The organism is Pedobacter sp. GW460-11-11-14-TSB4 (assembly GCF_059423705.1).
The window spans coordinates 1-57671 of the sequence record NZ_JBWKYI010000004.1 but is presented as its reverse complement, the minus strand read 5'-3'; the positions used below and the strand labels follow the sequence as shown (position 1 = coordinate 57671).

The 57671-nt window shown below is 38.7% G+C and carries 43 protein-coding genes (1 of these 43 running past the window's edge); 35 read left to right on the top strand and 8 right to left on the bottom strand.

What is annotated here, in order from left to right; translation table 11 throughout:
* Nucleotides 1-528, bottom strand: partial view of an SDR family NAD(P)-dependent oxidoreductase gene (locus AC07YT_RS05915; protein WP_494945215.1) — the 5' portion only. The gene continues 246 nt to the left of window position 1, outside the view; the window shows 528 of its 774 coding nt (coding positions 1-528); the start codon lies at nucleotides 526-528; the stop codon falls past the left edge of the window.
* Between the two features lie 178 nt (nucleotides 529-706).
* On the opposite strand from AC07YT_RS05915, the gene AC07YT_RS05910 reads away from it, so the two are divergent.
* The 3 genes from AC07YT_RS05910 to AC07YT_RS05900 all read left to right on the top strand — a co-directional run bounded on the left by AC07YT_RS05910 (nucleotide 707) and on the right by AC07YT_RS05900 (nucleotide 6481).
* Nucleotides 707-3058, top strand: coding sequence for a TonB-dependent receptor (locus tag AC07YT_RS05910; protein WP_086545693.1), 2352 nt, complete (start codon nucleotides 707-709; stop codon nucleotides 3056-3058).
* Between the two features lie 3 nt (nucleotides 3059-3061).
* Nucleotides 3062-4171, top strand: coding sequence for a PepSY-associated TM helix domain-containing protein (locus tag AC07YT_RS05905; RefSeq protein WP_086545694.1), 1110 nt, complete (start codon nucleotides 3062-3064; stop codon nucleotides 4169-4171).
* 141 nt (nucleotides 4172-4312) lie between these two features.
* On the top strand, nucleotides 4313-6481 hold the full coding sequence (locus tag AC07YT_RS05900; RefSeq protein WP_086545695.1) for an alpha-galactosidase: 2169 nt from the start codon (nucleotides 4313-4315) through the stop codon (nucleotides 6479-6481).
* Here the strand turns inward: AC07YT_RS05900 and AC07YT_RS05895 are convergent.
* A complete protein-coding gene (locus AC07YT_RS05895; RefSeq protein ID WP_086545696.1) occupies nucleotides 6478-6894 on the bottom strand; it encodes an SRPBCC domain-containing protein in 417 nt (138 codons plus the stop codon). The genes AC07YT_RS05900 and AC07YT_RS05895 overlap by 4 nt on opposite strands.
* Before the next feature lie 735 nt (nucleotides 6895-7629).
* Here AC07YT_RS05895 and AC07YT_RS05890 point away from each other — a divergent pair.
* The 9 genes from AC07YT_RS05890 to AC07YT_RS05850 all read left to right on the top strand — a co-directional run bounded on the left by AC07YT_RS05890 (nucleotide 7630) and on the right by AC07YT_RS05850 (nucleotide 15034).
* Nucleotides 7630-8118: an SMI1/KNR4 family protein gene (locus AC07YT_RS05890; protein ID WP_086545698.1), complete on the top strand. Its 489-nt coding sequence runs from the start codon at nucleotides 7630-7632 to the stop codon at nucleotides 8116-8118.
* Between the two features lie 504 nt (nucleotides 8119-8622).
* On the top strand, nucleotides 8623-8847 hold the full coding sequence (locus AC07YT_RS05885; protein ID WP_086545699.1) for a hypothetical protein: 225 nt from the start codon (nucleotides 8623-8625) through the stop codon (nucleotides 8845-8847).
* Nucleotides 8848-8850: 3 nt separating this feature from the next.
* Entirely contained in the window at nucleotides 8851-9306 is a 456-nt protein-coding gene (locus AC07YT_RS05880) for a hypothetical protein (protein ID WP_086545700.1), read from the top strand.
* 495 nt (nucleotides 9307-9801) lie between these two features.
* Nucleotides 9802-10347, top strand: coding sequence for an REP-associated tyrosine transposase (locus AC07YT_RS05875; RefSeq protein WP_086545701.1), 546 nt, complete (start codon nucleotides 9802-9804; stop codon nucleotides 10345-10347).
* Nucleotides 10348-10640: 293 nt separating this feature from the next.
* Nucleotides 10641-11288 carry a hypothetical protein gene (locus tag AC07YT_RS05870; RefSeq protein ID WP_086545703.1) on the top strand — a complete coding sequence of 216 codons (648 nt, stop codon included), beginning with the start codon at nucleotides 10641-10643 and terminating at the stop codon, nucleotides 11286-11288.
* 3 nt (nucleotides 11289-11291) lie between these two features.
* A complete protein-coding gene (locus AC07YT_RS05865; RefSeq protein WP_086545704.1) occupies nucleotides 11292-11840 on the top strand; it encodes a 3'-5' exonuclease in 549 nt (182 codons plus the stop codon).
* Between the two features lie 251 nt (nucleotides 11841-12091).
* Nucleotides 12092-12337 carry a transposase gene (locus tag AC07YT_RS05860; protein WP_494945244.1) on the top strand — a complete coding sequence of 82 codons (246 nt, stop codon included), beginning with the start codon at nucleotides 12092-12094 and terminating at the stop codon, nucleotides 12335-12337.
* Nucleotides 12338-12777: 440 nt separating this feature from the next.
* Complete coding sequence (locus AC07YT_RS05855) at nucleotides 12778-13059, top strand: Rdx family protein (RefSeq protein ID WP_086545706.1); 282 nt, start codon at nucleotides 12778-12780, stop codon at nucleotides 13057-13059.
* Between the two features lie 121 nt (nucleotides 13060-13180).
* A complete protein-coding gene (locus tag AC07YT_RS05850; protein ID WP_086545707.1) occupies nucleotides 13181-15034 on the top strand; it encodes a tetratricopeptide repeat-containing sensor histidine kinase in 1854 nt (617 codons plus the stop codon).
* A gap of 139 nt (nucleotides 15035-15173) precedes the next feature.
* On the opposite strand, the gene AC07YT_RS05845 is transcribed toward AC07YT_RS05850, so the two are convergent.
* Nucleotides 15174-15356 (bottom strand): hypothetical protein, encoded by a 183-nt coding sequence (locus tag AC07YT_RS05845; RefSeq protein WP_086545708.1) that lies wholly within the window; start codon nucleotides 15354-15356, stop codon nucleotides 15174-15176.
* Nucleotides 15357-15571: 215 nt separating this feature from the next.
* Here AC07YT_RS05845 and AC07YT_RS05840 point away from each other — a divergent pair, with 215 nt between their 5' ends.
* From AC07YT_RS05840 to AC07YT_RS05780, 13 genes are all read left to right on the top strand, one after another.
* The gene (locus AC07YT_RS05840; RefSeq protein ID WP_086545709.1) at nucleotides 15572-17227 is read left to right on the top strand and encodes an arylsulfatase; all 1656 of its coding nucleotides are present in this window, start codon (nucleotides 15572-15574) and stop codon (nucleotides 17225-17227) included.
* A gap of 166 nt (nucleotides 17228-17393) precedes the next feature.
* Nucleotides 17394-21389 carry a two-component regulator propeller domain-containing protein gene (locus AC07YT_RS05835; RefSeq protein WP_494945214.1) on the top strand — a complete coding sequence of 1332 codons (3996 nt, stop codon included), beginning with the start codon at nucleotides 17394-17396 and terminating at the stop codon, nucleotides 21387-21389.
* 140 nt (nucleotides 21390-21529) lie between these two features.
* Nucleotides 21530-22855, top strand: coding sequence for a BNR repeat-containing protein (locus tag AC07YT_RS05830; protein ID WP_086545711.1), 1326 nt, complete (start codon nucleotides 21530-21532; stop codon nucleotides 22853-22855).
* Between the two features lie 15 nt (nucleotides 22856-22870).
* On the top strand, nucleotides 22871-25042 hold the full coding sequence (locus AC07YT_RS05825) for a glycoside hydrolase family 43 protein (protein ID WP_494945213.1): 2172 nt from the start codon (nucleotides 22871-22873) through the stop codon (nucleotides 25040-25042).
* Nucleotides 25042-26175 (top strand): glycoside hydrolase family 88/105 protein, encoded by a 1134-nt coding sequence (locus AC07YT_RS05820; RefSeq protein WP_086545712.1) that lies wholly within the window; start codon nucleotides 25042-25044, stop codon nucleotides 26173-26175. Before AC07YT_RS05825 ends, AC07YT_RS05820 begins: the two co-directional genes overlap by 1 nt.
* A gap of 12 nt (nucleotides 26176-26187) precedes the next feature.
* Nucleotides 26188-27435, top strand: coding sequence for a DUF2264 domain-containing protein (locus AC07YT_RS05815; RefSeq protein WP_086545713.1), 1248 nt, complete (start codon nucleotides 26188-26190; stop codon nucleotides 27433-27435).
* 85 nt (nucleotides 27436-27520) lie between these two features.
* A complete protein-coding gene (locus tag AC07YT_RS05810; RefSeq protein WP_494945212.1) occupies nucleotides 27521-28642 on the top strand; it encodes a glycoside hydrolase family 43 protein in 1122 nt (373 codons plus the stop codon).
* Between the two features lie 107 nt (nucleotides 28643-28749).
* Nucleotides 28750-30585, top strand: a complete 1836-nt coding sequence (locus AC07YT_RS05805) for a glycoside hydrolase family 35 protein (protein WP_086549283.1) — start codon at nucleotides 28750-28752, stop codon at nucleotides 30583-30585.
* Between the two features lie 281 nt (nucleotides 30586-30866).
* Entirely contained in the window at nucleotides 30867-33953 is a 3087-nt protein-coding gene (locus tag AC07YT_RS05800; RefSeq protein WP_086545715.1) for a SusC/RagA family TonB-linked outer membrane protein, read from the top strand.
* 4 nt (nucleotides 33954-33957) lie between these two features.
* On the top strand, nucleotides 33958-35661 hold the full coding sequence (locus tag AC07YT_RS05795; RefSeq protein WP_494945211.1) for a RagB/SusD family nutrient uptake outer membrane protein: 1704 nt from the start codon (nucleotides 33958-33960) through the stop codon (nucleotides 35659-35661).
* Between the two features lie 30 nt (nucleotides 35662-35691).
* On the top strand, nucleotides 35692-38781 hold the full coding sequence (locus AC07YT_RS05790) for a SusC/RagA family TonB-linked outer membrane protein (RefSeq protein WP_086545717.1): 3090 nt from the start codon (nucleotides 35692-35694) through the stop codon (nucleotides 38779-38781).
* A gap of 30 nt (nucleotides 38782-38811) precedes the next feature.
* The gene (locus AC07YT_RS05785; RefSeq protein ID WP_494945210.1) at nucleotides 38812-40539 is read left to right on the top strand and encodes a RagB/SusD family nutrient uptake outer membrane protein; all 1728 of its coding nucleotides are present in this window, start codon (nucleotides 38812-38814) and stop codon (nucleotides 40537-40539) included.
* A gap of 97 nt (nucleotides 40540-40636) precedes the next feature.
* A complete protein-coding gene (locus AC07YT_RS05780) occupies nucleotides 40637-41494 on the top strand; it encodes a glycoside hydrolase family 16 protein (RefSeq protein ID WP_086545719.1) in 858 nt (285 codons plus the stop codon).
* A gap of 124 nt (nucleotides 41495-41618) precedes the next feature.
* Here the strand turns inward: AC07YT_RS05780 and AC07YT_RS05775 are convergent, their stop codons facing one another.
* Together AC07YT_RS05775 and AC07YT_RS05770 are read right to left on the bottom strand one after the other, a co-directional pair.
* Complete coding sequence (locus AC07YT_RS05775) at nucleotides 41619-42149, bottom strand: OmpA family protein (RefSeq protein ID WP_086549284.1); 531 nt, start codon at nucleotides 42147-42149, stop codon at nucleotides 41619-41621.
* Between the two features lie 127 nt (nucleotides 42150-42276).
* On the bottom strand, nucleotides 42277-42975 hold the full coding sequence (locus tag AC07YT_RS05770; protein ID WP_086549285.1) for an NUDIX hydrolase: 699 nt from the start codon (nucleotides 42973-42975) through the stop codon (nucleotides 42277-42279).
* A 163-nt stretch (nucleotides 42976-43138) separates the two neighbouring features.
* On the opposite strand from AC07YT_RS05770, the gene AC07YT_RS05765 reads away from it, so the two are divergent.
* The 3 genes from AC07YT_RS05765 to AC07YT_RS05755 are packed head-to-tail and all read left to right on the top strand — an operon-like array spanning nucleotide 43139 to nucleotide 47080.
* Nucleotides 43139-44194, top strand: a complete 1056-nt coding sequence (locus AC07YT_RS05765) for a UDP-glucose--hexose-1-phosphate uridylyltransferase (protein WP_086545720.1) — start codon at nucleotides 43139-43141, stop codon at nucleotides 44192-44194.
* Nucleotides 44195-44212: 18 nt separating this feature from the next.
* Nucleotides 44213-45364, top strand: coding sequence for a galactokinase (locus AC07YT_RS05760; RefSeq protein ID WP_086545721.1), 1152 nt, complete (start codon nucleotides 44213-44215; stop codon nucleotides 45362-45364).
* Nucleotides 45365-45403: 39 nt separating this feature from the next.
* Nucleotides 45404-47080, top strand: coding sequence for a sodium/sugar symporter (locus tag AC07YT_RS05755; RefSeq protein ID WP_086545722.1), 1677 nt, complete (start codon nucleotides 45404-45406; stop codon nucleotides 47078-47080).
* Nucleotides 47081-47351: 271 nt separating this feature from the next.
* Here AC07YT_RS05755 and AC07YT_RS05750 read toward each other — a convergent pair whose 3' ends face one another.
* Both AC07YT_RS05750 and AC07YT_RS05745 read right to left on the bottom strand, forming a co-directional pair.
* On the bottom strand, nucleotides 47352-48602 hold the full coding sequence (locus AC07YT_RS05750) for a Na+/H+ antiporter (RefSeq protein ID WP_086545723.1): 1251 nt from the start codon (nucleotides 48600-48602) through the stop codon (nucleotides 47352-47354).
* A 283-nt stretch (nucleotides 48603-48885) separates the two neighbouring features.
* The gene (locus AC07YT_RS05745; protein WP_086545724.1) at nucleotides 48886-49224 is read right to left on the bottom strand and encodes an RNA recognition motif domain-containing protein; all 339 of its coding nucleotides are present in this window, start codon (nucleotides 49222-49224) and stop codon (nucleotides 48886-48888) included.
* 300 nt (nucleotides 49225-49524) lie between these two features.
* Between AC07YT_RS05745 and AC07YT_RS05740 the strand changes: the two genes are divergently transcribed.
* The 7 genes from AC07YT_RS05740 to AC07YT_RS05710 all read left to right on the top strand — a co-directional run bounded on the left by AC07YT_RS05740 (nucleotide 49525) and on the right by AC07YT_RS05710 (nucleotide 57057).
* Nucleotides 49525-51405, top strand: a complete 1881-nt coding sequence (locus tag AC07YT_RS05740; protein WP_494945209.1) for a sialate O-acetylesterase — start codon at nucleotides 49525-49527, stop codon at nucleotides 51403-51405.
* Between the two features lie 112 nt (nucleotides 51406-51517).
* Nucleotides 51518-51910 (top strand): nuclear transport factor 2 family protein, encoded by a 393-nt coding sequence (locus tag AC07YT_RS05735; RefSeq protein ID WP_086545726.1) that lies wholly within the window; start codon nucleotides 51518-51520, stop codon nucleotides 51908-51910.
* Between the two features lie 360 nt (nucleotides 51911-52270).
* Nucleotides 52271-54781 carry a beta-L-arabinofuranosidase domain-containing protein gene (locus AC07YT_RS05730; RefSeq protein WP_086545727.1) on the top strand — a complete coding sequence of 837 codons (2511 nt, stop codon included), beginning with the start codon at nucleotides 52271-52273 and terminating at the stop codon, nucleotides 54779-54781.
* Nucleotides 54782-54853: 72 nt separating this feature from the next.
* The gene (locus AC07YT_RS05725) at nucleotides 54854-55717 is read left to right on the top strand and encodes an OmpA family protein (protein WP_086545728.1); all 864 of its coding nucleotides are present in this window, start codon (nucleotides 54854-54856) and stop codon (nucleotides 55715-55717) included.
* Between the two features lie 119 nt (nucleotides 55718-55836).
* Nucleotides 55837-56418: an HPP family protein gene (locus AC07YT_RS05720; RefSeq protein WP_086545729.1), complete on the top strand. Its 582-nt coding sequence runs from the start codon at nucleotides 55837-55839 to the stop codon at nucleotides 56416-56418.
* Nucleotides 56419-56618: 200 nt separating this feature from the next.
* Complete coding sequence (locus AC07YT_RS05715; protein ID WP_494945208.1) at nucleotides 56619-56750, top strand: hypothetical protein; 132 nt, start codon at nucleotides 56619-56621, stop codon at nucleotides 56748-56750.
* On the top strand, nucleotides 56740-57057 hold the full coding sequence (locus AC07YT_RS05710; protein WP_086545730.1) for a hypothetical protein: 318 nt from the start codon (nucleotides 56740-56742) through the stop codon (nucleotides 57055-57057). Before AC07YT_RS05715 ends, AC07YT_RS05710 begins: the two co-directional genes overlap by 11 nt.
* Nucleotides 57058-57302: 245 nt before the next feature.
* On the opposite strand, the gene AC07YT_RS05705 is transcribed toward AC07YT_RS05710, so the two are convergent.
* The gene (locus AC07YT_RS05705; protein ID WP_086545731.1) at nucleotides 57303-57503 is read right to left on the bottom strand and encodes a DUF3606 domain-containing protein; all 201 of its coding nucleotides are present in this window, start codon (nucleotides 57501-57503) and stop codon (nucleotides 57303-57305) included.
* Nucleotides 57504-57671 lie beyond the last annotated feature (168 nt).

Sequence of the window (57671 nt, the reverse complement as noted above, 5' to 3'; positions counted from 1 at the left end):
CACCGAAACAGGACCATCTTTAAGTTCGAACCTTAATGCCCTAGTAAAAGATAAAACAAAAGCTTTGGTTGCCGAATAAATGGCCAGAGTTGGTACCGCCTGGTAGGCTGCAGTACTGCAAACGTTGAGTATATAAGCTTTTTTTTCTGCTGAAAGGACTGGAAGCAATAAATGGCACAATGAAGTTACCGTAGTCATGTTTAACTGGCACATTTCTAACTGGGCACTTAAATCCAGTTCTCCAAATTTCCCCCACAATCCGTAACCTGCATTATTAATCAGGATATGAACGGCGTAATTCTTTTCTGTGATCCAGTTGTATACTGCTTTTGGGGCTTCAGCCTGGCTAAGATCGATTGCCAGGATATGCACTTCAACCTCATATTGTTTTTTAAGAGCGGTTTGTAAAGCACTCAATTCATCAGCCGAGCGGGAGATAAGCAGCAGATTAATTTTTCTTTTCGCCAATGCAATGGCCATCGATTTGCCAATACCTTTACTTGCTCCGGTGATTATTGCGTACTTCATCTTGGTGTCCAGCATCTTTTTTACTCTGAATAGTTTAACGCAAATATCAAATAAATTAAAGCTTATGCCTTATTTATTTTAAAATGCTGCCTGATTAAACGCCACATAGGTATCTTTTTTGAATTATTATTTTTAACGAGTCTAAATAATGCTAGCTTTGCCGAAATTTAAAAATTGCATGAAACACCAATACATAAAATTTTTTGCCACGGCTCTTTTGATGCTAACCACAATTTCCCTTTTTGCACAAACAGGGAAGGGTACAATTAGCGGAAAAGTTGTCGATTCGTTAGGGAATAGTATACCTTTTGCCAACATACAGGTTAGAAAACAGAACCTTAAAAGTACTTCAGATAAATCAGGTGCCTTTAAATTAACAGCTGTTCCTGCCGGTAACCAACTAATCAGGGTTTCGATTACAGGTTACGATCAGGTTGAACAAGGTGTATCGGTTACTGCAAACGATACCACACAGGTAACATTTGTTTTGAAAGAACAACACGCAGAACTTAATGATGTGATTGTTTCGGCAAGCAGAAGGCCAGAATCCTTATCGCAAACACCATCATCAGTAACGGTACTTACCGCTAAGGAATTAAATACACAATCAACCATTAGTCCAAATTTGGCTAATATCCTTTCGTACAGCGTACCTGGATTAGGTTTTTCTACTAATCAAACGGGTAACTCTGGTCAGACTTTACGTGGGAGAAATGTACTCGTGTTAATTGATGGTATTCCACAGTCTACGCCATTAAGAGCAGGAGGAAGGGATATCCGCAGTATCGATCCTTCGGTTATTGAGCGTGTTGAAGTGATTAAAGGTGCCACCGCCATTTACGGTAATGGTGCTGAAGGTGGTTTGATTAACTACATTACTAAAAAAGCCGATAAAGGAAAATCATTCGGAGGTTATTCTCAAGCCGGAATTACAGGAAACTTAAAAGGCGATAGTACCGTTGGTTACCGCTTTTCGCAGCAGCTTTACGGTAAAACCGGTAAATTTGACTATCTGGTAAGCGGTATGTTCGAAAAAACCGGTGTTTTCCGCGATGCTGAAGGCCTGGTTATCTCGCCTGAATATGGTTTAGGCGAAACCAAATCTTACAATGGTTTTGTGAAACTGGGCTATAACTTTACTCCAAAACAGCGTTTGCAGGTGATGTATAATTATTTCAGCTCCAGACAGCATTCTAAATATTTAACCAAAGATGGCGTTTATGGCCAATCGCCGGCCATTGGTATTTACGGAACAAGACTGGGTGAAGATGAAGGAACAAGGTTTAACCATAATGCTAATTTACAATATACGAATCAGCAGATTTTTGGTAAAACTGATTTAACTGCCAATGTTTACTATCAGGATTTTTATACCATTTATTCTAACTCAGCATCATTTTTCGGAAGTGGCCAATCGGCTATTACTTCAACCAAAAAAGGCGCAAGGGTAAACCTGAACACACCTTTCAACATTACAGAACAGGTGCCGATGCAACTGAACTATGGATTGGATTTAATGAATGATAAAACCGCTCAAAGTTTAACTGATGGTCGTTTATGGGTGCCTAACATGAATATGGTGAATTTTGCACCTTACTTACAGGCTTCTGCAACTTTAATTAATGATTTAACCATAAAAGGAGGTTTGAGGGTCGAAAATATTAATATTGATGTAGACGATTTTAACACCCTGGCAACTGGTGCAAACGGTGCAGGAAGTATAGCGGTACAGGGCGGTAAATTAAATTACAATGCTTTAGTATTCAATGCTGGTGCACGTTATTCAAAATTCAAGTTTTTTAATCCTTTTATCAGTTATGCGCAGTCGTTCTCGGTATTCGAGCTAGGCAGGGTGTTAAGGGCAGCAAAAAGCAATACTTTATCGCAGTTAGAAACTAAACCAATTATTGTAAACAATTACGAAGCTGGTTTTAGCAGTACCTTAGGTAAACTGAATTTCAGTGCAGCTTATTACTACAGCACTTCTAAACTGGGTGCCAATCTTTTGGAAGTAAATGGTACTTATATCTCTCAACGTATTCCGGAGCGTGTATATGGATTTGAAATCCAGGCCGATTATCAGGTTTTAAAAGCGCTGAGCATTGGTGGTAATTACGCACAGGTAGAAGGAAAAGGCGATGTAGATGATGATGGTAATTTTAACGGAGAGAAAGATGTGTATTTAAACACAACGCGTATCCCGCCATCAAAAACTACGGTTTATCTTAAATATTCAGGGATTAAAAACTTAATTTTGGATGTAAACTGGATGCGTGTAGGAAATCGCGATCGTTTTAAAACCAATGCTGCAGGTAAATATTTAATCGGCGAAGGTCCGGTAAAAGCCTTCAACTTATTTAATGTTGCCGCAGTATATCAGGTTACACCACCTTTAAAATTATCGGTAGGTGTAGAAAATTTACTGAATAAAGTTTATTATCCTGCCATTTCTCAGTTTTATGGCAGCAATGTAAATTATGTGAGGGGCAATGGACGTAGATTTAACCTGTCGTTAGGCTACGCTTTTTAGGCAATGAAAAATAAGAATTTTAAAAATACCATCAGGAACATTCACCTCTGGCTCGGCCTGGCCACTGGCCTGGTGGTATTTATTATTAGTATAACCGGGGCACTGTATATCTTTGAAGAAGAGATCAGGGAGCTTACACAAAAAGATTTTCGCTACGTAGGGCTTCAACAGAAGCCTTTTGTAGGTTTAGATCATATCATTTCCAGCTTCGAAAAATTATCGCCCAAAGACCAGTTAAGGCTGATCAGGATTGAAGACGGGTTTTCAAACGCCACAGTAGAAATTACCACAAAAAAAGGCATCGTTTATTATTTTAACCCCTACAATGCCGCTTTGGTAAAAAAAGGTGGCGAAGATTGGCTCCAGGTGGTAGAACATATCCATACCTCGCTATTGCTGGGTAAAACCGGCCAATTTATTATGCAGTGGTCGGTAGTTATTTTTGTGCTGATGCTAATTACGGGACTGGTACTCTGGTTTCCCGGCCAAATGCGCTTATTAAAACAATCTTTAACCATTAAAAGAAAAGCCTCGTTTAAACGGCTGAATTACGATTTACACAACGTATTGGGTTTTTATGCATCACTTGTGTTATTGGTTACTGCTTTAAGTGGTTTGTACTTTGCTTTTAAAGGGGTGAAAAATGCAGCGAGCTTTTTTACCGGGAGTAAATTAGGACAAGGTAAAGCTATTGTTTTAGCCAAACCGACGCACATCGATTCGGTACCTGTGCGCTACAACAAAATTTATACTGAAGCTAAAATTAAATATCCCGGGGCTATTTCCACTAGTTTTTCACTTCGTGGTAAAGGCGAATTACGGTTAAGGATGATCTATCCGTACCGTTGGGCACGTAAGCAGAATACCTTTTTTTACGAAGAAGCCACGGGTACAATGACCAGGGCTAAACTGTATAAAGATTTTAATGGCGCCGATTTAATAGAAGCCACCAATTACGATCTGCATACGGGCAGGCTTTTAGGGCTTCCAAATAAAATTCTTTCTCTTTTAGCAGCTTTGGTTGCAGCGAGTTTGCCGGTTACAGGTTTCATCATCTGGTGGAAGAAAAGGAAAAAGCCCAGAAAAGCGAAACCTGTTCTTGCCCAGGGGTGAATTTGTGCCTGTAACACGTTTAAATAGCTGCTATCTGACCATAAATAGTTAATATTTCGCTTAAACCTGATAATTACAAATCATTACGATCTGTATTTTTTTGCAAGTTTTGATCTTTATTTTATAAGACAACACAAGCGAATGAAACGCAGCATCCACATTTATTTATCGCTAACCCTGGCATTTTGTTTGGGTTCGAATACCTACGCCCAAAAAATTATTATTAGTACCGATCATTCGGCACTGGTATATCATGTCAATAAACAGCAACAGTTAGAACAAACTTATTTCGGTAAAAAACTTCAGGATTCTGCTGCTTACAGGCCCGCAAGTCCTTATGAATTGCCCGCTTTTGCAACCGGTGGCGCCACTTATTTACAGGAGCCAGCGATAGAGGTAACCCATGCCGATGGGAATATGTCTTTACAACTCGGGTTTGTATCATCAGCTGTAAAAACAGCAGGTAACGTAACCGAAACCGTTATCCGTTTAAAAGATCCTGCCTATAATTTTTTTGTAAACCTACATTATAAGGCTTATCAAAAGGAAAATATAATCGAAACCTGGAACGAAATAGACAATCAGGAGAAAGGTGATGTGGTGCTGCACCGCTACGCATCGGCATTTTTGAACTTTCCCGGAGCAACCAATTACCTGACCCGTTTTAATGGCGACTGGGGAATTGAGGCACAAATGGAAGAATTTTTATTGCCTAACGGACTTTACAGCATTCAGTCGAAACTGGGTGTAAAAACAGTTGAAAACGGTTTATCATCGTTTATGCTCAGCAAACAGAAGCCTGAAGATGAAAACCAGGGAGAGGTATTTGGCGGCTCTTTGGCCTGGAGCGGCAATTTTAACCTCCAGTTCGAAACATTTAAAAATAATTCGCGCCTTGGCGATGCGTTAAAGGTAATCTGTGGCATTAATGCTTATGCATCAGATTATCGCCTTAAAAATAAACAAAGTTTAAGTACCCCGCATTTTATCTTTACCTATACCAATGGCGGACAGGGGCAGATGAGCCGCAATTTTCATCACTGGGCTGTTAAATATGGCATTTGGAAAGGCGATCAGCGTAGGCAGACTTTACTTAACAACTGGGAAGCCACTTATTTTAAATTCAATCAGGATACCCTTGTTAATTTATTTGATGGCGCAAAAAAGCTAGGTGTTGATCTGTTTTTACTGGACGATGGCTGGTTTGCGAACAAATATCCACGCGATAACGATAAGGCTGGCCTTGGCGATTGGGAAGTGAACAAACGCAAATTGACAAATGGCATCGGTTATCTGGTTAAAGAGGCCAGAAATAAGGAAATCAACTTTGGGATATGGATCGAGCCGGAAATGGTCAACCCAAAAAGCGAGTTGTACGAGAAACATCCGGATTGGGTACTGAAAGCACCAAACCGCCCCGAAGACCTTCAACGGACACAACTGGTGCTCGATCTGACCAACCCGAAGGTGCAGGATTTTGTATTTGGCGTAATCGATAATTTAATGAAAGAAGCGCCGGGCATCACCTACATGAAATGGGACTGTAACAGGATCATGAGCAATCCTTACAGTGTTTTTATGGGGAAAGATCAAAATGCCATGTTTGTTAAATACACGCAGGGGCTGTATCAGGTACTCGATGCCGTAAGGGCCAAATATCCCAACCTGGAGCTGATGCTTTGTGCAAGCGGAGGCGCTAGGGTAGAGTATGGTGCCATGAAGTATTTTAATGAATTTTGGGCCAGCGACAATACCAATCCATTCGACCGCATAAAAATCCAATGGGGATATTCCTATTTCTTCCCGGCACTCACCATTTGCAACCACGTTACCGAATGGGGCAAACAACCGATTAAATTTAAGCTGGATGTGGCCATGTCTGGTAAAATGGGTTTTGATATCCAGGTGAAAAAATTAAACGAAAAAGACCTCGCACTGAGTAAAATTACGGTAGATAATTACAAAAGATTGCAACCCATAATCAATTATGGTGATTTGTACAGGCTGGTATCACCTTATCGCACCAATAGTGCGGCGTTAATGTATGTTGATAGCACGATGAATAAAGCCGTGTTATTTGCCTATAATTTAACGGTAAGCGAAGCCCAAAACTACCCTACGCTAATTTTAAAAGGGCTGGATCCCCAAAAGAAATACCGGATCAGAGAAATCAACTTATTGCCGGGCAGTAAATCAAAATGCCCGGATAACGATCAGGTTTATACGGGCGAAAGTTTGATGAACTCGGGTTTAAAATGGTACCTGAATCGTAGCGAAACCAGTTCTGTACTAGCGCTTGAAGCCATTTAAGCAAGCTGCTCAGCATAGGCTTTCAGCTGGTTCAGTCCCGACTGACAGAATTCCTGTTGCATGGTCAGATCAAGATCTGCAACAGGTTCAAATGTTTCGGTGAGCGTAACCGGGTTACTTCCGGTGAAGGTAATCAGGCTTTTTCTGTTGTCATCCAATGTATAAGCAATGCGCTTATGTTTAATAATTTCAGTATAAGTGCCGCTAAAATCAAAACGCTCACTTCCATCTTTCCTCACCATTACATATAGAAAGCCACCACCTTCGATCAGGTTATTTTCAATTTTCTCATTGATCCATTCACCCGATGGTGCATTCCATTTAGCAATGTGTTCGGGCTCATTCCAGATTTCCCATACCAGGTTAACCGGTTGGTTTATCTCAATACTGGCTATTAAAGCATTCTTATTCATACAGACTAAATTATGTCCTAAATTAACATTTCAGCGTTTACTTTTAGGTGGCCATTGAAGACAAATTAAAGGGTGATTTGAGCGAATTAAAAATATCGCATCAAATAAAAACAGTGATTTTGCTATCTGTTTTTCAGACTTGAGTTGTATGATTATGTAGATAAAGCAAACAAAAATTGCCTTATCGGTGTAATTATAGTTCCTCTAACACGGGAGTAATTGGAAAGGGGTAAACACGGATGTGGCTACCCTTTTCTTTTTTGACAACATTTTAAGGGGCAAACTTGTTTAGTTCATTTTGTTCAGTGTAGTTTAGCAGACCATAAAAGGCATGAACAACTTTAGCAATTTGATGCTGATCTACCAGGCAAAAGATATCATTATCGCTGTTTTTCGCACATTCCATCATCCATTTTTTTCTTCATCAATTTTCCATCCCTCCATATTTTTTGTACCCTTGTAAAAAAATAAAAATGGAGAAACCCCTCACTAACGCAAGTCTTAGCGGGCAAGGCGGTGCGCTGTATGACTTGTGCTTTTATTGCTTTATTATCTCTTGTAATCCTTTTATATTTAATCATGAGCATAAAATATAAGTTTCATGATTCGACTACCGGGTCGCGCTTAAAGAGTTAGCAAATCAATCTGGTAAAACAATAAATATTAAAATTGTTTCAAGTCCTTGGGCCATGAATAGCTCAGGAATGAAAATATATTTAAGAAAACCGTAATATTATGGAAATAAAATATTTAGGTTATTTAAGAGATAATCCGGATGCTTATCCAAATGAAATTGAAGACAAATTAACGATTGAGCCTATTTCCTTACAGGAAATAGCAACATTAGAACAATTGTATAATAATGGCAATCCTTTTCCTAAAGTATTAAAGGAACTATTATTTTTGGCTGGAGCATTTTGTTATGTTATGGATTTTGGAACCTTTGATAGCCAACAAGAAATGCAGGATTATGTTAGAGATCGTATGACTTCTCGTAGCAGAGTTATCTCTAGACCATTTTACGCTGTTGATGTTTATAATCAAGGTGATCAATTTCTTTTTATTTATTTAGACGAGGGCGAAGATCCCCCTGTTTACGAAGGACTTTATTCTGGTGGAGGCGTTAATTTCCCAGATTGGATTCATTCAGTTTCTGTAAAGTCTCTTTCTGAGTTGATAAACCATAGAATTGATAGGCAAAAACAGGGTAGAAATCCATTTTAGGCATTTGGTATGATTCTATTTTTGATGTGTATTTCATTCAAATGAATATTAAGGCCAAAGGTTGACTTCTGTACTTACATCTTGCTAGCTTATGAGGTACCTCGGTGAAAAATAATTGGGTATAAATACTCCCCTCGCTAACACATGCGTGCCGAGTGTGAAAATAAAAAACACAACATTTTTAAAAGATCGCCATTGCCGCGGTCTTTTTGATTTTTAAAGATATTTATACAGATACTAGGTGGCTAAATATCTATTAACTATATGGAGTACCCTCACTAGCTCAAGTCTTAGTGAGCAAGATGGTGTATTGGGTTGACTTGTGCTTTTAAATAAAGCCTTATTATCTCTTGTAATCATTTATCTTTAATCATGAGCATAAAATATAAGTTTCATGATTCAACAGCAATATGCTTTGTTTCTTTTGCAGTTATGGGATGAATTGATGTTTTTACGCGTCGTTTTACAGAGACCCCATGGAAGCTTAGATTTACTGATAGTTTTATGGATTTTAATGAGGCAATAACTAGACATTTTGCGAAAATATCTGATCCAGTAGCTGGGAAGCCACCACTGGATATTGTGGTGATTGATTATAAATATATGGACGAAATTTCAATAGGAATAGGGCAAAATTCTTCATATTTGAAAGATGAGGTCGATTTATATATACAAACAAATTTTCCTCAGTATAATAATACAACTTATCTATTGAAATTAAATTATTGACACATGGCAACTACATTCTTAGGTTATAAGGGGAGCAAAGGGTTTTATATTCATGAAACATATGCTAAATTGATCTTTCAATTTATTTATCAAGAACTCAAAAAAGCAAAATATACATTTGTCAATAAAGATATTTTATTAGCGGATTGCGAGGCTAAAATAAATGGTTGGAGAAATGGTTATATTGTTCTTAGATGGGATGATAGGTTAATTGGTATGGATGAAGAAAATAATATGACACAACTTCTACAAAATATCATTATTGATTTGCAAACCAGAGGGAATTATATTAGTGTAGAAGAGCTGCAAGCTATACCATCCGAAGATGAGCTTTGGAAAATGGATCTCGATAAGAAATTTCCGGTAAATGAGCTGATTCGTGTTTTTAATGCACTGATACAGATGCTTCAAGGAACATGGTTGTCAACTAATTACGATATGAATATAAAATGGAAATAAATAATTGATAATGAGAAGTAATGAAGCCTCGCTAGCGCACGCGTGCCGCGTGTGAAAATAAAAGCTATAACATCTTAAAAGACCGCTATTGCCGCGGTCTTTTTGATTTAAGATATTTGTACAGATATTAAGTGGCTAAATATCCCTCGCTAGCGCACGCGTGCCGCGTGTGCAACATAATTAAGCAATTCACACACTCGTTTATTTAAGAGGTCGTAATTTCATTGGTCTCTTAAATAGGAGTATAGCAAAAGGAAATCCTTTACGAGTAAAGTTATTTACAATCGATACTCAAGCCCACCAAAATATTTAAGAAAGTACAATTTTATTTTCGGTCATTTTCTTATATTGTAAATTACAATCATCTCTATAAATAAAACCATTATCTGGCCAGCTACCCAGCTAAAATGGTTAATTCATCCTGTATTTTTATAAAAAATAAAGCGTAAAAACTTTTACTGGCACAGGTGTGTCACATGTGAAAAACCTAAAGAAATGAGCCGTAAATATAAATTTTATAATAAAGGAGGATTATACTTTGTAAGTTTTGCAACAGTACATTGGATAGATGTATTTGTTAGACCGATATATTGCGATATTATGGTTGATAGCTTAATTTACTGTAAGCAAAATCTGGGTTTAGAACTTTATTGCTGGTGTATTATGCCAAGTCACATACATTTAATATTTAGTGCAAAAAATCATAATCCAGATATTCTACTAGGTAGGATAAAAGAATATACTTCCAAAGAAATTGTCAAGGCAATTAAAGAGAATAGTCAGGAAAGTAGAAAAGAATGGATGCTTTGGATGTTTGAGCGGGCAGGCTTAAAAAGCAGTAACGTTAAAGGATATCAATTTTGGCAACACAACAATAAACCCATAGAATTGTGGAGTACGGTAGTTATTGAGCAAAAGGCAGATTACCTGCATGATAATCCGGTAACAGCAGGTTTTGTTAACGAGGCCTGGCATTGGAAATATAGCAGTGCAATAGATTATAGTGGAGGTAGGGGGTTGATAGATTTAGATGAACTGTAAAGGAGATATAGAAATGCACACGCGGCACGCGTGCGCCAGCGAGGGGAATATCTTTGTTAGGTACACTTTTAAAGGAGATATTAAAAAAAGTTTGCTGAAAAAAATAAAGTATGCAAGAGATAATGGTAATTTTAGTTATGTGATTTTTGATAAAATAGATTTAGATATTTTGATTAATATGAGAGCGAAAGGAAAACTAAGTTTGACTGGGATAGAAGGGCTTAACTTTTCCATAACTCTAAAAGGATCAAGATTAGATTTAGGACCTTACATGCCATTTAAATATAATTGATATGAGCACAACAATTAAATATAAGAATCTTTATGGTGAAGATATGACGCTTCAACAGCTGCCAAATGTAGGAGATTATGATAAACTACAATATGAGAATGGAAATGTTAAAAGAATAGATTCCTATTATGACAAAAAATTAGATAGTGGGACTTATTATTTGTCCTCAACCGAAGATAAACAAGCTATTGTTTTGGAGTTTTCTAATATTTGGATATCGACTGAAATTTATTTAAATACTCAGTCTGTGGGTACCTTTACACTAAGAGAGTGGGAAACATACGGTGGAACTGATCTTATATCAAAAGGTAAGACTCTATTTGACAATCAGGATAGGAGAGTTGCTACAGAATTTTTAGATATTAATAGTTCTCAAATAAAGTCCATTGAAAAGAAATTTTATTTAACGATACATGATGAATATATTGATATAGATGGATTACCTGATTTTGGTCAATTAAGTTTTTATTATAAAGAGGATTTAATAATAGTTGAAGTCAATTTGCCTGGTTTTGAAGATGATAATTATAGGATAAGTGATAATGAAAACGTATTAAATAATTTATTGATAAGACCGCTTTTTAAATGGGAAGATCATCCTTATTATCATAGGGCATTGCCATTAATCCCCAATACACCAAATATTTAAATCATGCCAAACATATTAGATAAAATTATAATCATCGATGTCGAATCTACCTGTTGGGAAGGCGCAAACCCAGTAGGTATGGAAAGCGATATTATAGAAATTGGTGTCTGTTTACTGGATATACAAACTGGTGAGATAACCGATAACAGGGGGATCTTGATCAAACCAGAACGATCAACAATTAGCTCCTTTTGCACAGCATTAACCACCATTACCCCAGAAATGGTGGTTAAAGATGGTATTTCATTTAAAGAGGCCTGCTCTATCTTAAGAAAAGAATATTTATCTCAAAAAAGGGTATGGGCAAGTTTTGGTGCTTACGATTTAAAGCAGTTTCAACGTCAATGTGCTGCTATGGGTGTTGGTTTTCCTTTTGGTCCGTCGCACATTAATGTTAAAACTTTGTTTGCCTTAAAAAATAAATTGGATCATGAGGAAGGAATGGCAGGTGCACTTAAAATGTTGGATATCCCATTAAAAGGTACCCACCACCGTGGAGTGGATGATGCATATAATATTGCAAGAATCCTTCATCGAATTTTGAATAATTAATTTTTTTCTTTTTCACCTGGTTCAACTTGAACCACTACTAGCGCAAGTCTTAGTGGGCAAGGCGGTGCGCTGTATGACTTGTGCTTTTAAATGCCTTATTATCTCTTGTAATCATTTATCTTTAATCATGAGCATAAAATATAAGTTTCATGATTCAACAGCAATATGCTTTGTTTCTTTTGCAGTTATGGGATGAATTGATGTTTTTACGCGTACTATTTACAGAGACCTGCAACTGGAAAGTTTAACTTATTATACAAGAAAAAGGCCTTAACCTGCATGCCTGGGTAATTATGAGCAACCATGTACATTTAATGGTGAGTAGCAGGGAGGGATATTTATTGCCCAACATGATGCGCGATTTAAAGAAGTATTCAATAGTTAGGATCTTAAAAGAAATAAAAGATAGCATGATCGAAAGCAGAAAAGAATGGATGCTTTACTTGTTTGCTAAAGCCGGGCAACAAAACAGCAACAATAAAAACTTCCAGTTTTGACGGCAGGATAATCATCTCATCGAATTAGATCCTCACCTCAATATCTTTGCAGAACGGATTAATTACCTGCATAATAAACCGGTTGAGGCTGGGCTGGTGGCAAATGCCTCAGACTATTTCTACAGTAGTGCTATAGCTTATGAAGAAGGGAAAGGATTGATTGGTATTGATCAATTGGTTTAACCAGGACACAAGTCGGGCCACCACTTAAGCTCCGGGCGCTAAGACTTGCGCCAGAATAGGGCAAACTTGTTTAGTTCATTTTGTTCAGTGTGGTTTAGCAGATCATAAAAGGCATGAACAACTTTAGCAATTTGATGCTGATCTACCAGGCAAAAGATATCATTATCGCTGTTTTCCGCACATTCCATCATCCATTTTTTTCTTCATCAATTTTCCATCCCTCCATATTTTTTGTACCCTTGTAAAAAAAAATAAAAATGGAGAAACCACTGGTTAGCATTACCTATTGCCCCAAATGTGGCTGGATGCTACGTTCGGCTTACATGGCTCAAGAGATTTTAACCACATTTGTTGATGAGGTAAAAGGTGTAACCTTAATTCCAAGTGAAACATCTGGTGTTTTTAATATTTTGGTTGGTGAAAAACTAATTTTTGATAGAAAAGAGATGCAGCGTTTCCCTGAAATTAAAGAATTGAAACAGCTTATTCGTGATGAAGTGAATCCAGACATGAACCTTGGGCACTCTGATGTTAAATAACCTAGTCAGCATTAAATCGTACTGTTGTTCAAAAAAACTTCCGGTTATTAAAATTAGGTTAAACATTTGAAAATATGCTTATACTTACCTCAAGTAAATTGATCATATTTAATTAGCGTTTATGATAAGAAAGGGTTTTCTGTTTATCTGTTTGCTGCTTTTTTTGCGTTTAGCTGGCTTTGCCCAGTTATCCGAAACAACGCGAATAAAGATATCGATGAAAACCATTGGCGATAGTCTTAAATATGTTGATGCATTGAACAGACTTGGAATGTTGATGTATGAGAAAAATGTAGATAGCACTTTTTATTATACCCGCCGGGCCCGTGAAATTGCAATCAGGCTCGATTATGCTAAAGGCAAAGCAGATGCGCTGAATAATCTAGGCGTCTTTTTTGACATTAAGGGCGACCTGCAACTTGCCCTACGTTATTACAACGAAGCCCATACCGTGTACAGCAAGATCAAAGATTCTATCAATGTTGTACAAACAACCATGAATATTGCCATGGTTTACAAAGAATTTGATAAAGATCAGCGAGCAGTACAATGGTTTAATGTAGCTGTTAAAAAAGGTAAGGAGCTGAGACAGGATTCCATCATGTCGCTCGTTATTTACAACTATCTTTTAATTTATCCGAACAAGTTTAAAGCTGTGGATAAAGCAAAATGCATTAACAAAGCGAAGGGCATTGCTTTAAAATATAACGACAAAAGAACCTTACTGGCCATTGATCAGCTTATTGCCGATGAGTTCATTGCAAACGGAGAATTTCAGCGGGGAATATCGTTCCTTCAAAAGGCGTTGGATAGCGCAATTAATCAAAAGCTCTATTACGTATCAATGGACATGCTTTTAGACCTGGGCGATCAGTTAATGGCAAAGGATGAAACATTAGCCGTTAACCAATATAAAAGAGGGCTTGCCATTGCTGATAAAAATGGCTTTCTAATTTACAGTAAGATACTGGCCAGAAAATTATTCGATTTTTATACCCTTAAAGGCGATAATAGCACTGCAGCCATATATAGCCACAAGTTGATTTTATTGCAAGAGGAGCAGGATAAAATCAATAACATATCCAGTGTAGATTATCTTGATTATGCACTTAAAGAACAACAGATAGATGCTTTAGTAGAGCGATCTAAATATCAAAATACCTTATTGGTTATAACGGCTATTGCCTGTTTACTTGCCCTAGCAGTGATCATTGTGATCAGAAAAAATTTAAAACGCATACATAAGCTAAATGAGCAGATGGCCAATCAGAACAACCAGATGCGCGAAACACTTAATGCACTGGAGCAAAGTCAGGCCGATAATACCAATATGTTAAAAATTGTAGCCCACGATCTGCGCAGCCCAATTGCGGGTATATATTCCATTACCTCATTAATGATTGAAGAGAGAGGGCGTTCGGATGGAGACCAGAAAATGCTCAGGGTAATTCAAAGTTCAAGTAAAGATTCGCTCGAACTGGTGAACGATTTACTGCAAACGCAGTTCAAAACAGAAATGCTAAGCAAGCAACCAATTGATTTAGCCGAAATGTTGCGGTATTGTGTTTCACTGTTGCAAAGTAATATCGAAGCAAAAGGACAACATCTTATATTGCATGTTAAACCGGTAATACTCTTAGCCAGTAGGGAAAAACTTTGGAGGGTTATCAGCAACCTGATTACCAATGCAATTAAATTTAGTCCTAATGAGGCTACAATTGAGGTGAGAATGGAAGAAGGTGCCGGTTACTTAAGAATAGGGGTAGCAGATGAAGGGATTGGCATCCCTGTTGAAATAGAAGATAAAATTTTCGACATGTTTACAGAAGCCAGACGTCCTGGAACGGCCGGAGAACAACCTTTCGGGCTTGGTTTAGCGATATCCAGGCAAATTGTTAAAGCCCATGGAGGCAAAATCTGGTTTGAACGCAAACCCGTTAGCGGCACAATCTTTTTTATCGAGTTGCCTGTTTGATTCGTTAAAATTCCCGCCTCTTAATCTTTTTAAAATCCATGTATCATTCTCAAAAACAGCAGATTAAGAATATTTGAAATTTATGTATATTAAATCTATCTATTTTGTATAGATTTGAAAAGGCTTTTTTTGCAAGTTATTACCTTAAGGCTAGTATAAGTTTGCCCGATTTGATTCTGAAATAGTAGGTTAAAAAAGTTTTGCCTTTTAAAACTTCAATACTTTTAATGGCACCAGAACTACCTAGTGCATCGGAAATAACATCGCCAACCTTTAATTGTTCCAATCTTTGGATTGGAGTCATCGCATCAATACGTGTCATAGAGAGCAAAAATAGGCTTAGATAGCATTTTTGAATAGGATTTTTGTCTCAAATTCAAAAATCAAGTTATTGTGTAAAGGGAAATAATACGGATTTATTCTTACCTGGAATATCTACAGGTAGTTAAATCTATTTCGACTATTAAGCTGGTTATTTAAACCTAAATAGTTCGATTTTATATCGTCAATTAATAAAGTTTTACTGTAAACCTGATCATGAATAATCTTTTTTCAATCTTTAGTTGTCTCGCTCTTCTAATTTTCTTTAGTGGTACCAAACCAAAAGTATCTCCTCCGGTAAAAGCACCAAATATTTTATTGATAATGGCCGATGATATGGGCTTTGCCGATATAGGTTGTTATGGCAGTGAGGTCGCTACACCAAATTTGGATAAACTTGCTGCGGGCGGTCTCCGTTTCAGGCAATTTTACAACAGCGCCAGGTGTTGCCCAACCAGGGCGTCATTATTAACGGGGCTATATCCACATCAGGCAGGTATCGGGCACATGTCTAACGATCCGGAAGACAGTACAAGTTTCAATTATAACTTGCCTGGTTACCAGGGCAGTTTAAACAATAAATGTGTAACCATCGGCGAAGTGTTAAAAACAAAAGGCTACCAAACTTTAATGAGCGGTAAATGGCATGTAGGCTACCATGGCGAACAAAGATGGCCTTTGCAGCGTGGTTTCGATAAATATTACGGTTTACTGGCAGGTGCAACAAATTATTTTAATCCATCTGGTGGCCGCGGATTAATGCTCATGAACCATAAAATAGCACCAGAAGGCGAAAATTTTTACCTTACAGATGCACTTACCGATTATGCAATAAAGTTTTTAGATGAAAACAAAAAGGAAAGTAAAGCCCCTTTCTTTATGTACCTGGCTTATACCAGTCCACATTGGCCATTAAATGCATTAGCTGCCGATGTTCAGAAATACAGAGGTAAATATAAAAATGGCTGGAAGGCCCTGCGGCGCGAAAGGTATGAGCGCATGAAAAAGCTGGGTGTAATAACCGGTAATTCGCTACTGAGTGAGGATGATGGCGCAGACTGGGATAAACTTTCGCCTGAAAAGCAAGATGAAATGGATCATCGTATGGCATTATATGCGGCACAGATCGATCGTATGGACCAGAACATTGGCCGTGTAATTAAAACGCTTGAGGCCGCAGGTGAGTTAGATAATACCTTAATCTTTTTCCTTTCTGATAATGGTGCATGTGCCGAAGGTGGTGAACTTGGCGGTGGTTTACCTCAAAATTTGGGTACTAAATTAGGCTATATGCTCAGTTATGGTCAATCCTGGGCCAATGCTTCTAACACACCATTTAAAAAATACAAACACTGGGTAAATGAAGGTGGTATTAGTACGCCGCTGATTGTACACTGGCCAAAAGCAATACCTAAAAGTTCATTAGGGCATTTTACCGATCAGTATGGTTTTCTACCCGATATTATGGCAACGATTGTTGATGTGGCCCAGGCAAAATATCCTAGCCAGTATAAAGGAAATCCAATTATTCCGCTTCAGGGAAAAAGCCTGTTGCCATTAATACAAGGCAAAGAATTGCCGGTGCATCAGCAACCAATTTTCTGGGAGCACGAAGGTAATGCCGCTGTTAGATCAGGAAACTTCAAACTGGTAAGCGAATACAGCGCCGGTCAGCCGGTTAAATGGGAACTTTACGATTTAAGCAAGGATAGATCCGAATTAAATGATCTGGCTACAAAAATGCCAGCCAAAGTTGCAGAATTAACTCAAGCATACCAGAATTGGGCTGCATTTGCAGGTGTTGTTCCCTATGATGAGGTGGTTAAAATACAGGCGAAAAAGAAAAAAGTAGCCCGGATATTACCTCAATAGTGCTGTGTTTCAGCACAGAAAGAATCTTATTGTTTAGCGAACCAGGAGCGCTAGCTTATTTTTTAGGAAAATATGTATATTCGTTTCATACCAGGTATGCCACGGTAAGTTTATTTCTATGCTCCTTATTCAAAAAAAAACTGCTTGCTTCATATTTTTTTTATGGATGGGTACAGGCATTTGTTTTGCCCAGTCTACAGCTATTCCCCTTAAATATTTGGGTGTAGAAAGTGGCCTGTCTAATAATGTGGTAAACTCTTTATACCTGGATCATTTTGGGTTTATGTGGATGGGTACCTATGACGGATTAAACCGTTACGATGGTTATCATTTTAAGGTTTTTAGAAATGGTTGGGGAGATGAACATTCACTGGTCAATAATCACATTACGGTACTGAATGGGGATGCGAAAAACAGGGTTTGGGTAGGTACACAAAAGGGAATTTCCTATTATGATTATGCCGATTCCAGGTTTCATCAACTGATTTATTTAGACAAGGGACGTAAAAATGAGGTAAGTTATGCCATTAATTCCATTGCCATAAGTCAGGCTTTAGCTGTTTATGTAGCTACCGAAGAAAAAGGCCTTTTCATGCTCAAAAAGAACAGCAGCCTGGCAGAACGAATCCCTTTTGGTAAAAATTTCGACTTTACAGTAAAGGCTTTATACATTGATGATGATCAAACCCTCTGGCTTTTTATTAAGGATGTGGGGCTTTGTAAGTATGATAAAGACCAAAATAAAGTTCGTTTAGTAACTGCTGCCCTAAGCTCGGTAACTTGTATTACAAAAGATACTAAGCAAACGCTCTGGCTTGGAACAGAACGCGGACTTTTTCAGTTTGATAAAGTAAAAGCTAGCATCAGCAAGTTTAACCAGCACTTAAACAATGAGAATATTATGGGTTTGTTGTTAGATCGGCAACAAAAACTCTGGATTTCGACAGATGGAGGCGGGGTTGCTGTTTACGATACCAAAAAGCAAAAAACAAGTTACCTGTCTGCAGGAAAAGAAAAAGGTTTGCTCAGCAGTAATTCTGTTGCGCAGGTTTACGAAGACCATGAATCGAGAAAGTGGATTGCAACCCTGCGTGGTGGGGTAAATATCATTGATACCGAAAATGAACAGTTTACCACCATTAAACATGACCCGCTAAAAAGTAATTCTCTAATTAATAATTTTGTGCTCTCTTTTAGCGAAGATGAAAACAAAAACATTTGGATCGGGACTGATGGAGGTGGTTTAAGCGTCTGGAACCGAAAGCTAAATACTTTTGCCAATTATGCAAAAACCAGTGATCCAAATTCTTTAACCAGTAATTTTGTTACCAGTATTTTAAATGATGCAGACCACAATGTCTGGGTGGCCAGTTTTAGCGGCGGGATAGATCGTTTTAATAAAACAACTGGAAAATTTGTCCACTATAACTGTTATAATACCTCTAAAGGTGTTGACGATATTAATATCTGGAAACTTTATCAAGACAAACAACAAAATATCTGGGTGGGTACCACAAAAGGTGGCGCATTGTATCGTTACAATAAAAGCATCGATAAATTTGAACTTTTTGATACTAAACTAAAGGATATTCACAGTTTATTTCAGGATTCGAAAGGCAGGCTTTGGGCAGGGAACTATACCGAACTGATCGAAATCGATCCGGTAAACAAAAAACATAACTATACGAAGATCAACTTTGCCATTAGGGCCATTCAGGAAGATTTTAATCACCAGATATGGATCGGCACCGAAGGCGGAGGTTTATTGCTTTTTGATCCGGAAACCAAAAAAATAAAGCGGTATATCCAAAGTGATGGATTACCAAGTAATTCGGTGCTCAATATCCTTCAGGATGCACAAGGTAATTTATGGTGCAGTACCTACAATGGCTTATCCAGATTTGATGTTAGGCACCATAGCTTTAAAAATTATTATGCTACTGATGGTTTACAAAGCAATCAGTTTAATTATAACGCAGCATTAAAACTCGCAAACGGTAATTTTTTATTTGGCGGGATTGGGGGCTTTAACTTGTTTTCGCCCGATAGCATTAAGAAAAATAAGCGCATACCTAAAATGGTGCTGACCGATTTTAGGATCAACAATATTCCGCTTGATCAGGACTCAGCTTATAACGATATCTCTGTTATTAATTTGGCACGCATAGAAATTCCGTTTAGTGATGCCGTGATTTCTATCGATTATGCCGCAATAGAATTCTCCTTTCAGGATCAGATTTCTTATGCCTACTACCTGGAAGGCTGGGACAGAGACTGGAATTATGTAAACAAGTTAAGTACGGCCTATTATTCCAGGTTAAATGAAGGCGAATATAAGCTCCATATTAAAAGTACCGATACTGAAGGCGCCTGGAGCAACAATGAAAAAATTGTAGTGATTAGGATTTTACCACCCTGGTACCGTACCTGGTGGGCCTATACCATCTATCTTATTATCGGATCGTCCATATTTTACCTTTTTCAAACTTACCGCAACCGCCAGAGAAGATTGAAACATGAAGTAGAAATTACCAACCTTAAAATGGAGCGTGAAAAGGATCTGAATGAGAAAAAACTGAATTTCTTTACCAATATTTCACATGAACTGAGAACGCCCTTAACCTTAATTGTTAATCCGATTAAAGATATTATCCTTAAAAAAGATCCGGGACCAGAAAAGAACGATTTAAATATAGTTTACCGCAATTCGAGGCGTTTGTTAAGCCTGGTAGATCAGTTATTGCTATTTAGAAAGACGGAAAGTGAAAATGATACCTTGAAAATTGTAAGGATCAACCTGTACAAGTTTACGAACGAAATTTTTCTCTGCTTTAACTATCTGGCAAAACAAAATCACATCGACTATACTTTTGAGTGTGAAGAAGAAGAACTGGATATTTATGCAGATAAAGATAAACTCGAAATTGTTTTTTTTAACCTGCTTTCTAATGCACTTAAGTTTACGCCAAAAGGCGGTTTTGTGAAATTTAGCGTTAAACCACTTGGCATGCGCGTGCAGATTGAGGTGAGCGATAGTGGTCCGGGGATTCCGGCGCATGTGGGCGAAAAGTTGTTCGATAAATTTTATAAGGTAATGTCGAACGAATCGCTGAAGATGGGTTTCGGTATTGGGCTTTACCTGGCCAAAAACTTTGTAGAATTACATAAAGGGAAAATTTCGTTCCGCTCTAACCAGGGGATGGGTACCATATTTTTGATCGATATTCCGGTAGGAGAACCCAATTTGCAGCATAGCGGTGTTTTTCAAAACGAATTAACCTATGTAAATGAGCTCATTGCGCAAGAGGAAGAAGCAGAAAATAACGATACAGAGCATGTGGGTAACCTCCAATTGCTCATCTCAGATCTGCACTCAATTCTAGTGATTGATGATAACCCTGAAATTATTGATTACATCAGGCACATTTTTCAGGAAAACTTCAAAATTTATAAAGCCGAAAACGGTACCGATGGATTAAAGCGTTGTAAAGAATATTTACCTGATATTGTGATCTCTGATGTAAACATGGATGGCCTTAATGGTATCGAACTCTGTAAGGCCATTAAAGACGATTCTGCCCTGAGCCATATTCCGGTAATTCTGCTAACCGGCGACCCGAGTCCTGAGGTAAAACTTAAAGGAATAGAAGTTGGTGCCTACGATTTTATCAGTAAACCTTTCGATAGGGAGCTATTTACAGCTAAAATTAACAGCATTATTAAAAACAGGACCAATCTTCAGTCTTATTTCTACAATGAAATAACCTTAAAGAGTGATGCCCATAAAGTATCACAGGAGGACAAAGGATTTCTTCAAAAATGCATTATGATTATTGAAGAAAATCTGATGGAAGATAGTTTTAACGTAAAAATACTGGCATCTGATCTGGGCATGAGCCATTCTAATCTTTACAAAAGAATTAAAGCCACTTCAGGTCAGTCTGTAAATGGTTTTATCCGGTTTATCCGGTTAAGAAAGGCTGCCGAATTGTTAATCAATACCAATCTGAATATTAACGAAGCCGCTTTTAGGGTAGGCATAAATGATAGTAAATACTTTAGAGAACAGTTTCAAAAACTGTTTAAATTAACGCCATCAGAATTTATAAAGAAACACCGGAAAAGTTTTCATAAATACTATAATATTAATGCCACTACATAAAAGTTACGCTATTTTGGGCTTTTAAAGCTGTTTATCTTAAAACGCCCCCTGCAAAGTATGATTTAGCCCCCTGTGTAAAGCTTAAAAAATTCGGTACTTCGGCTTCACCAAATGTAAAGACTGAGCAGCCTAACCGTATAATGTATCAATTGCTAAATAAAAGTATATATCTAATCTGTACATTCATCGGCATCAGCCTGGTGAGTACGGCACAAGAAACACAACGGAGTACCATTGCCAGTAACGGATGGGCAAACAACTCGGTAAATGCTGTTATTTTTCGTAAAAATTCTTTGGTCAGTTTTAAAGATAGCCAATATGCCGCTTATTATGATCAGGAACAAAATGTGGTATTGGCTAAACGCAAAATTGGCTCAACGCGCTGGACAGTAGTTACCACCCCCTATAAAGGTGATGCGACCGATGCCCATAAATCAATTAGCATTATGATAGATGGCGATGGTTTCCTCCATATGGCCTGGGGTCAGCATAACAACAATTTAAATTATGCAAAATCGGTTTCAGCAGGTTCCCTAACTTTAGGGACCAAGGAAACTATGCTTTCTGCAAAAGAAAATAAAGTTAGCTATCCAGAATTTTATAAGTTGGCGAATGGCGATCTTCTGTTTTTTTACCGTGATGGGGGCTCCGGAAATGGAAACCTGATGATCAACCGTTATAGCCTGAAGACTAAAAATTGGACGCGTGTACAGGATGGGATGATTGATGGCGAAGGACAGCGAAATGCCTATTGGCAGGTGGCAGTAGATCAGGCTGGAACCATTCATTTATCGTGGGTGTGGCGCGAAAGCCCTGATGTAGCCAGTAACCACGATTTATGTTATGCTAAATCTACGGATGGCGGACTAAGCTGGTTAAAATCTACCAATGAAAAATATAGCCTGCCCATTACGGCATCTAATGCCGAATATGCGCTTAAAATTCCGCAAAAAAGTGAGCTGATTAACCAAACGTCGATGTTTGCTGATGCCAAGGGCAACGTATTTATAGCTGGTTATTGGCGCGATGCGAACGAAACTATACCACAATATCACCTGGTTTTTAAAACCGGTAACCATTGGGAAGTCAGCAACCTTAATTTTAGAAAAACGGCTTTTAGTTTAAGTGGAGGGGGTACTAAACAGATTCCGATTTCGAGGCCACAGATTATCGTGTGGCCAAATGGAAAACAATATGCTGCGGGGTTGTTGTTCAGAGATACTGAACGGGGAAACAAAGTTTCCGTTGCTTTGAATGATCAGCTTGGAACAGGAAGCTGGAAGATTAAAGACCTTACTCAAAAAAGCGTTGGTGATTGGGAACCCACTTATGATACCGAACTTTGGAAAAGTAAAGGGATTTTGAGTCTGTTTTTACAGCATGTTACCCAGATAGATGGCGAAGGAAAGGCCAGCCAGGCACCAACAATTGTGCAGGCCCTGGATTGGAAACCGAAAAATAAATAACGAATTAATGTTGAAATGAAATATCCTATTGTAAAATATAAATTTTCCCTGCTTGCTGTTTTGTTTATGGTATCTGTAAATCTGGTACAGGCACAAAGCAAAAAAACGACCGGGGCATCCAAAGAAAACACAGCTTATTTATTTACCTATTTTACCGGAAACGCTAAAGCAGAAGAAGCAATCCGTTTTGCTGTAAGCACCGATGGTTACCACTACAAAGCCTTAAATAATAATAATCCGGTTATTTCTTCTGAAAAGATCAGCAGTACCGGAGGTGTTCGCGATCCACATATTTTGCGTGGTGAGGATGGCAAAACCTTTTATATGGTGGCTACCGATATGGTTTCGGCAAATGGATGGAATGCTAACAGAGCCATGGTATTGTTGAAATCGAATGATTTGATCCATTGGACATCGTCAGTGGTTAATATTCAAAAACGTTTTCCAAATAACGAAAATTTACTCCGCGTTTGGGCACCGCAGACCATTTATGATAAAATTGCCAAAAAATACATGGTTTACTGGTCGATGAAACATGGCGATGATCCTGATAAAATTTATTATGCTTACGCCAATGCTGATTTTACGGACCTGGAAACCGTTCCGAAGCAGCTCTTTTTTAGTCCAACCAATGGCTCTTGTATTGATGGAGATATTATCTACGATAAAGGAAAATACAATCTGTTCTTTAAAACAGAAGGTAATGGTAATGGCATTAAAAAAGCGGTTTCTGATCAGCTAACAACAGGTTATGTGTTGCAGGATAAATATTTGCAGCAAACCAAAGAAGCGGTAGAAGGAGCAGGCGTTTTTAAACTGAACCAGAGTGACGAATATATCCTGATGTACGATGTGTACATGAAAGGCCGCTATCAGTTTACCAAAAGCAAAGATCTGGCAAATTTTAGTGTAGTAGATCAGGATATCACGATGGATTTTCACCCTCGGCACGGCACTATTTTGCCAATAAATCAACAAGAGTTAAACCGGTTGCTCCATCAGTGGTATAGCGTTGGGTCTGTTTTGCTTAGCCCAGAAAATAAGGCCATCAATCAAAATAATATGGTTTTAGATAGTGTAAGCCAAAAAGTTGATCTGCCTGTAAACTATGGGACAGATTTAAAGGCTTTCGATCCGCAGTTTAATACCTTTAATCAAATCAGCATTACACCAAAAGGAAAACTCGATTTTTCTAAAGGTCCTGTGAAAATTAAGCTATACATTGCCGGTCAGCAAGCTAAAACCTACGAGGTAAACGTTTCCGTAGCCAATAATCCTGTTTTAAAAGGTTATTATGCCGATCCTGAAATTTTATATTCCAATAAAACTTCGAAATATTACATCTATCCAACCAGTGATGGTTTTACGAATTGGAGCGGCACCTATTTTAAAAGTTTCTCATCTACCGATCTGGTGAACTGGAAAGATGAAGGCAAAATATTAGACCTTGAAAAAGACGTTTCCTGGGCAAAAAAGAATGCCTGGGCACCAACCATCATCGAAAAAAAGATTAATGGTGTGTACAAGTATTTCTATTATTTTACAGCGGCCCAGAAAATTGGAGTTGCTGTTGCTGATGATCCGGCGGGCCCGTTTAAGGACAGTGGAAAGGCTTTAATTTCTGGTAAACCAAAAGGGATTAAAGGTGGTCAGGAGATTGATCCTGATGTGTTTAACGATCCTCAAACCCATAAAAGTTATCTCTATTGGGGAAATGGTTATATGGCGGTTGCACCATTAAATGACGATATGGTTTCGATTGATACCACTGCGATTAAAATCATTACGCCAAACAACGGTTTTAGAGAAGGTACAGAAGTTTTTTATCGCAATGGAAAGTATTACTTCTTATGGTCGGAAGATGATACCCGGAGCGAAAATTATAGGGTACGTTATGGTTTTTCTGATTCACCTACGGGTAAAATAACCATTCCGGAAAATAACCTGATTCTGGCCAAAGATGTAACACAAGGTATTTACGGCACAGGGCATAACAGCGTGATCAAAGTTAACGGAAAAGACGAATGGTACATGGTTTACCATCGCTTTAGCAGGCCAAAAGGCATTTTGATGGGAAGAGCTGCAGGGTACAATCGAGAGGTTTGCATCGATAAAATGGAATTTAACGAAGATGGAACCATTAAACCTGTAGTACCAACAGTAAACGGCATTAAACCCATACACTAATGAAATTAAGATTATACCAGTTACTTTTTTTATGGTTGTTTTTTAGCAGCATTGTGCTAAATGCACAAACTTCAACCTCAAAAGAAGAAGTGCTCGAAATGCTTAACCGCGCAAATGCCTATTGGCAAAATAACAATAAACCCGAAGTACGTGCTTTTTGGGATCATGCTGCTTACCATACCGGAAATATGGAACTTTACGGAATTACCAGAAATGAAACTTACCGTAAATATTCAGAAGACTGGGCCGTTTATAACCAATGGATGGGTGCAAAATCGACCGATAAATCCAAATGGAAATATAAATACGGCGAAACAGATGAATATGTGCTGTTTGGCGATTGGCAAATCTGCTTTCAAACCTATATCGATCTCTATCACTTAAAACCCGAAGAATATAAAATTGCAAGGGCAAAAGAGGTGATGCAATACGAAATGAGCACACCCAACAGCGATTATTGGTGGTGGGCCGATGGCTTGTACATGGTAATGCCAGTGATGACCAAACTTTATAAGGTAACTGGCGATCAAAAATACCTGGATAAACTGTACGAATATTTTAGGTATGCCAACAGTATTATGTACGATAAAAAGGAAAAACTTTATTATCGCGATGCCAAATACGTTTATCCAAAACATAAAAGTGCCAATGGTAAAAAAGATTTTTGGGCAAGGGGCGATGGTTGGGTATTTGCAGGTTTGGCGAAAGTGTTGAAAGATCTGCCCCTTAACGATCCGCACCGCAATGAATATTTAACCAAGTACCTGAATATGGCCAAAGCAATTGTTAAAAGCCAGCAGGCAGAAGGCTATTGGACCAGAAGCATCCTCGATGCGCAACACGCCCCGGGACCTGAAACCAGTGGCACATCCTTTTTTACTTATGGTTTATTGTGGGGGATTAACAACGGCTATTTAAAAGAAAAAACCTACTTACCTGCAGCACAAAAAGCATGGACATACCTAAGCAGAACCGCATTGCAACCTAACGGTAAACTAGGTTATGTACAGCCGATAGGGGAGAAAGCCATTCCGGGTCAGGTGGTTGATGTAAATTCTACTGCGAATTTTGGTATAGGGGCCTTTTTATTGGCAGGAAGCGAAATGTACCGCTATTTATCGAATAAAAATTAAATTTTAAAACTAATGAAATTAAGAAATATCTGCATTACAGCTTTACTCATCACATTGATTGGCGGAACTGTATTTGCACAAAAGAAAGCCAAAAACACCAAAAGCGCAGTTTTAACCGACAGGCAGTTCTGGTTGCAGCAAATGGATAAGATGGTGAAACCTGTTTTATATAACCTGGCTAAAGATAGCCTGCGGATTGCAATGCCGAAGGTTACCTCTATCCATATTGATAATAAAGAGCACCGCATTAAGGTACAATATGTCGAGGTTTTGGGCAGGGTTTTAAGTGGTATTGCGCCATGGTTACAGTTAGAAGGAGGTTCTGCAGAAGAAGTGGCTTTACGTAAACAATATCGCGAATGGGCGCTTCAAGGGTTAAAAAATGCATTGGATTCAAATGCCAATGATTTTATGAATTTCGATATCGGCGGGCAGCAACTGGTAGATGCTTCTTATGTCGCATTGGCGCTGGTTCGTGCGCCCTGGTTATGGGAAAACCTGGATAAGAAAAACCAGGAGCTGATGATGAAATCGATCATTACCACCAGAAGATTTAAACCTGTTTTTTCTAACTGGTTATTGTTTTCTGCTATGAACGAAGCTTTTCTGGCCAAATTTGGTTACAGCTGGGATCCCATGCGGGTTGATTATGCCTTGCAACAAATGGAGCAATGGTATACTGGGGATGGCATGTACACCGATGGAACATCCTTCGCTTTCGATTATTACAACAGTTATGTTATCCACCCTTATCTGGCTACTTTGGCCAATATCATTGGTGCTAAAACGAACAGTTATAAAGAAATGTTCGATAAAATTAAAAAGCGGAACGAACGATATGCGGTAATCCAGGAGCGATTAATCAATGCCGATGGCACTTATCCTGCAACTGGTCGTTCTATCATTTACCGTGGTGCAGCATTTCATCATTTGGCCGATATGGCCTGGAGAAAGGCATTACCAAAACAGTTAAGTCCGGCACAGGTCCGTTGCGCTTTAACAGCCGTCATCAAAAAAACTTTAGAAAGTCCTGGTACCTATAAAAACGGTTGGTTAACCATTGGTTTATATGGTGATCAACCCAATCTGGGCGATTTTTATAACAACCAGGGTAGTCCTTACATCGCTTCAAATATCTTTTTGCCATTGGGCCTGTCAGAAACGGATCCCTTTTGGGCAAACCCTGCCGAGAAATGGAGTGCGCAAAAAATCTGGAGCGGAGAAAATTTTGAAAATGATCACAGTGCAAGTTTAAAATAACTAATTAATTAAATATCAGATAACTAAATAATTAAGAAGATGTTATGTAAATTCCATCTTTAAAACATTAAAATTATTGATTAACATGATGAATAAGAGAATCAGTTTTGTTTTAGGATTTATCGCCTTTGTTTTGTTGCTAAACGGAAACATTTCAGCACAACAGGCCTATACTTCTTTTACGCCGGGTAAAATTTGGAAAGATAATAAAGGCGTTCATATTAATGCACACGGTGGTGGTATTGTAGAATATAAAGGAACCTATTATTGGTTTGGAGAGCATAAAATTGAAGGCGAAAAAGGAAATACAGCGCAGGTAGGTGTACATTGTTATTCTTCAAAAGATTTATACAATTGGAAAGATGAAGGTATTGCGCTTCCGGTTTCTGAAGACCTGAAAAGTGATATTGCTAAAGGTTGTATTCTGGAGCGTCCAAAAGTGGTATACAACAAAAAAACCAAAAAGTTTGTGATGTGGTTTCACCTGGAGCTTTTGGGTAAAGGTTATGCAGCGGCAAGATCAGGTGTTGCAGTGGCCGATCGCCCAACAGGGCCATATACTTTTATCAAAAGTTACCGCCCAAATCCAGGTAAAATGCCTTTCTATGCTGAAGGAACACCTGAAAAGGATCAGGTAAATTGCGAAAAACCTGCAAATAAGAGCGATGGTTTTTTCTGTAGGGATTTAGCTGGTGGCCAGATGGCCAGGGATATGACTGTTTTTGTAGATGATGACGGAAAAGCTTATCACATATTTTCTTCAGAAGAGAATTTTACGCTTCATTTAGCAGAATTAACCCCCGATTATTTAGGCCACACTGGCAAATTTATCAGGATTTATGTGGGTCAACAAACAGAAGCACCAGCCTTATTTAAGAAAAACGGAGTTTATTACATGGTTGGTTCGGGTTGTACAGGCTGGGCACCAAATCCGGCACGATGGTTTAAATCAAATTCCATCTGGGGTCCCTGGACCTATATGGGGAACCCTTGTCAGGGCGAGGGTGCTAAATTAACCTACGGCGGTCAGAGTACACATGTGCTTCCTGCCCCGGGTAAAAAAGGAGACTTTATTTTTATGGCCGATAAATGGGAACCCAAAAATGCCATCGATGGCCGTTATTTATGGTTGCCGATCAAATTTGAAGGCGATAAAATTTCGATAAACTGGGCAGACGAATGGAATCTGAGCGTGTTTAAAAAGTAGAGAAAAAACAAATTTTATATAAAACCCAGATGATGGATTGCGGAGAAATACGCAAATTAGGAACCCTTTTGCCTAAAAAATCCAGGTCATCAAAAAAACAGTTCAAAATGAAAGTAAAATTATTATGGTTGGTGGCGATGTGTTTCTCCTTAACCGCTTTTGGCCAGCAAGCCAAACACACGTTTAAATTGGGAGAATCGGATTTTTTGCTGGATGATAAACCTTTCCAGATAATTTCTGGCGAGTTACATTATCCCCGTGTACCAAAAGAGGCCTGGCGGGCCCGGATGAAAATGGCCAAAGCCATGGGGCTAAATACCATTGGTACCTACGTGTTCTGGAATTTGCATGAGCCACAAAAAGGAAAATTCGATTTTTCCGGCAATAACAACATCGCCGAATTTGTGAAAATTGCCCAGCAGGAGGGACTTTGGGTGATTTTAAGGCCAAGTCCTTACGTTTGTGCCGAATGGGAGTTTGGCGGTTACCCATATTGGTTACAGAATGAAAAAGGCCTTGTGGTAAGAAGTACCGAAAAACAATACCTGGATGAGTATAAAAAATATATTCTCGAAGTAGGAAAGCAGTTAGCATCATTACAGATTAACCATGGCGGTAACATCATTATGGTGCAGGTAGAGAACGAATACGGTTCTTATGCTGCTGATAAAAATTATTTAGATATCAACAGAAAAATGTTTATCGAGGCAGGCTTCGATGGATTGCTTTATACCTGCGATCCGGCTGCTGATGTAAAAGATGGTCATTTAGCTGGTTTATTACCCGCAGTAAACGGGATCGATGATCCGGCAAAAATCAGACAGCTGGTAAATGAAAACCATGATGGCAAAGGTCCGTATTTTATAGCGGAGTGGTACCCGGCATGGTTCGATTGGTGGGGAACAGCGCACCACACCGTTCCTGCTGTGCAATACACCAAAAGGTTAGATTCTGTTTTAGCAGCAGGCATTTCGATCAACATGTACATGTTCCATGGCGGTACAACCCGTGGTTTTATGAACGGTGCTAACTACAAGGATATTTCGCCATATGAACCACAAACCAGTAGTTATGATTACGATGCGCCTTTAAATGAGGCTGGGAACGTAACTGAGAAATTCAGGGCTTTTAGAAGTGTAATCGAAAAACATCTTCCGGCAGGGCAAAGTTTGCCGCCAATCCCAGCAGCTAAACCAAGTATCGCTATTGCGCCTTTTAAACTGACCAGTAAAGTTACTTTGTTTAATGCACTGCCAAAAGCTGTGAAAAATATCACGCCTTTAACTTTTGAAGACCTTAAGCAGGACTATGGTTACGTGTTATACCGCACCACCATTCAGGGCGGGAAAAAAGGCCAATTGCAGCTTAAACAATTACGCGATTATGCGCTGATTTTTATCAACCAGAAAAGGGCAGGTATTTTAGATCGCAGGTTAAACCAAAACACCCTGTCGTTAGATCTTCCGGCAGGAGAGGTACAGCTCGATATTTTTGTTGAAAATATGGGACGGGTAAACTTTGGAAAGTATTTATTAGAGAATAAAAAAGGAATTACCGAACAGGTAACTTTTAATGGTGCCGAAGTTAAAAACTGGTCGATGTATGGCTTTCCTTTTAACAACGATCGCATGACCATTACTAGTCCATCAAAATCAAACGGAAATGGACCAACATTACAGAAAGGATCCTTCCAGATTGCGACTGTTGCTGATACTTATTTAGATATGACCGATTGGGGAAAGGGAGTCGTATGGGTTAACGGACACAACTTAGGAAAGTACTGGGCAATTGGTCCGCAACAAACGCTATATGTTCCTCAGGAATGGTTAAAAAAAGGCAAGAATGATATTACAGTTTTGGAACTGCTTAAACCCGATCAAAATATTTTAAAAGCAATTGATCAACCAATTCTAAATACACTTAAAAAATTAAACGTAGATTAAACGTTTAAAAATCTTAAAAATTGGTGTTAAAGGCCTAAATTTGGCAAAAAGTAACAATTTAACCCCTATTAATTACCGTATTACCCCTCAATTGAGGGGTTTTTTTATGGTTACTTTGTTACAACCAAATAATAAAACCAATAAGATATGAGCAAAAACAAACGACATTTTTTTAAAGCACATCACGACTACTGAAAAACATCTAACTAATTTTTTTCTTTAAATAACCATTAAACAAACCCGCTCACCTGAGCAGAATTTTTTAACCAACCATCCCTAGTATGCAAAAAAAATTACTCCTGAAATTTTCAGTTGTGTTTTTATTGCTGTTTAAAATTATCCCGGTACAGGCTTCCAATGAGGCTAAACTTGTCCTGGGTTTTAAGCAGCATATTGATACACTGCAAAAGGCCCCATCGCTCTACCTTGTTGATGAAAATCAGCTCCCGCTTGTAGGTGCCAAGCTTGTTAATACAAAGAATAAAACCAGTGCTGTTACCGATATCAACGGTATTGCTCAATTAAGCTATGGCACTGGTGATCTGATTGAAGTTTATGCTTCAAATGCATTGGTATTAAAACTTGAGATTAGGAAAGGCCAAAATGTGATTGTGGTGAGCAGTAAAAACCCCGGAGTTGCTGCACTAAAGCCAGTGAGAACACTTTATGATCAAACGGTTAAGCAATCGTTATCTACCATGGCAACTGATGCTGTTTATACCACAGATTTAACCAAAACGCCGGTAACTTCGATAAAATCGGCCATTACAGGTCGTTTAGCAGGTTTATATACCAATCAAAATTCGGGTAGATTAGGTTCCGAAGGCCGAACTGATGGAACTGCTTCACTACTTTCGCTCGGTTCTTTAGGTTCTGATGCCGTTACAATGTCGCTAAGAGGACAAAACCCGGTAGTTATTGTCGACGGTATACCAAGACCGCTTACCATTTTTAATATGGAAGAGATCGAGTCGATTACCGTATTGAAAGACGCCGTTTCAACGGCAATGTTAGGTGTAAAAGGTGCAAGTGGTGCAATTTTAATCACCACCAGAAGGGGCGCTAAAGCAAAACAGCTCATTTCATTTACTGCACAAACTGCATTTCAAAAATCACTTAAACTTCCACAAGGCTTAAATTCATTTCAATACGCCACTTTATACAATGAGGCCAGGGTAAATGATGGTTTAACTCCGGTTTATACTGCTGCCGATTTACAGGCTTACCAAACAGGCAGTGATCCCCAAGGTCACCCCGATGTAGACTGGAAAGATTTGGTAACTAAACCCACTTCACGTTTTAATCATTATACCTTAAATGTATCGGGTGGTAACGATTTTGGGAAATACTTTGTCGCTGTTGAGCATGTGGATCAAAACGGACTTTTTAAAAATTCAGACCTCAACACCTATGATACAGACAATACCTACAAAAGTTATGTAATCCGTTCTAATGTCGATCTGCAGATCAATAAGAAACTATCGGCAGGTATTAATTTAATGGGACGTTTAATTAACGGAAATGAGTCTGGTTATACCGCAAACTCAGCCGGTTTTGGTTCACAATCGATTTTGAATTCCATTAATGCAACTCCTGCGAACGCATATCCGGTTTATAATCCAAATGGAAGTTTCGCCACAACATCTTCTTATCAGAACAATATTTATGCTCAAGCCATTGCTTCTGGTTATGTTGGTACTTATAAAAGGGATGTATCAGCAGATTTATTCTTAAAAAGAACATTCGATGAAATTACAAAAGGTCTTTGGTTAAAAGCTAAAGCATCAATTTTTGCAACATTATCTGAAAATACTTACAGACAGAAATCGTTTGCCAGTTTTTTCTATAATCCAACTACCAAAGCTTATACGCAATATGGTACCATTGGTACACAAAATAACTATACAGGCATTAATTACCAGGGCCATTCAGATTACGAGGAGCTAACTCTTGGTTACGACCGTAATTTTAACAAACATGGCGTAAGTGCAGTTTTATTGGCCAACCACGATAACTCATTTACTGGATCCGATCTTCCTTATACCGTACAGGGGATTTCGGGAAAGGCATCGTATAATTTCGATGAGAAATATGTTGCCGATGTAGCTTTTGGATACAATGGTTCTAATTATTATCCGCCATCTGGCGATTATAAGTATGGATTTTTTCCGGCTATGGCTTTAGCCTGGAACATCAATAAAGAAAACTTTTTAAAAGATACCAAATGGCTGAGCAGCTTAAAACTATATGGTTCTTACGGCAAAACGGGGAACGATAATCCTGGTTACTTTGTGTACATCCAAAGGTATTTTGATGGTACAGCTACTTATTTTGGCGCTACTCCAGGTTCCAATACCAGTATTTATGAACAGCCTTTAGCTAATCCGAATATTACATGGGAAAAAGCAAACAAGTTTAATATAGGTTTACAGGGAGCGATTTTAGATAACAAGCTCAGTTTTACGGCTGAATATTATCGTGATAAATATTATGACCTGTTGATGCAAAGAGGTAAAAACTCTGCACTTATCGGGCAGAACTACCCTTTAGAAAATATTGGACAGAGCAGATATACCGGATGGGATTTTAAATTGAATTTCCAGCAAACGGTGAATGAATTTAGCTATTACATTGCAGCTACCGGTGGGTTACAACAATCGAAAGTGCTTTACCAGAATGAGGTGAATCAACCTTTCCCTTGGATGGCCAGAACAGGGCAAGCCGTTGGTCAGCGTTTTGGGTACATCGCCGATGGTTTATTCCAAAATACTGCTGAAGTAAATGGCAGCGCTAAATTGGAAGGTTATACCGCGCAGCCTGGAGATATTAAATACCGCGACCTGAATGGTGATGGGATTATCAACCAGCTCGATCAAACCGCAATCGGGAATGCAAAACCATTGTTCTATTATGGTTTAAACTTAGGTTTCCAGTTTAAAGGATTCGATTTTAGTGCATTGATACAAGGTGCGATGAACCGCACCATTTACCTGAGCGGAAATACAGAGTGGGCTTTTCAAAATAATGGCTTCGGGCAGGCCTGGGAACAAAATCTCGACCGCTGGACACCTCAAACGGCAGGTACCGCTACAATGCCCAGATTATCGATTGGTACAAATATCAATAACGAAGCTACTTCTACTTTCTGGCAGCACTCGGGCAATTATGCACGCTTAAAAAATGTTGAGGTAGGTTATACCATTCCAAACCATTGGGCCAGGAAGATAGGTCTGCAGAGCATCAGGGTATTTGGCAATGGCACCAACTTAGTAACACTTGCCGCTTATGATCGTGTAGATCCGGAGGTTTACAATGGAAGCTATCCAATTCAGCGATCGATCAACATGGGTATCAACATTAAACTTTAATCACATGAAAAATTTTAAACAATATATCATACTGGCGTTATTTGGCTTTCAGGTGGCTATGGCCATTACCTCATGTAAAAAGGTAGAAACCGAGCCGCGCGATTGGATCCAGGCAGATTTAGTTTGGGATGATCAGGATAAAAACGGAACTGTGGCAGGTTTCTTTTTAAACAGTGTATACAACTATATACCGAGTGGTTTTAACCGGATAGATGGCGATTTTTTAGATGCAGCCTCTGGAGATGCCATTCCGTCAAGAAACAATACCCAGGTAGAATATTTTACAAATGGCAGGATAAGTACGCTCAACAATCCTGATCCTTATTGGGGAAATAGTTATTATGGCATTAGGGCAGCCAATATTTTTCTGGCCAATATTAATGTGGTGCCGATTGCTGCGCTGACCAAACAATATTGGAGGGCAGAGGCCAGGTACATTAGGGCATTATTATATTTTGAGTTGTTGAAAAGATACGGTGGCGTTCCTTTAATCGGAAATAAGGTTTTCACGCTTGAAGATAACCTCGAATTGCCAAGAAACAGTTTCGCCGATTGCATAAATTATATCATTAGTGAATGTGATGCAGTTAAAGACAGCTTAAGATTAGAAACAGGTGCAAATTATACCACTTCCGATTGGGGCAGGATTCCGAAAGGAGCAGCAATAGCCTTAAAATGCAGGGCTTATTTGTATGCGGCAAGTCCATTGTACAATGGTGGCGGTGTAGAATCAAACGGAACATTAAAAGTCTTGACAGGTTATCCAACAGCTGACGCTAGCCGTTGGCAAAAAGTAATTGATGCTGCAGTAGAACTCAATGCTTTAAATTATTACCAGTTACAGCCGGTATTCAACAATGTGTTTTTAACCAATAAAAATACTGAAGTTATCCTGAGCAAACAGGCTGCGGTAAATACGGGTATCGAAACCACCAATGCTCCGTCCGGTTATGGAGCACCTGCATTAAGTAATGGTAGAACAAGTCCAACGGCAGATTTGGTGAATGCGTTTACCATGAGGAATGGCTTGCCCATTACCGATGCGGCATCAGGTTACAATCCGGCGGCGCCTTACACCAACAGAGACCTCCGGTTAGATTATACCATTTTTTATAATGGCGTAAACTGGTTAAACCGGGGGGTACAAACCTACGAGGGTGGTTTGGATAAGCCAGGTGGAACAACCGTACAAACCCGAACAGGTTACTACCTGCGTAAGTTTATGGGGAATTTTGCTACCAATAGTACCTATACCAACCAATCACACAACTTTATCATTTTCAGATATGCCGAAATTATACTGAATTATGCTGAAGCATTAAATGAGGTGGGTAGAACAGAAGATGCCGTTAAGCAGATTATCCTTTTACGGACCAGGGCAGGAATAACAGCAGGCGCAAACACGCGTTACGGTATTCCAGTAGGAATTTCACAGGAGAGTATGAGAACACTGATTATGAATGAAAGAAGGGTAGAGCTGGCTTTTGAAGAGCACCGTTTCTGGGATATCCGCAGGTGGAAAATTGCACCGGCCGTTCTTAGTGGGGCATTGAATGGAACCAAAATCACCAAAAATGCCAATAACACTTTTACGTACGAGAATATTCCGGTGGTGACTTCCATTTTTACCAATAAACTCTACCACATGCCGGTACCGTATGCAGAAACAACCAAAAACAGTCAACTGCTTCAAAACGAAGGTTGGTAAATCAGTACAAATCCAATATAAGATCATAACATGAAATATATATATCAATATTTACTGGTGTTGCTTGTGCTTTTAACCTCCAATTTGGTTATGGCACAAAACCAGGTCGTATCGGGAACCGTTAGCGATGCTACAGGGCCCATATCAGGCGCTTCTGTGAAAGAGAAGGGCTTGGCAACCAATGGGGTGGTTACCGATGCAAAAGGAAATTATACCCTTAGGTTAAAGGGAACCAGCGGTACCATAGTGGTTTCATTTGTTGGCGCTACACCAAAAGAAGTCGTGGTTGGCAACAGAAAAACCGTTAATGTGCAGTTAGAAGATGATGTACAAGGCTTAGAGCAGGTGGTGGTTATCGGCTATGGTAAACAGAAAAAAATAACCTTAACCGGATCCATGAGCACCATAACAGGAGCTGATATCCGTCAAAATCCATCTGCCAGTTTACAAAACACCCTGGTGGGCAGGTTACCGGGCTTCTTTTCTCAGCAACGTTCTGGTGCACCGGGATCAGATGGTGCAACATTTTTTATCAGGGGTATCAGTTCGTACAATGGTGGTTCTACCACACCTTTAATCATTGTAGATGATATTGAATACAGTCCGGAGCAGTTTGCAGCCATTGATGCCAACGAGGTAGAAAACATCAGTATCCTTAAAGATGCTGCAACTACGGCAATTTATGGTATCAAAGGTGCAAACGGGGTAGTAGTGGTAACCACACGCAGAGGAAAACTGGGTACACCACAGATTACTTTTAGAAGCGAATACAGTGTAATGCAGCCTACAGTTATGCCTAAGTTTTTAGATGCTTACGAATCGGCAAAATTATATAACCAGGCCAGGGCAAATGATGGTTTGGCACCAAGATTTACCGAAAACGATCTGCAGAAATATCAGGACGGATCTGATCCCTACGGTCATCCGAACAACGATTGGAAAAAGATTTTGTTCAAGGATTTCAGCAGTCAGCTAAAAGGCAATTTCGATATCTCCGGCGGTACAGAAAAAGTAAAATACTTTGTTTCTGCAGGCTTTTTATACCAGGATGGTATGTTGCGGAATTATGGGGAAGAACAAGGTGTAAATTCTAACTTTTACTATAACCGGTACAATTACCGTTCAAATCTGGATATTAAGGCAACCAATACCATGGATATCCGAATTGATTTATATGGTAATTTGGGCGTAACCAATACCAATAACATCGGTAGTGCTTTTGGTTATAACGATATCTTTTACGATTACGTAAGTTTCGCTTCGCTGGCGCCATTTAACTACCCGGTTTATAATCCTGACGGAACTTTTGGTTATAGCAAGTGGCAAAGAGATGAGAATCCAAACTACAATCAGAATAACATTGTAGGAAGGATTACACATTACGGTTATAACCGCAAATATGGTAATAACATGAATTTAGTAGCCAATGTGAACCAGAAATTAGATTTTATTACCAAAGGACTTTCGATAAAAGGCGTGCTTTCTTATGCCAGTACATACGATTATACCAGAAGTATGACGAGAGATCAGTTTCCATCTTTTATCTACAATTCAGACAACAATACTTACGAGCCCAGAGATCCGAATATTTACCGGGTAAGAAGGTATTTTATCGGCTATAATGCGGGCAGTACCATCAGAAACTTAACCACACAAGCCATATTAAATTACGATAGAAGTTTTAACAGCCACCATGTTTACGGAACGGCATTAACCAATATCAATACCGTCATTAAATACAATGATAACGCGGTTTATAATTTTGTGCCTAACAACTTTAAAGGTTATACCGGCCGTGTAGGTTATGATTATGCCGATAAATATTTATTTCAGTTTAATGCAGCCTATAATGGTTCAGATCGCTTTGTGAGCAAGAAAAAGTATGGGTTTTTTCCTGCGGCATCTGCCGGATGGGTCGTATCGAACGAGAAATTCTGGAAGGATAATGTAAAGTTTATCGATTTTTTAAAGTTTAGGGGTTCTTATGGTATTGTAGGTAACGACCGCATTGGTGATGGCTTTAACTACTACTATCAGCAAAATTACAGCAATGGGGGCAATGCATCCTTCGGTTATTCAGATAATACACAAACCGGACTTTCAGAGGGTACATTGGGTAATGATGATGTAAGCTGGGAAAAAGAAAAGAAAGCAGATGTGGCGATGGAATTTGGCCTCTTCGGAAGCAAGATCACAGGTTCAATCGATTTGTTCCATAATGTAAGGAGCGATATTTTAACTTCAAGAGGAACAGTTTCATCAATTTTTGGTGTAGGCTTACCGCCGGTAAATTTGGGTAAAGTACAAAACCAGGGTGGTGAGATCGAGATCAGCTACAGGGATAAAATCGGAAATGTCGATTTCTCTGTGAGGGCAAACTACTCATTGGCCAAAAATAAAATCCTCTATCGTGATGAACCTTTGCCAGCTTATCCTTACCAGGCATTTACAGGAACCAGTATCGGTCAGATTTTAACTTATCAGTGGATTGGTTTCTATACTTCTGCTGCCGATATTGCTTCGAGTCCCGTACCTCAAACTGCACCAAGAATTGGCGATTTAAAATATGCCGATTTAAATGGTGATGGTAAAATTGATGGTTACGATATGTCTATAAACGGAAATCCGAATTTGCCCAATACAAATTATGGTTTGGAGCTTCGGACCAATTATAAAAACTTCGGTTTAAGTTTATTGTTCCAGGCCGCAACCAACTTTAATGTTCGCGGGGTAGCAGAAGCCATTCAGGCATTTGCCTCTAATTTAACTTCGATCCACCAAAATTCATGGACTCCAGCACTTGGCGATGCAGCACAATATCCATTACTTTCTTTAAGCCCTGGTTTAAGCAGTCCTTCAGCTTATCCATCTACATTTTGGTTGGTATCAGGAAATTACCTCCGTTTGAAAAATGCGGAGTTCAGTTATAATTTCCCTCAAAAGCTGACTGAAAGATTAAAAGTACAGAATATCCGTACCTACATCAACGGATATAACCTCCTCACCTGGTCGAGTTTGGATAAACGTTATCAATTCGATCCGGAATCGAATTCAGGGCAGGACAGGATTAAATATCCACCGCAAAAAATGATCAATTTAGGTTTAAGTGTTACGTTTTGATAATTGATTGACATGAAAAAAATAATATTAATGATAGCTTTATGTGCTTCAATAGCAGCATGTAAAAAAAATAGCGATTTCTTAGATAGCAAAGCAGATACAGGAGAAACTGAAGCTTCGGTGTTTTCAGATAGTTTAAAATCTATCCGCTTTCTTACCCAAATTTATAGTGCTTCATCTTATAGTTTTGCAAAAGGACGCTTTAGCAGCCACGGAAATACCGAAATGGCTACCGATGATGCCGAATACGCCTATTCAGGGCCAACCCAGAATGCGGTAATCATGTACAATGGAACACTTTCGCCAACCAATTTTTGGAGTGGGGGTGGTTTACCCGATTTTTGGACAACTCCTTATGCCAATATCCGTAGGGTAAACCTGATGTTATCTAAATTGCCTGTTATTCCACTTTCAGAAGCAAAAAAGAAACGCATTACCGGCGAACTGAAATTCCTGCGGGCATGGTATTATCATTTACTGCTGATTAATTTTGGTGGGATACCGCTTGAAGGAGATAATGTTTATGGCATTACCGATGTGATCGATCTTCCCCGGTCATCTTTTGACGAATCCGTTAATTACATTACTTCTGAGCTCGATGCTGCGGCCAATATTTTACCCGTTACTGCCGATTATGCGGAGCAGGATTACGGGCGGGCAACCAAAGGAGCTTGTTTAGCGTTAAAATCGAGGGTTTTATTGTATGCTGCCAGTCCATTGTTTAATGGTGGTGCTATAGCACAGGCTTCTGCAGCTGTAAAATCAATTGTAAGTTATCCGAGTTATAGCGTAGCCCGTTGGCAAAAAGCAGCCGACGCGGCAGAAACACTGATTAATACCGGTACCTACAGTTTATTTGAAGATAATGTTACTGCTCCGGGTTACGGTTTTTACAATGTGTTCTTAAAAAGGGTTAATTCTGAATATATTTTCACCTTTAACAGGCCATCTAACCGCGATTTTGAAGGTTATTACAATCCACCATCAAGGGGAGGGGCAAAAAATTCTACGCCAACACAGCAACTGGCTGCAGCTTTCCCAATGAAAAATGGAAAAGCAATTACCGACCCTACTTCAGGTTATGATGCCGCAAACCCTTACACAAACCGCGATCCCAGATTCGGTTATTCAATTATTTACAATCAATCGCTATATTACAGTACCACAACCAGTACTAAAATTGTGGTAAATACCTATAATGGCGCTCCAACTGATGGTTATACGTCAAATGGAACCGGGCCAACCACAACGGGTTATTATGCCCGTAAAATGTGCGATGAGAATATTTCGAGCAACAGTTCTTTCAATACAGAAAGGGGCTGGCCGTTAATCCGTTATGCAGAAATTTTATTAAACTATGCCGAAGCCATTAACGAAACCGGACAAACAGCACTGGCATATCCAAAATTAGTGGCTATCCGTAAACGCGCAGGCATAACTGCAGGTGCTGATAATTTATATGGCTTAAAGGCCAATATGTCCGTAGATGAAATGAGAGCTGTGATTCAGAATGAGCGCCGCATTGAACTAATGAATGAAGATCACCGTTGGAACGACATTAGAAGATGGAAAATAGCAGTTGATGTAAACAATGGTTTTAATAAAGCAATTAATATTACCAAAACAGGAAATGTGTATACCTATCAGGTGGTGAATACCATCCGTCAGCATGTATTTAACCCGCAACATTATTTAATGCCAATCCCACAGTCGGAAGTTTCGAAGATGCCTTCAATGCTTCAAAATCCTGGCTATTAATTTGATATGGTTAGTGTATCGGGTCGTCTTTTTTGGCGATCCGGTATTTTTTAAATTAAGTTTTTAGTTAAATTGTACTATAATTAAGAAATTACCCATGCAAAATAGAATCTCATTCTCTCTTATTGTTTTGTTAGCCATTTTTATGCAATCCTGTGCCATCAAAAAAAATCAAAATGTTTCAAACCTTTATGTTAAAGAAGGTTATAAACTGGTTTGGAGTGATGAGTTTGAAAAAGATGGAGTGCCAAATCCGGCCAATTGGGATTATGAAAAAGGTTTTGTGCGTAATGAAGAATTACAATGGTACCAGCCAGAAAATGCTTTTTGCAAAGATGGCAAGCTGATTATAGAAGCAAGGAAAGAAGTAAAACCTAATCCGCTTTATGTAGAAGGAAGCAACGATTGGCGTAAAAAACCTAAAAATATAGCTTATACTTCTGCCTGTATCATCACCAAAGGTTTACAGAGCTGGCAGTATGGGCGATTCGAAATGAGGGGAAAGATTGATATCTCGGATGGACTTTGGCCGGCATTTTGGACACTGGGTGTAAAAGGCCGCTGGCCTGCCAATGGTGAAATTGATATTATGGAATACTACCGCGGAAAATTACTGGCCAATATTGCTAGTTTAGGCGCCAATAGAAAGCCAAAATGGTTTAGCAATACCAAAACCATTGCCGAATTGGGTGGAAAAAAATGGGCAGAAGCGTTTCATATCTGGCGTATGGATTGGGACAGCGAAGCCATTAGCTTATCTGTAGATGGGATACTCCTGAATAAAACCAATTTAAGCGACCTTAAAAATGATGATGGCTCCGATTTTCATCCTTTTAAACAACAACATTATATCTTATTTGATCTGGCCATGGGTGGTATGAACGGTGGATCGTTAAACGATACTAAATTCCCCAACAGGATGGAAGTCGATTACGTTAGGGTTTATCAGAGATAAATGCTTTTCCAATTGTCCTCCTGTGTAAACGTATCAGGTTTTTAAAACCTGATACGTTTATTCGAAACAAAAAGAGCCATGGAAATTAAACCATGGCTCTTTTTGTTGTTTTTTTTAAAAAGAATTAATTCTGAACTTTTATTTCAGTCCTTCTGTTCAGTATTCTGCCTTCTTCGCTGGTATTGCTGCTGATCGGCTCTTTCTCGCCATGACCAACAACTGTGAAATTATTTCCGCTTAAACCTGCGTTTATGAAGTACGATTTTACTGCGTTTGCACGGTCAACAGAAAGTTGCATGTTGTGCTCTGGTGTGCCTTCGGCAGATGAATGGCCATTAAGAATGAATTTTGTGTTTGGCGATTTTTTCATATCCGCAACAGCTTTATCTAAAATAGAGAATGATGATGTTTTAAGTACGAAAGAATTAAACTCAAACTGGATATTATCTAAATTAAAGTTTGGCTTTTCAACGGGAGCCGGGGTTTCTTCTTTCTCCGGTGCAGGTGCTGCTTTTTTCTCTTCTACCGGAGGTGCTGGTTTCTCAACAGGTGCCGGCACTGGTTTTGCAACCAGTTTTTTTGTTTTACAAGCATACATGGTAAGGGTAAACAAAGCTAGGAGCGTACTAAATAAAAGGTTTTTGGTAATGTTCATGTTTAAAATTAATTTAAGTTTATTGTGTGTTTGTTGCCCAAACATACTAATAAATGATTACAGCTATAACGACGTTTTTTAGAAGAAGTTATATTTCTGAAACTGATTTTTAAATTTTAACAAACATTTAAACCTTTAAATTTGGCATTAAGTTTAAGAAGGCCTGCGAATTAGCATGGTATTTCTTTTTATCTAATTTAAAATAAAATGCCCCTTTTTTAGATCCTGTTCTGTCTTTTTCAGCCATCTTAATCAATAGTCCGGTAGAGGTAATTTTACGGCTGAAATTTCTGGTATCAATCTTAGTATCATTTACTTCCTCAAAAAGAATATGCAATTGTGGGATCGTAAATTTTTTCGGCAGCATCTCGAACAAAATAGGATGAAGGGCAGCTTTATACCTTAGTTTTTTTCTGGCATCAGCAACCATTTGGTCATGATCGAAAATAAGTTTTGGCCTGTCATTAATCAGGAACCACTCGGCCTCATAATCGTCATTCAGCTGTGTTTCATATTTATGTATATCAATTAAAGCAAAATAGCCAACAGATAACGTGCGTTCAATAGGGTCGCGGGCAGGCTCTCCATATATTTGCATCTGCTCCAGGTAAACGCCTTCTAAACCGGTCATTTTTTTAAGTACCCTGTTTGCCGCATCATCCGGGCTTTCGTCAGCACCTACAAAACCGCCCATTAAACTCCATTTATTTATTTCGGGCTCTAAACCTCGTTTAACCAATAGAATTTTAAGATGTTCTCCATCAAATCCAAATACGATGCAGTCAACGGCAACAAGATAATGTGGCTGTCTGGAATATTCAATCATTTTTATCCGGGATTTTAAAGGGCTTAATATGTTCAAATTTTCACGAATATAAAAATAATTATTAATTGTCATTTTGACAATTAATAATTATTTTATATTTTAGCGGCGTAGATAAGCTAAGCTAAAATAGCTTTCGTGTTTCTAACCAATTGAAAATAAGAAGATGAACCAAACATTCGAACTCGACAGTAATCCACACACCAGGTTAAATATCTTAACCGGCGAATGGGTTTTAGTATCTCCGCACCGTACCAAAAGGCCCTGGCAGGGTAAGGTTGAAGACGTCACACCAGATAATCGCCCGGAATACGACCCTAAATGCTACTTATGTCCGGGTAATAGTAGGGCAGATGGCGATAGCAATCCGGAATATACCGAAAGCTTTGTTTTTAACAATGATTTTGCCGCGCTGCTTGAAGATACACCAGCCGGTAATATGAATGAACATGATTTATTGGTAGCCAGTAATCAGAGGGGACTTTGTAAGGTAATCAGTTTTAGCCCCAAACACCACCTTACACTTCCCGAAATGAGTGTTAAAGCAATAACTGCTGTGGTAAATGTTTGGCAGAACGAATTTAACAGCCTGGCTGAAAACAATTGGATCAAATACATCCAGATTTTTGAGAACAAGGGCGAAATAATGGGCTGTAGCAATCCACACCCGCATGGTCAGATCTGGTCGCAGGGCGATATTCCATTGGAAATCGCCAAAGAAACCGAACGCCAGAAATCTTACTATGCTATTCATAAAAGGAGCTTATTATCCGATTACCTTAAATTAGAGCAGAAGAAAAAGGAGCGCATTATATTCGAAAACGATCATTTTGCCGTGCTTGTTCCTTTCTGGGCGGTATGGCCGTACGAAACGATGATTATTAGTAAACGCCATGTAAATAGCATTAGGTTGTTTACAGAAGCCGAAAAGGAATCGTTAGCTGAAGCCATTAAGGTATTAACAACCAAATATGATAACCTGTTCGAAACTTCTTTTCCATATTCTGCCGGCATGCACCAGGCGCCGGTAAATAATGGCTATTACCCTGAATGGCATTGGCATATGCATTTCTATCCGCCATTATTGCGCTCGGCATCAGTTAAAAAGTTTATGGTGGGTTATGAGATGTTGGCCAATCCTCAACGTGATATTACCCCTGAGTTTGCCGCAAACCGTTTAAAAGAAATGTCTGCAACACACTATAAAATCAGCAAGGTTTAAAACTAAAAATATTAAATAATGAATGCACAACATTTAAAAAATACATTTAAAAAACTTTTCAACGCTGAGCCTATTTTGGTGCGTTCGCCGGGAAGGATCAATATTATTGGAGAACATACCGATTATAATGGTGGTTTTGTAATGCCTGCTGCTATTGATAAGGCCATTTATGTCGCCATATCAAAAAGAGGAGACGATGAAATACATTTATTTTCAGAGAGCTATCAGCAGTTTGATATTTCATCGATAAACAGTTTAAAGAAATCAGAAAATAGCTGGGCAAACTATATTTTAGGCATTGCCGATCAGTTAAAGGAAAGAGGTTACCAGCTGGGTGGCTTTAACTTTTATATCGATGGCGATGTGCCTTTGGGCGCGGGTTTATCCTCATCGGCCGCTGTAGAATGTGCAACCGGATTTGCACTCGATCAACTTTTTTCGCTTTCTGTTTCCAGGATGGATATCGCATTAATTGCACAAAAAGCCGAACAAACTTTTGCCGGGGTTAACTGCGGTATTATGGATCAGTTTGCCTCGGTATTTGGCAAGAAGGATCAAGCCATTATGCTCGATTGCCGATCGATGAAACATATTTACATTCCTTTAAAATTGGATGGTTATAAACTTTTGCTTTTAAATACCAATGTAAAACATGCACTAGCCGATTCGGCTTATAACAAAAGAAGATCACAGTGCGAGCAAGGTGTAGCCTGGGTAAAAGCGCATTATCCAAATGTAAGTACCCTTCGTGATGTAGACTTAACCATGTTAGAAACCTATGTTAAGCCAATGGACTTAGAAGTGTATAATAAGTGCCGTTTTGTAGTAGAAGAAATCGGGCGTTTATTAACAGCAGCTGAACAGTTGGAGAACGGTAATTTACAAGCTTTAGGTAAACTGATGTTCGAAACACACGAAGGTTTAAGCAAAGATTATGAAGTAAGTTGTAAAGAATTGGATTTTCTGGTTGAAGCGGTTAAACCATTAGATTATGTGCTGGGTGCCAGAATGATGGGCGGTGGTTTTGGTGGTTGTACCATCAATATTGTGAAAGAAGAAAAAATTGCTGATTTAGTCGAAGAGTTATCTTCAAAATATTTATTGCAATTCGGGCTCAAACTTGATTCCTACACTGTTCAAACCGATAACGGAACCAGTTTATTCAATTAAAATTTAAACAACCCAAGTTATACTAACCAAAATAAATCAATGAAAAACAACTTATTAGACACGAAGGATTACATTGTATTTGCAATCTACTTCGTTATTGTAGCCGCTTACGGGCTCTACATTTACAATAAGAAAAAGTCTGAATCTACGGGTTCTAAAGATTATTTTCTTGCTGAAGGCTCTTTAACCTGGTGGGCTATCGGCGCATCGTTAATCGCCTCGAATATTTCAGCCGAGCAGTTTATCGGTATGAGCGGATCAGGTTTTAAAATGGGTCTTGCCATTGCAACGTACGAATGGATGGGCGCAGCAACATTAGTGGTAGTCGCGGTATTTTTCATTCCGGTTTACCTGAAAAACAAAATTGCCACCATGCCGCAGTTTTTGCATCAGCGTTATAATGGTACAGTGGCCATGATTATGGCTGTTTTCTGGCTATTACTTTATGTTGTAGTTAACTTAACCTCTATTCTTTACTTAGGTGCTTTAGCAGTAAGCAGTATTTCTGGTTTCGATCTCAGTTTCTGCATGTACGCCATTGCAGGTTTTGCCATTATCATTACACTAGGTGGAATGAAAGTTATTGGATATACCGATGTGATCCAGGTGTTTTTCCTCATTCTGGGTGGTTTGGCCACGACTTATCTAGCTTTAAACCTTGTATCTACCCACTATGGCACAACAGGTATTTTCGAAGGTTATAGCTTAATGACTTCAAAAGCATCTGAGCATTTCCACATGATTCTAAAGCCAGAGAACGAAAATTATATCGATTTACCAGGTTTAAGTGTGCTGGTAGGTGGTATGTGGATTGTGAACTTAAACTATTGGGGCTGTAACCAATACATCACGCAACGTGCTTTGGGTGCTAACCTGGAGACTGCCCGTGGAGGTATTCTTTTCGCGGCATTCTTGAAATTATTAATGCCAATTATTGTCGTATTACCGGGTATTGCCGCTTATGTTTTATTTAAAGATGGTGCCTTTCAGTCAGAAATGCTTCAGGATGGAGCTGTAAACCCAGATCGTGCGTATCCGGTCTTGTTAAATTTACTTCCTGCCGGATTAAAAGGGCTTTCCTTTGCCGCATTAACCGCTGCGGTTGTAGCTTCTTTGGCTGGTAAGGCAAACAGTATTGCAACTATTTTTACTTTAGATATTTATAAAAAAGTATTAAGAACTGATGCCACAGAGAAAAACCTGGTAACTACAGGTAAAATTTCGATCATTGTAGCGATGATTCTTGGCGTATTAATTGCACCACATTTAGGAATCGATAAAAAAGGTGGTTTCCAATATATTCAGGAATATACAGGTTTTGTTTCTCCGGGTATTTTTGCCATGTTTATTTTAGGTTTCTTCTGGAAAAGAACAACTTCAACTGCTGCATTATTCGCTACCATTGGCGGTTTCGGCTTATCGATTTTACTTAAATTCTTACCTAACCTTACCGATCTTTCCTGGTTATCGGGTATGGGTTTCTCTGTTAAAAACGCAGCAGGCGTTTATGAAATTCCATTCTTGGATCGTATGGGCTTTGTATTTGTATTCTGTATTATTGGTATGTACATCATCAGTATGTTGAGCAACAAAGCTGAAGCAGAAGCAAAAGGATTGGCAATTGATGCGAAGATGTTTAAAACTTCTACCAGTTTTGCAGTAGGTGCTTTAATTATCATCGGATTATTGGTTGCACTTTACAGTGTATATTGGTAAATCATAAATTATAGCAATGAAAAAGGGATTAAATCGTCAGATTTAATCCCTTTTTTGTTTAAATGTGCTTCTTGAAGACTGTGCCCGCTTCTAAATTTAAACCTTAATGTTTTAAATCCTTAATAATGAAGTATGCCGTCCTAAAGGTCCTGAAACAAGTTCAGGAAGACAACTTTCTCTTGTAATCGTCATGCTGAATTTATTTCAGCATCTTTCCTGTAAAACAATTTAAATTGACGATGGCTTTATAACTTGCGCTAAGAACTAGCCATTAATCCTCTTCAGTAGCCAGTTTTTTTACCAACCATGGTAAAGTAAGTCCTTGTCCGATCAGGGTAAACAGGACCACCACAACGGATATAAATATAATGGCATTTCGTTGTGGAAATGCACTGCCATCCGATAAGGTAGCTGGTAATCCAATGGCAATGGCCAGTGAAACAATACCCCTCATTCCCGACCAGCTGATAATCAGACTGTTCTTGAAATCGAGCAATGCGTCTTCTGTAATGCGGTGTTTCCCTTTTTGAAAAGCTTTTTGAAGATTAAATTTTTGCAGGAAAACACGTGCCATCCGCAGTAACAAAGCTACAATGGTAATCACCAGCGAATAAGCAATATAAGGGAGAATATCTGTACTGTTGATATTTTTGTATACATAAGGGAACTGTAAACCGATTAAGATGAAAATCAGGCCGTTCAATAAAAAGATAATAATGTCCCAGATGTTTTTCGATTGATTTTTAAGCTGCTCCGGAAATACCTTGTTGCTAAACCTGGATATGCCCAATCCTAAAATAACCACGGCAATAACCCCCGAAACATGTACTTGTTCCGCAATTAAATAGGTAACAAAAGGCATCAACAACATAAAGCTAATGGTTGCCAGGCGGTTGTTGTGGATCCTTTTAATGATAAATGCCAAAATTCTCGACATCACCACGCCGATTAAGAATCCTCCAGCCATTAAAAGGGCAAATTCGAGAGATGCTTTCCAAAATACAAAGGCTGTTCCGGTTACCGCGGCAACAGCAAAACGATAGGCTACCAGTGCAGAAGCATCGTTAACTAAACTTTCACCCTCCAAAATGGTGTTGGTTTTGTGCGATAAACCGAGTCCTTTGGTAATACTCATCGCCGCAACCGCATCAGTAGCCGAAAGAATGGCGCCCAATACAAAAGATACCGGCCAGCTCATCCCCGGAATCATATAATGCGCCACTACAGCAATACCAATAGCGGTGATAAAAACCAGCGTAATGGCAAGTGCAAATATGGTATTGATATTGGTTTTAAATTCCTTAAATGAGATATTAAAGGCAGCATCGTAAAGCAATGGCGGTAGGAATATCAAAAATATAATTTCAGGATTAATATCAATTGGTGGTAAAGATGGTACAAAACCCACTGCAATTCCAGCTATAATCAATAAAATAGGATAGGGGATTTTAATTCGATCGGCGATAGCAGAAAGGCCAATCATCACCGCTAAAATAAATATTACAATGGCATAATTTTCCATATCTGCAAAACGCGTTTTTTAATAAATGTCGAAACACTTAATGCAAAATATAGGTTTAGAACTGAATTAAAAAGTTTCTGATCAAAATAAATTTACCGATGAAACGTGGAGGATGCCTGGAATTCTACTGCGATTAGTACATTTAAATTTAATGAAGAAATCCTTCATGTTCTTCAATTCTTAATGGTCAACAAAAAAATGCTAAATTAATTGCTGAAACGAGGCAGTATCTCTTTTAAAAAAAAACTGGAAAATTATAACAAAGGCAAGCTTTAATCAGAAACTAACGCTGTAACCGGGGTCTTTTACTTTTAAAAGCCTGGTTGGCTTTTGGCTTTGCTGCCTGAACACCGCTTTCCTCTTCAGATATTTTAACTGTAATGACATTCCCTTTAAAAGTTTCGCCATTTAAGGTTGATACAATGTTTTTAGCATCTGGAAGACTGTAAATTTCCAAAAAAGCATATCCTTTACATTTGCCCGTCGCCCTGTCGCGAACAATTTTAATTGTTTCTACCCTGCCATGAAGGCTAACCAATATTGCCAAATCCATCTCCTGGATATTGTCAGGAAGGCCACCTATGAAAATCTTAACCATTAATTCTTTAATTTGAGAGAACATTTGGGTCAATAAATCTTAAATCCAGAGCTGTTCTTTTAGACCTGCAAAATAAGCAAAATGATGTTCTTACCCAAACTAATTGTATGAATTTTGCCTCATTTTTATCATAAATTTGTGAAGAGCAGGCATATATATTGATGTTGATCATCAGAAAATGTACATTCGCTTTCTAATCATCAAATAATAGGTTAAAATATGAGCATCCCCAGGTTAAAATCTATACTTCTCATCGCGTTTTTACTTTTCTCCTCTCAGTTTATACACGCTAAAATTTTATTGCCCTCAGTTTTTAGCAATAACATGGTTTTACAACAAAAAACCAATGCAGCAATCTGGGGTAAAACTGATGCGGGTAAAGCAGTTAAAGTAACGGTTTCGTGGAATAAAATTAATTATGGCGCTATTGCCGATGCCGGTGGTAATTGGAAAATTAAAGTGGCAACGCCTGGTTATGGAGGGCCCTATACCATCACCATATCAGATGGAGAATTGTTGGTGCTCAATAATGTATTAATTGGCGATGTGTGGATCTGCTCCGGACAATCGAACATGGAAATGCCATTGGCAGGCTGGGGCAAAATCCTCAATAGTGAAAAAGAAATTGAAGCAGCTCAATATCCAAATATCCGTTTATTACAGGCAGAGCATGTAACCAGTAATTTTCCGCTTAATGATGCCAAAGTGGCTAATGGTGGTTGGCAGGAATGTAGCCCTAAGTATATTGCGGAGTTTTCTTCAACGGCTTATTTCTTTGCACGCGAAGTGTATGAAAAAACCAAAATTCCGATTGGACTGATCCATACCTCGTGGGGAGGAACAATTGCTGAAGCGTGGACAAGTGCCGAATCGTTAAAAAAGATGGCGGATTTCTCAGCTGCAGTTGATAAGATTCAGCAATCAGCTAAAAATCCATCAACAATTTCTTACGAAGAAAAGTTATACAAGTGGGTTAAAATCACTAACGATAAAGATTCAGGTAATCAAGACGGGCAGATGAAATGGGCATTAACAGAAAGTGCCAGCTGGAAAAATATGACTTTGCCAACCTTGTGGGAAGATGCAGCGCTTAAAAATTTTGATGGTGTGGTTTGGTTTACAAAAAAGATTACAATTCCCGAAAACTGGAAAAGGGATGGGGCAAAGCTTAATTTGGGTACCATTGATGATAACGACATTACTTTTATAAATGGTGTAAAAGTTGGCGAAACGGTAGGTTATAACATTGAAAGAAAATATACTATACCGGCTAACTTGCTTAAAGTTGGTGAAAATACCATCACTGTCAGGGTTTTTGATAGTGGGGGAGGCGGTGGATTATACGATGACACTAAAGATTTAAATTTAACAAATGGTGCTGCAGATAAAATTTCCTTAGCTGGTGAGTGGAAATATAAAATAGGTTTGGATTTTAAAAATATTGAGCCTAAACCTTCCGAAGAAAATGGCCCTAACCGACCAACCGTTTTATATAATGCCATGGTTCACCCTTACCAGCAATTCTCCATTAAAGGAGCTATCTGGTACCAGGGCGAAAGTAATGCCGACAGGGCTTACCAATACCGCGAATTATTTCCAACGATGATTAAAGATTGGCGGCAGAAATGGGCGCAGGGTGATTTTCCTTTCTATTTTGTTCAATTGGCAAATTTTATGCAGATTGATCAAACACCAGTAGAATCTGCATGGGCAGAGCTTAGGGAGGCACAGCAAAAAACACTTGCTTTGCCAAATACAGGCATGGCAACTATTATTGATATTGGTGATGCAAAAGATATCCACCCCAAAAATAAACAGGAGGTGGGCAGAAGACTGGCATTAATTGCGCTGGCTAAAACCTATGGCCAAAAAATAAACTATGCTGGCCCGGTTTATCAATCAAATAAAATTGAAGGAAAACAGATCCTTTTAACCTTTGGTAATAGCCAAAACGGATTAAAAACTGCGGATGGTGAAGCACTAACAGGTTTCGCCATCGCTGGGGCAGATAAGAAATTTTATTGGGCCAAAGCCAGCATCCTGGGCAATCAGATTATAGTAAGTAGCCCTCAGGTGGCCAATCCTGTTGCCGTTCGTTATGCATGGGGAAATAATCCCCTATGTAACCTGGTGAGTAACGATGGCCTGCCGGCATCACCATTCAGAACAGATACCTGGCAGGGCATTACCTTTGCGAAAAAGTAATTCATAAAAATTTGTGCAATATGTGAGGTGAAATCCGTGCAATGCAGGCAATATTTAAAGTTGCACTATTCTTTGTGGCTTACTTTATATTTTTACTGGCTAACCGGAAATTATGCCAAATACCTTATCAGACCAGGAAACCATTCTCCTGATTGCCGACCTGGAAGAAAAATTATTAGATGGGTTTAAAAAAACAGACCTGAACACACTCGATTTATTGTTTGCCGATGGGATGCTCTTTCACGATCAGTATGGAAATGTGTTGGATAAAGAGATGGACCTGGATGCTTACCGGAGCGGCAGGATAAAAATTACCAAAATCAATGTATCCAAGCGGGAAATACGTGTTTTTGAATCTATTGTTATTGTTTCTGCAAGCCTTTTTATTAAAGGAAATTATGCCGATTTACTGCTGAACGGCAAATATCAATGGTTAAGGGTTTGGGGCAAAGTGAAAGAAGAATGGAAAGTAATTTCTGCCAGCTGTACAAGCATTTCAATATAAAATATTTGCTTAAAAATAAGAACGGGGAATAACCAATGGCTATCCCCCGATTCTAAATTAACGCTCTCTGAATCTAATATAGAACTAATCTCAGTTTCCACCAAAAACCTGATGGGCGAACCAGGCCAGTGCTGAGCACGACGCGCTAAAAACAGGCATATATCACAATCTTGGTGTAAACCTCCGGCTTTGCTAACTGTATAATTTTTTATCACTCAATTTTTTATACTCACCGTTTGCACTTGCATTAGCCCAACTGAATATCGTTTTGTAATTATTTGAATCTAGGTTACTAAATCGTTTTAATATTCGCCCATATTTATTATTTTTATAAAATATTGTCTAACCAATAATCCTTTTATGAAAAGAATATTTGCTTCAGTCTATCTGCTGGTTTCCTGTCTATCTATTTATACTTCGAATGCTCAGCATTTAACGGAGTTCAATAAGGCACCCCTAAAACAACATGTTTATGTGCAATTACCAATAGGCAGCATTAAAGCCAAAGGATGGTTGTTAAAGCAGCTGGAACAGCAAAGAGACGGTGCAACAGGAATGGCAGAAGCGCTATACCCGGAAAAAGATAATCTCGGCAAAAATTCCGATTGGCTGGGGGGCGATGGAAACGGATGGGAGCGGGTACCTTATTATGTTAAAGGTTTAGTGGCATTGGCTTATACCTTGGATGATCCTATGCTGAAAGCGAAAGCACAAAAGTATATCGATTGGACGTTGAACAATCAACAAGCCAACGGATTATTCGGTCCACCGAAAATGAAAGATTGGTGGCCGCGCATGCCAATGATGTATGCTTTACAAAGCTATTACGAAGCCACAAATGATAAAAGGGTTATTCCCTTTCTCTCCAAATATTTTAAATACGAACTCGACAACCTCGATGCTGATCCATTAAAAGAATGGGCTAAATCAAGAGCCGGCGATAATATGGAAATAGCCATTTGGCTTTACAACAAAACCGGTGATCAGGATTTATTAAAGCTGGTAGAAAAGTTAAAACAACAGGCTTACCCCTGGATAGATATTTATAGTAACAACGGATTTTACTTTTTCGGTGATGATTTTCAACCTAAACATATGGTTAATGTGGCGCAGGCCCTAAAATTTCCAGTGGTTTATGCACAACTTCAGGATCTTCCTGCTAATCTGGAAGCACTTTCTAAAGGCGTCGCGCACATTATGCACGACCACGGGCAGCCGGAAGGTTTAGGCTCTGGAACTGAATTCCTGGCGGGTACCAGCAGTATAGAAGGTGTAGAAACCTGCACTGTGGTAGAATGGATGCAGAGTTTAGAAACTGCCGCAAAGGTTATTCATGATGCGAAAATTGGCGATCAGCTGGAAAAAATAGCTTTTAATGCTTTGCCGGCACAATTTAGCCGGGATTTTAAAAACCATTCGTATTATACATTACCGAATCAGGTTCAAAGTATTCATGGAGAGCATGGCTTTAATCAGGATTATAGCTCAGGGATCGTTTCTAGTCCCTATTCAGGTTATGGCTGCTGCCGCTATAATATGCACATGGGCTGGCCTTATTTTGTAAAAAGCAGTGTAGTGGCTACTCCTGAAAAGGGATTGGCGGTCATTACCTATGGCCCGATGGAAATAGAAACTGTGGTAGCCGGGAACAAAAAAATTAAAATTACTGAAGAAACCAATTACCCTTTCGAAGAAAAGATCAGGTTAAAAATAGGACTTACCAGTTCTGTATCCTTTCCTTTGATTTTAAGGATCCCGGCCTGGAGTGTAAAACCAGGAATAAAATTAAATGGAACAATATTAAAAGGCGTAAAAGCAGGAGAAATGTTTACCATAGCCCGTGAATGGAAAGATCAGGATCAGTTAGAGGTGGATTTTCCGATGCAGGTTACCACCCAGCTGCAAGTAAACAATTCGGTAAGTGTAGAACGCGGCCCTATGGTTTATGCCCTGGAAATTAAGGCCGTAAATAAGGTCACCAAAACACATGCAGTTGCTGGCTTTACAGATTACGAAATCCGTCCTGAATCGGCATGGAACTATGGTTTGGTACTGGATAGAGGTAATTTAAGTAAGGTGAGTGTGGTGAGCGCCACAATGCCAGAAAACCCTTTCATTGCAGAAAATGCACCGGTTAAATTGAAGGTTCGGGCAAAAAAGATTCCATCATGGAGCCTAAGCTACAATAAGGTGGCCGCTTTTGATGTGCCCTTTAGTCCAATTGCATCTGCCGAAAAAGTGGAAGAAATTACCCTGGTACCTTACGGATCTGAAAATATACGGTTAAGCTGTTTTCCTGTCATCGGTCAGCCAAAAAAAATAAATAAAACTTTGGTTGAAAATTTTGATCAAGGAATGGCGAGCAACTGGGTTTTTTATGGTGGTGGCTGGTTTTGGAAAGATGGACAGGTTAACGCGGCATCCAACGCAGGTTCTGGTGGTTATGGTATAAATGGATCTAAATATGTGGCTAATGGAACAGACTTTAAAGATTTTACTTATCAGGCGGATGTTAAAATCAATACTGCAGGCGATGCAGGTTTAATGTTCAGGGTTTCTCATCCGGCAATTGGTCCAGATGCTTACGAAGGCTATTACGTGGGTTTGGATCAACTTAATGGAACGGTAGTATTAGGGAAAGCAGGCGGGCAAAAATGGACGGTGATCAGTTCAGGAAAATATCCTGTTGAAATGAACAAAATGTATACCTTAAAGATAGTGGCGAAGGGAGATAAATTTGATATTTTTATAAACGGATCAGCTCAGCCCGTTCTTTCTGCAACAGATAATCAATACCACTCCGGTAGTATAGGATTAAGAACATATAAAGCATTGGCAAGTTTCGATTTAGTGAAGATTAACGCTTTTTAACGTCAGCGCAAGGCGATATTAAACATTGCGGCAAGGAATTTGTTAATGTATTATCAATAAATAAAGTAAATTATGAAATTATACAAATCAATACCCATAATACTCTTTACCCTTGCACTCGCTGCAGGTTGTGTAAGCAATAAGAAATATGCCGAACTGCAGGATACTTATGCAAAGCTGAGAGAAAGAAATCAGGAGTTAAGCAATAAATACCAGGACAGCCAGCGTGAGCTTAGTGGCAGCACCAGTAGGGTTAAAAGTTTAGAGGAGCAAATCGCATCAGAAAAAGCCAATGTAACCGCATTACAAGATGCTTTGAACAAATGTTTAAATTCTAGTAGCCAGGGAAATGTTAATATTTCAAAACTGGTTGATGAGATTAATAGCTCAAATAAATACATCAAACAACTCGTTAATGCGAAAAATAAAAGTGATTCGCTTAATATGGTGTTAACGAATAACTTAACACGATCGTTAAGCAGGGAAGAACTCGGAGATGTTGATGTGCAGGTACTTAAAGGCGTAGTATACATCTCTTTAGCCGATAACATGTTATATAAATCAGGCAGTTACGAAGTGTCTGATAAAGCTGGAGAAACGCTGAGCAAAATTGCCAAAATTATTAAAGATTACGATACCTACGATGTATTGATTGAAGGTAATACCGATAATGTGCCTATTGCGCAAACCAATATCCGCAACAACTGGGATTTAAGTGCTTTACGTGCTTCATCAGTAGTTCAGGTATTGCAAACTAAGTATGCTGTTGATCCTAAACGTTTAACTGCAGGTGGACGTGGAGAATTTAATCCAATTGCCGATAATACCACCGCAGGTGGAAAAGCGAAAAACAGACGTACACAAATTATCATTACCCCTAAATTAGATCAGTTTATGGATCTGATCGGAAAAGCGCCTGAGCAATCTCAAAAATAAAAGCAAATAATTAAGCATATAAAGGGTTGGAATTTATTTTTCCGACCCTTTTTTGTATAAACAGCTTTCAACTTCTGCCTAATATTTTGCTAATTTTGCACGCGCTCCATTATGAGGTTATGAGAAAACGGATAAGAAGACACCTTCGAACAGCAAAATATATTGTCTACAAAGAAACTTTAGTTGATTTTAAAGAACACGTTTGGACATTTATAGGCGCATTTTTAGGTATTGGCATTATCGGCTTACTCCATTCCAAATATTTTACGGCCAACGATAATTTATTTCTCATCGGTTCATTTGGAGCCTCCTCCGTACTTATTTATGGAATCATTAATAGCCCGCTGGCACAGCCGAGGAATTTAATCGGTGGGCATGTGCTTTGTGCCTTGGTAGGCGTTACTATCCACAAACTTATTCCCGGCGAAGTGTGGTTATCTTCTGCTTTGTCGGTTTCTTTATCGATCGTATTGATGCAGATCACCAAAACACTGCATCCCCCGGGTGGGGCGACCGCACTAATAGCCAACATCGGATCAGCCAAAATCCAATCTTTAGGTTACCTGTATGTATTATGCCCGGTATTATCTGGCGCGAGTATTTTACTTCTGGTGGCCATTATGGTAAACAACAGGACCTCACATCGCAGTTACCCCAATAATAAAAAATGGTATAGGGTCTGGCACCGTTACCGCAGGTAAAATATATCTCGATAACCATATTGATATGACGATTATACCTGATTATAAATGTATATTTGGTTATATCAGTAATCTTATTACAACACTTTTCTCTCACTGATTTACCATAGCGGTATGCGCTAATCTTAAATGGGTATTCCGATCACCGAATTGTTTATGCAATGATGATGGGTCTTATGAAACTGTAATTGTTTAATGCAATGAGTAGAGACAAAAAGAAAGAGGCAAGTGTAAACAAAAAAGCGCCCTCAGATTATCAATCGGGAAAAGGTAAATCGGTTAAAACTGAAATTGATCTTTTCGCTAAAAAATCTGGTAAAAATGGTAAATAGCGACCAACGGGCTCAGGCAAAGGATTTTTTGTACGAACTAAATAACACCAGACATGAATATGGTTTTTCGGCAAACGAAGAATGGACATTTGACTTGGTAACGAATGGTCAGAAGAAAGACCTGGAGGATAAATATTATCCCGTATTATCACTAAACATTGCACCTGAAAATATGGTGGATATGCTTGATCTTTTACAAGAGAAGCTTGGAAAGGCCGTTGATCATATCAAAGACAGTCTAAGCGTCAAAAAAAGCTTAAAAGAGCCAGCCCATTTATTAGCTTATTGTACAGGTAGATTAAAGTAATGGTTACATTTAAAAATAAGAAAGTTCTTAAATTAAGCTTTAAGAACTTTCTTATCTAGATTTAATTGTTTACTTAGCAGTAGCGCCCTGGTTTATAAAAAGCTTTCTGCTTTGTGTGTAAAGAACCAGTACATTGATGAAAAGCTTAAAACAATCCCAGTCAAATACAAAAAGCACCTGCCAGTGTTAATACTTTTCTAAAATGAAAAATAAATTTCTAGTCAGATATATACTGACAAATAAAATCAAGAAATACTGATTTTATTTTTTTGCTGGCTTAAATAAGCCGCGATTTGATTTAACATAATACTTCTTGTTGCCCGTACTGCAGATTTTAAAACTTCAGAACTTACGCCTAAGCGGTTTGCCCAATAATTTCGGTCTGTTTCTTCGGATAATAAGATGATTTCTTCTTTAAGGCTCGGGGTTTGGGTGAGATTTTTCATAATTGGGATGATTAATTCAGTTAGTAACACGCACAAGCTCGATTTGGTTCTATAAAAATAGATTTTTTTATTTGAAATAACAAGCTGTATAACAGCTGTTTAAAATTTTATCTTAATTTTTTTATTTATAACAAAACAGAGGAATGATTCTATCTGGTGTCGTTAATT

Coding starts and splice junctions, on each gene's coding strand:
- AC07YT_RS05870 (WP_086545703.1), top strand. CDS start 10,641: ATGAGCACAACAATTAAATATAAGAATCTTTATGGTGAAGATATGACG.
- AC07YT_RS05730 (WP_086545727.1), top strand. CDS start 52,271: ATGAAAAGAATATTTGCTTCAGTCTATCTGCTGGTTTCCTGTCTATCT.
- AC07YT_RS05815 (WP_086545713.1), top strand. CDS start 26,188: ATGAAATTAAGAAATATCTGCATTACAGCTTTACTCATCACATTGATT.
- AC07YT_RS05750 (WP_086545723.1), bottom strand. CDS start 48,602: ATGGAAAATTATGCCATTGTAATATTTATTTTAGCGGTGATGATTGGC.
- AC07YT_RS05805 (WP_086549283.1), top strand. CDS start 28,750: ATGAAAGTAAAATTATTATGGTTGGTGGCGATGTGTTTCTCCTTAACC.
- AC07YT_RS05865 (WP_086545704.1), top strand. CDS start 11,292: ATGCCAAACATATTAGATAAAATTATAATCATCGATGTCGAATCTACC.
- AC07YT_RS05850 (WP_086545707.1), top strand. CDS start 13,181: ATGATAAGAAAGGGTTTTCTGTTTATCTGTTTGCTGCTTTTTTTGCGT.
- AC07YT_RS05840 (WP_086545709.1), top strand. CDS start 15,572: ATGAATAATCTTTTTTCAATCTTTAGTTGTCTCGCTCTTCTAATTTTC.
- AC07YT_RS05800 (WP_086545715.1), top strand. CDS start 30,867: ATGCAAAAAAAATTACTCCTGAAATTTTCAGTTGTGTTTTTATTGCTG.
- AC07YT_RS05735 (WP_086545726.1), top strand. CDS start 51,518: ATGCCAAATACCTTATCAGACCAGGAAACCATTCTCCTGATTGCCGAC.
- AC07YT_RS05745 (WP_086545724.1), bottom strand. CDS start 49,224: ATGTTCTCTCAAATTAAAGAATTAATGGTTAAGATTTTCATAGGTGGC.
- AC07YT_RS05785 (WP_494945210.1), top strand. CDS start 38,812: ATGATAGCTTTATGTGCTTCAATAGCAGCATGTAAAAAAAATAGCGAT.
- AC07YT_RS05710 (WP_086545730.1), top strand. CDS start 56,740: ATGGTAAATAGCGACCAACGGGCTCAGGCAAAGGATTTTTTGTACGAA.
- AC07YT_RS05755 (WP_086545722.1), top strand. CDS start 45,404: ATGAAAAACAACTTATTAGACACGAAGGATTACATTGTATTTGCAATC.
- AC07YT_RS05875 (WP_086545701.1), top strand. CDS start 9,802: ATGAGCCGTAAATATAAATTTTATAATAAAGGAGGATTATACTTTGTA.
- AC07YT_RS05795 (WP_494945211.1), top strand. CDS start 33,958: ATGAAAAATTTTAAACAATATATCATACTGGCGTTATTTGGCTTTCAG.
- AC07YT_RS05900 (WP_086545695.1), top strand. CDS start 4,313: ATGAAACGCAGCATCCACATTTATTTATCGCTAACCCTGGCATTTTGT.
- AC07YT_RS05765 (WP_086545720.1), top strand. CDS start 43,139: ATGAACCAAACATTCGAACTCGACAGTAATCCACACACCAGGTTAAAT.
- AC07YT_RS05825 (WP_494945213.1), top strand. CDS start 22,871: ATGAAATATCCTATTGTAAAATATAAATTTTCCCTGCTTGCTGTTTTG.
- AC07YT_RS05810 (WP_494945212.1), top strand. CDS start 27,521: ATGATGAATAAGAGAATCAGTTTTGTTTTAGGATTTATCGCCTTTGTT.
- AC07YT_RS05760 (WP_086545721.1), top strand. CDS start 44,213: ATGAATGCACAACATTTAAAAAATACATTTAAAAAACTTTTCAACGCT.
- AC07YT_RS05910 (WP_086545693.1), top strand. CDS start 707: ATGAAACACCAATACATAAAATTTTTTGCCACGGCTCTTTTGATGCTA.
- AC07YT_RS05885 (WP_086545699.1), top strand. CDS start 8,623: ATGGATTTTAATGAGGCAATAACTAGACATTTTGCGAAAATATCTGAT.
- AC07YT_RS05830 (WP_086545711.1), top strand. CDS start 21,530: ATGTATCAATTGCTAAATAAAAGTATATATCTAATCTGTACATTCATC.
- AC07YT_RS05780 (WP_086545719.1), top strand. CDS start 40,637: ATGCAAAATAGAATCTCATTCTCTCTTATTGTTTTGTTAGCCATTTTT.
- AC07YT_RS05770 (WP_086549285.1), bottom strand. CDS start 42,975: ATGATTGAATATTCCAGACAGCCACATTATCTTGTTGCCGTTGACTGC.
- AC07YT_RS05905 (WP_086545694.1), top strand. CDS start 3,062: ATGAAAAATAAGAATTTTAAAAATACCATCAGGAACATTCACCTCTGG.
- AC07YT_RS05820 (WP_086545712.1), top strand. CDS start 25,042: ATGAAATTAAGATTATACCAGTTACTTTTTTTATGGTTGTTTTTTAGC.
- AC07YT_RS05880 (WP_086545700.1), top strand. CDS start 8,851: ATGGCAACTACATTCTTAGGTTATAAGGGGAGCAAAGGGTTTTATATT.
- AC07YT_RS05775 (WP_086549284.1), bottom strand. CDS start 42,149: ATGAACATTACCAAAAACCTTTTATTTAGTACGCTCCTAGCTTTGTTT.
- AC07YT_RS05835 (WP_494945214.1), top strand. CDS start 17,394: ATGGGTACAGGCATTTGTTTTGCCCAGTCTACAGCTATTCCCCTTAAA.
- AC07YT_RS05895 (WP_086545696.1), bottom strand. CDS start 6,894: ATGAATAAGAATGCTTTAATAGCCAGTATTGAGATAAACCAACCGGTT.
- AC07YT_RS05725 (WP_086545728.1), top strand. CDS start 54,854: ATGAAATTATACAAATCAATACCCATAATACTCTTTACCCTTGCACTC.
- AC07YT_RS05705 (WP_086545731.1), bottom strand. CDS start 57,503: ATGAAAAATCTCACCCAAACCCCGAGCCTTAAAGAAGAAATCATCTTA.
- AC07YT_RS05845 (WP_086545708.1), bottom strand. CDS start 15,356: ATGACACGTATTGATGCGATGACTCCAATCCAAAGATTGGAACAATTA.
- AC07YT_RS05890 (WP_086545698.1), top strand. CDS start 7,630: ATGGAAATAAAATATTTAGGTTATTTAAGAGATAATCCGGATGCTTAT.
- AC07YT_RS05715 (WP_494945208.1), top strand. CDS start 56,619: ATGAGTAGAGACAAAAAGAAAGAGGCAAGTGTAAACAAAAAAGCGCCC.
- AC07YT_RS05740 (WP_494945209.1), top strand. CDS start 49,525: ATGGTTTTACAACAAAAAACCAATGCAGCAATCTGGGGTAAAACTGAT.
- AC07YT_RS05855 (WP_086545706.1), top strand. CDS start 12,778: ATGGAGAAACCACTGGTTAGCATTACCTATTGCCCCAAATGTGGCTGG.
- AC07YT_RS05790 (WP_086545717.1), top strand. CDS start 35,692: ATGAAATATATATATCAATATTTACTGGTGTTGCTTGTGCTTTTAACC.
- AC07YT_RS05720 (WP_086545729.1), top strand. CDS start 55,837: ATGAGAAAACGGATAAGAAGACACCTTCGAACAGCAAAATATATTGTC.